The sequence below is a fragment of the Elusimicrobiota bacterium genome (assembly GCA_016788905.1).
Classification (GTDB): Bacteria; Elusimicrobiota; Elusimicrobia; order FEN-1173; family FEN-1173; genus JADKHR01.
Genome location: JAEURZ010000016.1, coordinates 1 through 51466 on the forward strand (window position 1 = coordinate 1; position 51466 = coordinate 51466).

The window sequence follows — 51466 nt, forward strand, 5'->3', positions numbered from 1 at the left end:
GAGACCGGGGCTTCCAGGAGCGACCCCACCTTTTCCTCACACCCGCTCAACGCCCCCAATGACACATCCACACCGAAGAGGTCACGTAAAATCTCTTGTGCCCCACGTTTGCTCAGATGATACGCCCCAGTCAAAAGACCCGACGTCGCCAGAAGCCGGGGACCAAACTGGCCCACTGGAACGCCTTCCGGCAAGGCGGCTCGCGTTTGATGCCCGCATTTCCCGCAGACCAGAGTGTGCTGCCGGTATTCCGTGATGTGCGGGACCACCGGAGGTAATTCCGTCACCTGATGCCGGTCTGGCGAAGGATCGCTTCCCCCCAAGGTCAGGTCGCAATGCCCGCACCGATCGGGTTTGAGTTCCACGACCTCATCCACTGTCGCCGCCAACGCCCGCGACGCTCCCGGATGGCCCGGCTGTCCCCCAGGACGCCGTCCGCTGGTCTCCTTCTCCGGGCGCTCCGTCCCCGGAGGATCCGTCGATGGCGGTTTTGACGAATTCCGAGAGTTCTGTCCCAACCGCGCTTTCAGCTCCGCCACTTCCCGCTCAAGAGCGTCCACACGTTCAATCAAGGGGGCCAGAGCCAAAACCAAATTGATCAGTTCATCCTTGCTGCGAAGCTCTAACGTTTCCCGTGTGAGCCGTGCAATTGTCTTCGGCAGTGCCATGTCGAGAACTGTAGAATATATTTACCAAAAGTACAACCCCTCAATGCTTTTCGTTGTCGACGGTAAATGCGCAATATTTTATTTCAAAAGGGCTTGTCCCCCTGAACGGTTACGATCGGTCTTATTCTACATCGGGAATTCTATTTTCGCATCCCTTATTTTCCCAACAAAAGCCGGTCAAATTCCCCCCTTTCCCTACGCGATTTTTTCGGTTGGATCCCTCACCGCGGTATGGTATTGTCAAAATGGGGAGCAACACGAATTAAGCCTTGCGAGAAAGTCAAACGGGGGATACCCTCCAGAAGGTGCTTTATGTCTATTTAATTTGTGGAGGCAGGATGAGACCAAGTAATTTGTCCATTAAAATAGGCACTGTTATTTTTCTCCTCTGGACAACGTGCGGGGTCCAGGGAGCGCCGACATGGGTGTCATCAAACGTCCCTTCCTCAGGAAATCATCTCCACCCTTTAGGTGTTGACACGGACAACGAGGGGGAACTCTTGACCACATTCTATAGTTTTCAACTGCCTAGCCTACATATCGTATTTTCAGCCTCCACAAAAAATGGGGAATGGGAAGCAGGAGAACGCTCTCTTCAAAGGACCAGTTACGAAAACTATTCCCCAGACCGACTTGCCTGCTTTGATCATCAAGGGACCCCTCACGTTGTTCTGGTCCATACCTCAGAAATCGAATACGCAACAAAGAGTGGCGGAGCTTGGACCCGGGAACACGCCGCGACGTCAGTATTCTCCGCAGGAATTGCCATCGCCTTAGATGGTCTCGACAATCCCCACATTGCTTATGTTGAAGCATTAGGCGGGGTGGATTCCCTTTACCACGGCGTTCGTCAATCAGGAGTGTGGACTTTTGAAGTTGTAGCCGTAAATCCGCACGCCCCTTTGTTTCAACAGAATAAGGTGACGATGGATGTGGATTCTTCTGGTTCCCCCATCATCGCCGCTTTTTCCAACCCTGTTCGCGTTTTCTCCCGAACCAATAACACTTGGGGAGAAATAAAATCATTCCCCTCACCCTGGGGCCAACCGACACTGCGGGTCGATCAAATGGGGAGAACCCACCATATCCTTTCTTCTACCGCGACCGCGCACGCCCGCTATCTTCGTTGGGATAGCGGAGGGAACGTGGAATGGGACCAAACGATGGAGATGACCGGAATGATTTCCCTTGGAGAAAAAACAGATATGGTTATTGACAACGCGAACCAAGCCCATTCGCTCGTTGGCAAAATTTCGATCGATCCCTCCGGCTCATTCACTCCACTCCCCAACCCCGTCTCAATTAATGCATTAAAACTTGCCCTGGTGAAAAACCAGTTTCCGTTCTATGTGGTGGCTACTGGTCAAGCAAGTCCTCTCGTTGTCCTTTCCACATGCATAGGCGGCCCCCCCAGCCAGGCGCAAGTGGTGGCCCGGTCAACCAACAGCCTGACCTGGTCCTTTTCTCCTTCCACGGGAGCGGTGTTGGGGCACCGCCTTGTCAGGACATCGGATGGGGGAGACATTTCTGGCCTCCTGAACCCCGGCATATCTATTTTCACAGAAACAGGAATGGCTCCCAACCAATCCAGCCAGATCATTGTCCAGGCGGTCTTTCCCGGAATGATCCAAGAATCCGCCTCTGGGTCCACAGGATATTCCCTGACTGTTTCACCTCAGAACTTTCAACTGACTCGCTTGTCGGGAAATAGCCTCTCCGCCCATTGGGAGTCTGGAGGTAATATTTCCGGTACCGTCTACCGACTGAGACTAACACCTCCCCAGGGGGATGGCGTCACTTCTGAGACGACCTTGCAGTCTGCGCAACAAATCGTGGACCCTGCGATTCCTTACGCCGTGACCCTGGCCGCGATGAACGGGAATGGTTTTGAAACTTTTCTCTCCACCTTGTCTCGCGCCGCTCAAGACAGCGCGGGGCCATCCTTCTCTTTCGAAATACCTGGAGGGATTGGGGTGGACATCTCACTCGTGGGACCAGGTTCGGGTCCCCAATTGGCGCTCGCGGTCATTTCAGCTGATGAATTGCCCACGGCTCCTTCAAGTTTTGGTGATTACACACCCACCGGCGTTGGATTTAATATTCCCACGAACCAGGCCGTTCCTCTTGGACAAACAGTGAACCTGACTTTACGATACCCCGAAAATACCATCAGACCTTCGGACACAGTGATCCTCGCCCGATACGATTCCGATCGGCATCAATGGGTCCCCCTCTCCACCCAATGGGATACGACGGCACGAACGATGACCGCCCCCACCCGGGCCTTGGGTCTTTTTCAAGTGATGCTTCAAGGGGCACCCCCTGCCGATGTGAAAGGGACCAGGGTATACCCCAATCCCTTCCGCCCCACACTTCATGGGGCGATGGCGATTCAAGAGGTCCCCGCCGGAACCCGCGTTCAAATTTGGAGCGACGGGGGGCGATTGGTGCGGGAATTTGTGACCCAGGGAGGAAACGCCACTTGGGACGGCCGAGACGCCGATGGTGTTTTAGCTCACAGTGGTGTTTACCTTCTGCGCCTCGAACGAAACGGTGAAACGAAACGGGTTCGGTTCATTTTGGAACGATGAAACCCCTGAACCTTTTCATGTTGCTTTGTGTTTTTGCTGTTGCATCTCTTCACGCCAAAGGACGGGCCTCGGTGGTTGGTGAATTTCTGACAATTCCCTTCGGCGAACGGGCTGTTGGAATGGGAGAAACGGGAGCGGCCCTCCCAGAAGACGCCTCAGGTCTTTTTTGGAACCCCGCCACGTTGGTGAGGGCTCCCCGAACTTCGTTAGTCATTGGCCGGGTTCCCTACGCGGAGGGGGCCGCCCAGAACCACTTTCTGGTTTCCCGGGCGGTGGGCGCAGGAGTGTTTGGGGCAGGGTACGGTTCGTTCAGCCACGGAACGATCGAAGGCTCAGACTTGGATGGATTTCCTACCAACACACTAAAACCATTGGACTCCCAAATAGCCCTGGGATACGCCCGCTATTTCCCCGCTGTCCCCTTTCTGGCCGGACACATCTGGGGCGTGTCAGGAAAATATATTTATTCCCGTTTGGAGAACACCGCAAAAACCTACACCTGGGACGTAGGAATCCTTTCCCCTGCCTATTGGAAAAACCGCCTGCGATGGGGCGCCTCTTCCGTGAACAACGGGGGGGCGCTTCAATACAACGACGACCGGGAGGCCCTTCCCCGAACAACCCGTGTGGGAGCTGTTTGGACTCCGCTGAACCGTTGGGTCGCCGCGACCGATTTGGTCAAAGGGACCGATGAACCTCTTGCGGTCTCGGCCGGGGTGGAATACGGGGCGCCGCTCACGTCTTCCCTCACGTTCTTCACACGCGCCGGATACACAACAACCCACGAATCCCTGGATGGCCTGCGATTGGGGTTTGGCCTGGGAATGAAAAACCTGCGTGTGGACTATTCCTTCCGCTTCAACGAAAACGAGACGGCGACCCATGGGTTGGGGCTGACACTGGAATGGGATGAGCGGAAAAAAGGGCTTCCCCCTGCGCTTCAAGCCAAAATTGACCGGGGAAATAAACTCGTCGAAACGGGCCAGTACCCCGAGGCCGTTTTAACATTTCACGACGCCATTAAAACCGATTCCCGTTGCCAAGAAGCGCGGGACGGTTTGGAGCGAGCCTACCGGCTCATGCAAGGGCGATGAGACACGCTAAAATCATACTGGGGTTCGTGTTCATCACCCCATTCCTCTGTGGCGCTACAGCTCCAGTGGCCAAGGAGTATCGCGAAGCGGTTATGCTCTATCGCAAAGGAGAGTTTGTTCAAGCGCAGAAAAAGTTTAACGCCATTAAAACGGACCACCCCAACTATCGCAAAACCACCGCCTATTTGGTTCGATGCCGTGAACGCATTGATCGAGATGGCCCCACCGTCGCTTATTACGAGCGCGCCGCCAGTGAAGCCCGGGACATCCTCAACCAGCGACAAACAATCCTCACTCTTGTGAAAAGTCGGTATTCCGCGGTAACCATTCAAGAAAAGGATGGGGCCATCGCTTTTTCGCTCCCCCCGGAATACATGTTCCCTGGTATCGGCAACGATTTCTCCGCTTCAGGGACAGCGTTCCTTGGATTGGTCAAGGATCTGGCCCTCACGTATCGAAGCCTTTATATGGTGATATTTTCTGAACAGCCGGACACCGCACAAAAAGACGCTAAGCGGCGCGGGGAACGGCGGGCGGTCGCGTTGGGGTCCTTCTTTTTTCGGCAGGGAGGGGTCCCTCCCCAAAACATAAAAATCCGGTCCAGGCCCGGAAAAAATGCTTCTATTCGACTCGAACTCCACACCAGCGCCCCAAACCCGTCGGATAAAGAAATCGCCATTCGTGGTGCCATGGCCGAAGTCGCCGATCCCGTCATCGACCCAGAAAAGGATTGGCCTTTGAGCATCGATCTTTCCCTTTTGGATCCTGCGCGGGTAAAATCCTGGTCCCTTAAAATCATAGAATCCGAGCGCGGCGCATTGGTCCGGGAGTTCAAAGGAACATCGGATGTTTGGGTGTCCCTCCAATGGGATGGGATGGACGAACGTGGCCGAAGGGCTCTCCCCGGTGAATACCAGGCCTTCTTGAGCGCCACGACATTGAACAGAGAACGCCTGGAAGACAGCACCGCCTTCATGATCCGTTCTCCCAAGACAAAGTATACCCGGTCGAGAACACCACAGGCGCCTGTCATTGAACCACCCCCGCCCCCCCTTCCCCCGCAAACACGGAAGTGGTCCCATTTGATCCGATTTTCTTTTAACCAGGCCGATTTGGCCGGAACCGGGGGTCTCGAGGTCAAACAACTGGCCCAAAGCGTTAGAGCGTTCCCGGACGAGGGCGTGGTGATTGAAGGATTTGCCGACCTCAAGGAAGAAAACACGGACACTCTGGCCCGCCGTCGGGCCGAAAAAATCCGTTCCCTTCTCATCGAAAAACACGGTATCCCAGCCCATCGGCTCACCGTTCGCGCAAAAGAACCACGCCATGCCCTGGAAGGAGAATCCCTCCACAAATGCGTGGTGTTCTTTGTGGAAACGGAGAAGGCGCCATGAAACTGACGGTTAAATTTATTGGGGTGACCCTGGTGGCCTCCCTGGTCCCGCTGACATGGGTGGGAATCCGGGTCGTACGCGAAACAGAATCCTCTCTCCGGGCCAGTACCGAACGACTTCAACGGGGTCTGGCCGAACGGACCGCGGAAGCCGCGAAAACCCAGATGGATGGTGCGGTGAACCTGCTTACCCTCGCCGCTCGAAACATCGATGGAAATCGGCCAGGGACGGCCGCCCTCGAGCCCCTCCTCAACAACTACCCCATCCTCATGGATCTCTGGGTTTACGACGCCAAGGGTCAGCCGCGGGCCAATCTGCATCGGTTGGGCCCCGCCCCGGGAATTCCACCGAAGATGTGGGGCGCCGTGCGGAAAGAAATTCAAGAACGCGGTTATTTTTCGGGCCCCTGGGAAACTCCCAAAGGAACCGCCCCGCGTCGGCTTATTGCCGTGCCCCGCGTGGATTCGTCCCTCCGCACGGTGGGCTACGTGGTCGCTCGCATCAACCTTTACGTGCTCAGCGAATCCTTGCAAGGCCTTGACCTGGGGACGGAAGGACAGGCCTACTTGATCACGAAAAAAGGCGATTTGTTGGCCCATTCCCTTTCGGAAAACATTTTCAGATCAGGGTTTACCCCTCCGCCCGATTGGATTTCAACCGATTGGATCGATGGAGAACACAGGGACCCTGAGGGACAGCAGATTCTCGTGGCCCGTGCCCCCTTAGCAGAACAAGACGCCTGGGCCTTTTATCTCCAACCCATCGAAACCGCCTTGGCAACGGTAACGGCGCTCAAAAAAAGGATCCAGAGGTCCTTGCTCCTGGCCGCGGGATTCGCCGCGCTCTTGGCCTTGGGCCTGAGCGGGTTTATCACCCGCCCCCTGCGAAAATTTCTCTCCGCCGTTCGCGGAATGCAGGAAGGTCACTTTGACAGCCTGGTGGACGTTCGTTCATCCGACGAATTGGGAGAGATCGCCCAGGCCATCCGGGACGCCCAGCCGGTTTTGGAAAAAAAAGTTCGAGATTCGGTCCTCGGGAAAATGTCTCGGCTTCTCAGCCACGACATGCGCCAACCCATCCAAGCGCTCCGGAACTCCCTGGACACCATCGTTCAACACGTGACCGGAGCTGACGACACCGCCCGACGTCATTTAACACTCAGCGGAGAAGCGCTGGATTGGATGGACGATTTTATTGAGGACATCTTAACAGTGGGACGGGAACGGCCCCTCGTTCCACGGCGCATGGATCTAGGACAAGTGGCACAAAACGTTTTGGCAAAATTGAAAATTCCGGACGGCATTGTCGTCACGAAACTTTTCGCCGCGAACTCTCCCCCGTGCTCCGTAGACGAAAAAGAAGTGCGGAAGGCTGTTGCCAACCTGATTAAGAATGCTTTCGAAGTGTTGGGGAACGCGGGACGTATTGAATTGACCACTCGGCCGGCCGAGGGAGGCGTTTCATTAACGATCAGCGATAACGGGCCGGGCATCCCGGAAGAGAAGAAGGCGAAACTTTTCGAAGAATTCACGACAAAAAGTTCGGGAACGGGATTGGGGTTATTGGTGGTGAAACGTGTCATGGAACGGCACAACGGGAAAATCGAAATTGCCAGCGGGCCCCAGGGAACCCACGTCACGCTCTGGTTCCCTCTCTCTATTTCGGGTTGAGATCGGGCTCCGCGTCGTCGGCCGAAATCAAACCGTATTTCACCGCCAAACACACCGCGTGGCTTTGATTCTTGGCCCCGAGTTTCTCATAAATGTGTTCCAAATGTTTTCGGACCGTGCTTTCGGTCGGTCCGCCCCCTTTTTCTCCTAAATGGGTCGCAATTTCTTTCATCGTTAATCCCGAATGGGCCGCTAACTTCAGGACCTCCAGTTCCGCTCCGGTCAGTTTGGTAAACCCCGTATCCACTTCATCGTCATCGGCCCCCCGCACCGCTTGAAAAAGACGACGACGGAGAGTGTCTTGCGGGGGCAACGAACCACCCAAAATCCGAAGCAAGTGCCCCACGACCGCAGCCGCGGTGGCGTCTTTCTTAAATAGATAATCGTCGGCCCCCGCCCGAATCGCTTCCACCACATGGGACTGATCCTCATACATTGAGAAAACCACGACTTGGATCCCCGGGTTCGTGGCTTTAATTTTCCGCACCGTACTGACCCCATCCAACCGAGGCATCCCCAAATCCACCAGCGCGATATCGGGTTTATGCCGTTCCACCGCTTCAATGGCGGCCACGCCATCCCCCGCCTGGGCCACCACTTTCAGTTGGTCCGAACAATGGTCGTCGATAAAAGTCGCAATGGATTCCCGCATCAGGGGATGGTCATCCGCCAAAACAATTCGATATGTTTTCTTATCCATGGTCACCCCAAAAGTTCGAAACAGATCGTCCACCGGTCCCTCAATAGGACCAACTCATTGTATATTCCATTCGAAATAAATTCCATGTTATTTTATTTTCAAGTCGATAAAATTCGTGAAGGGGTATCGAGCGGTTTGCCCCGGGACCAGGCTGGGAGGAATCCTGGCCCCGGGAGAAGTCAACCGCTAAAAGGAATAGCTGAGGGAGACCCGGTGGGCGTTCCCTAAATCGTCCACAGGGGAAAAGGCGTAATCAACGGTGAGGTGAGAATACTGTGCCCCAAACCCTACCGTGGTTCCCGCAAGAACGCCGAGGTCTTGACCCGTGGTCCCCGACCAACCGGCACGACCGATCAGGAGCCAGCCTGTCGTGGGAACCCAATGTCCTTCGTTCCCAAGGGACAGCGTGGGAGAATCGTCCCGGGGAAACTTAAGGTCACAGGTCACGAGCCAAGGAAGAAGAGGGCGAAACGCCACACCCCCGCTTAGCTCTACCGGCAACGGATGGGACGCGTCAGCCAGTTTCAGTTTTCCCCCCAAATTGCGCGCCGCGACACCCCAATGGAACCGATCCGACCAATACCCCGGGGAGAGGACACCCAAATCCACCGCGAACGTCGTGTCTGAGTGAACCACACGTGAAGTCACCATTTTTCCCGCCCCACCAAACGACCACTCTCGGAATTCCCTTCCGTAACCCAGGCTGACCGCCCAATCGATAGGGTGAAAATTTCCGATCGGGGTACCATCGTAACTGTCCGTTTGGGTCAGGGTCCCCCCATCGAAGTACCGGAGCCCCACCCCGATCCCTCCCCCAAGAAAAGGTTGGGCGTAGATCCCATTGGAATAGGCGGTTTCATCCAGATAGGCGGAATGGCCCAAAGTGGCCTGACGTCCGGTGAGGGAAGCAAGCCCCGCGGGATTCCACGCAAGGGACGCGGCTTCCCCTTCCAAGGCTGTGACCGCTCCCCCCAACCCCGCGGCCCGAGCATTGACCGGAAGTTTCAGAAAGGGCGCCGCCGAAGTGCCCCGCGCCTCACGCGAGAAGGCCCCCCCGAAAGCGACTCCCCCGCAAAGAGTGAGGACGACCACCAGGATTGTCTCCTTCCCGTGCTTCAAAATAACCCCCATCATTCGACGCCCACTCGAATGTTCTTTTTCTGCCCATCTTTTTCGATGACGCCCAGATACACCCCGGGGGCAACCGCGCTCCCATGGGCGTTTCGCCCATCCCAACGGGTGACCCCTGCACTATCCGCTGGAGGGAGCTCACGAACCTGTTCACCCGCCACGGTAAACAGTTTGACGTTTGATCCCACGGGGACATCGGTCATGTAAAACAAGGGGTCTCTCCCTGGGCGAAAAGGATTCGGAAAGGCCCTCACGTCCGCCATTGAGTTTCCAGGAATGGACAACACCCCCGTGGCTCCATCAACAGGACTGGACTCCCCAGCGGGGCCAACGGCAATCAATCGACGGTAATATTGACCCCTTGGGCGGAGCCCCGTTTCCACGTAAGTCTCCGTATTGGCCGGAAGCTCGGCCAACAACGTGTAGGGCCCCAGGGCGGACTCCGCGCGATAAAACCGGTACCCCGTTTCATCATCAGCATTGTCGGTCCAGGTCCAACGCACGGTCTGGCGATCGAGAATCTCCGCTTTCAGATCACTGGGCCCCCAATCGCCGACCTTCATCGAATAGAGGGAAAAACCCCAAACGGTTCCAGACACTCCGCCCCGTTGATCTCCGTACATCCGGATCATCCGAGCTGTGGTGCGCGGGAACCAAACCACATCGTCCCCACCATCCCCATTCGTCACGGTGGCGACCGTCGTCCAGACCACATTGTCGTCCGAGGTTTGGATCCGATAATCCTTTCCGTGCGCCGTTTCCCATTTCAAGCGAACATAGCTCAGGGGTGTGGGTTTTCCGAAATCCACCGCGAGCCATTGATCGTCAGACCAAACAGACTCCCAACGGGTGGCGGGATCATCGTCGAACGCGTTGACAGCCGGGTTGCCATTTTTTACGGAATAGGAAAAATATCGGGGACGTTCCCCTGTGGATACAAATCCGGCCCGAGCCAGAGCCGTTGCCACGATCGGATTTCGCGTGAACGATTCGCGAATAAGATTGGATCGATAATTTTCTATCGCCAGGATAATGGGACCGTTATCCAAACCCAGGGCATAGTCCGCCCGTTCGTTCGCGGACGTGCTGAACGAATCCGTAAACCCATGGCGCCCCCAGATGGCGTGTTTATACTGGAAAAACATCTTTCGGGCCGAAGCGATGGATTCCGTTGGCGTCATGGGGATCGACGCCAGCGGTCCCGTGGGGGCCGCCGTTCCGTCCCGGGTTCCGTCCGGGACACTCCCATACACCTGGTAACCGTTGTTCTTTGTGTCACAAGCGGTCAATCCCCAAATATCGGGTTCATACCGGGAATCCGACGCGCACAAGGCGCGATCCCGCTGTGTGGCTTGTACCGCCGCGTCCCAATAGTCAGACACCCCGTCATTTTTGTTGCGGAAGTCATAATAAAGGTTGTGATACTGGTGGACAAACAAGGGGGGCAAGTGCATAAACTCGTAGATCCCCCCTCCCGTGGCATTGGATCCGTGACGACGCATTTCCACCCAAGCCCGGGCTTCAATGGGATGAGTGGGGGACGCCAAGGCCAGAAGGTTTACGAAAACCGATTCCGCATACATATTCCACCAGGCCGGAATAAATGAACCTCGGTCCGGAGCCATTATTCCACCCGCCTCCGGGTTCCACCCCATTGAGATAAAGGGATTGTTTACCCCCCCCCGCTGAGTAAACCAATCCCATTCCATCGCCCGGTAGAGGGCATCCGCTTTTTGAGCAATCGTGGGGTCGGTGGTTCGAAAATATTCACCCGCTTGAAGTGCGCCCAAAATGAAGAGCGCGGAATCCACCGTGGAGACCTCCGAAGTATAATTCCGTTGACCACTGGTCCAGTCCACAAAGTGATACCACATGCCGTGGTAACTTCGTGCGGGGTCCAGCTGCATTTGCCGGAAAAAATCAAGCGTCCCCTGAACCCGCTGGCGAGCGGCTTCAGGAGAAATCCATCCTCGCTCTGCCGCGACGGTCAAAACACTTAGCCCAAATCCCGTGGTCGCAACGCTGGCGGTGGTAAAAGGCTGTTCCATCCAATTTTTCGATTTATCACTGATCAACCCCGTTCCGGGCCCCGCCTCGTTCCAAAAGTACCAAAACATCTTCTTTTGAAGAAACCCCAATACGTCGTCATCCGAAACCGATTGAACTTTGATTTCAATACCCGATATAAAGGCACTGTCCGCCAAAACCTGAGGAAAGGTTAACTGGATACGCTCATTTGAAACACGGACTAAAAAGGTTTGGGCCCAAGGGATGGCTTGCCCCCCCGCCTGGGCAAAAACATCCAAATCCTCCAAAACCACTTGACCTTGCAGCGCCACATCAAAAACCCGGGCTCCGACACTGGTCCAGCGGGTCTCGGCGAAATGAAGGGTCACGCGGTAATCCCCATTGGGCAAATCCACTCGATAGCTCATTGAGGAATTCCCCCACCGGTGAGTGCGGTAGACTTCTGGGATGTCGGTCAAGGTGGGGGAGATGACCACCCCAGACCCCTCCGCGTCGAATGCGGTTCCCCCCGAAAAACCCCAGCGGTTGAGAGCGGAAAAATCTTCATCTTGAACCCAAAAATCGCCCCGCGGGTCGGTTAGGTCCCAACCTTCCGCCCCACAGTTGAGGCGAAAGACCTCTTCCCCGCTGGCCGACGATTTGGGCATGGCCCCATGGGACAAGCTCAACCCGAAAAAGAAGGAAACAACGAAACCCACGTGTTTTTTAATCAAGCCCCCCCCTTTTCACGAAAACAAATCCCAAAATAGACCCAAGAGGATTCGCCACGCAACGACATGCCCACGAGGGCATCAACATGCAAAACTATACTCTTAATCCCAACATTTTGTCAATGATTTCACCCCCGGATAAAAACAAAAGGGCCCGGCTTATTTAGGCCAGGCCCTTTTGAGGGCAATGAACCCCACCAAATGGTGGAGGTGGCGGGAATTGAACCCGCGTCCGGGAGTGCGTTGACTCGGTCACTACAGGTTTAGCCTAGGCTTTGGTCTCGCACCCTAGTTGTCCCTAGACAGAACCGCTGGGGTGCCAGCTCCGTTGTGTCTCACCGGTCCCGACGAAACGCGCGGGATGCGGCCAGCCGGCTAATGGCGCTCGTTCCCTGTAGCCGGCGTTCAGGGACAAGCGTCACGGCGTATTAGGCCGCGAGAGCCAACTCAGTGTTGGCGTTTAACGGTTTGCCCGTTTTTTAACGAAGCGCGGACGACTTCGACCTGCGACCAGAATCTCAGACACCCTCGTCGAACCCTGTTCACCCCCGTGTAGGAATTGGGGCTTTTCGCCCCGCACACACACGCACGAGGAACATCCCTCGTCCAAACAAAACCAGCCCTGCACATCGGGCTGCTGACCGCTATTTTATCATTTATCGACGAAAAAGAAGGAAAAAAGAGGGAAACAGACCGAGGAACGTAAAAAAATCGACTTCACATCAATTCGAACATTCAATCGTGTAAGTGAGCGCATGACGAACCCGCCGACGGTCTTCCCCTTGGCGGAAATTGAGCCCCGTCACGTAGGACCCAAGGTTCCCATCACTGCGAGCCACCACCACAGGCACGCGACGAAACTCAAAACGTCCTGCAATGGCGAAATCGAGAAAGACCGTGTCACCGGGTTCCCAGGGTTCCAGGGTTTCGATGCGAATCCCCGAAAAACTGATGTCCCGAATAATGACCCGGCCCACCTTCTCACCATCGGCATCCCGATAAATGTCCCCGCCAAAGAAAAAACTAACCCTGTTGTGGGCTCGTTGATCGGATATCATGTCTTCCGCCTTTTCGCTCGAAATAAATCTTGGGACAGGCAACGAACGTCAATCCCAAAACTTCCTCCCACTACTTCCGCGCGGTGTTCGACCCAGGAAACTCAACTTTTGTAAACCACTACCCCAGCTCCCGGGAAACAACTACAATGCCATCCTACTATATAGGGGTGTGGCAATCAATGATTTGGAAGACAACTGTTTTGTATAAAATCTGTTCGATCGAGACTTTCTTTTGATTTCATTTGTACGCCTGGCGCTCCCCACCATCCTCCTCTTTTCAAGCTATCCCCTTTCCGCCGAAACCCCGAGCGAAGTGCCGTCTTTGGATCTTCCGGTTCACGTTCGACGGGGTTATGGATACACCCGCCCCCACCCGCTCGCGTTCATCACCCACCAGCCGTCCGACATGAAAATGGCCTGGCAAAGAACCTTTAAAAAAGAGAACATTCTCCCCCTCAGTCTCTTGGCCGCTGGGACAGGGGTCTTGATTGTCCTGGACCAATACCTTTTTGAGCGCACGTATAAGGCCGGAGACACACTGAACATCACCCACGAAAGCGAACAAAATACCCTAGCGGATATAACGCTTCCAGGTTCTTACAAAGTTCGACTGAATGGCCCCAACAACATCGGCACCGGGCTCTATTTCTTAGGGGACGGGATCACCCACGCGGCGATTGCGGGAAGTTTTCTTACGGTCGGGTTGATGGCTTCGGACAATCGAGCCCTGCAGACCGCAAGTCAACTGGTCGAAGGCATCCTCGCCAACGGCATCGTGGTTCAACTCCTCAAACACACCACCGGCCGGGAAAACCCGAACACCGCCACCCAAACGGGAGGGAAATGGCAGTTTTTCCCCAACCAGAAGGATTACGCGAAACACGTAAATAAATATGACGCTTTTCCTTCTGGGCATCTCTCCACCGCAATGGTCACGGTGACGGTGATCTCCTCCAACTACCCCGAATACAAATTCGTGCGCCCTCTGGGCTACACGTTGATGGGTGCTCTCTCTTTTCAAATGGTGAACAACGGGGTTCATTGGTACAGCGACTACCCCTTGGCCATTGCCATGGGATGGATGTTCGGAAAAATCGCCGTGGACCGGGGACGATCAAAAACGGACGACTCGGCCTCACTCCCCTTCTTTATTGGACCCACGACCATCGCGGGAAAACCCGGGTTGGCCCTCACATTTCCTTTTGGCGGACCTCCGTCAAAGAAGGCGCGGAGTCCCTTATGAAGAAACGCTTACTTGGACGATACTTCCTCACGGGAATCCTCCCCGGTCTCATCACGGGACCTCTTTTCGCCATGGAAAACACCCCACCTTCTCCTCGGCCTTCCTGGATGATCCCCGCCGCCATCACGGGAGGCCTTTTAGCGGTGGCCTTTTCTCTCGACTCTGAGATTCATCATCGAATGATGAAATCTTCGAAAGGAGAACTGGGCAATTTTTTGGATGGACCTGAATTCGGACAACCCAACGGGCGGTTGGACTTCCTGGGTCGACCGGAATTCGTGGTGGTGTCATCGGGACTTTTATATGGCGGAGGAACTTGGGCCGGGTCCGATCGGACAAAACGATTCGCCGTAACACTAACTAAAGCAACGTTGGTTAGCGGGGTCGCTGTTCTCGGGGTCAAATTCATTGCGGGCCGGGAACGCCCCACACCTGAGAACGACCCCGACACGTTCCATTTCTTCCAGGGGTCATCCAAAGAAAACGTATCCTTTCCGTCAGGACACACGGCCACCGCTTTTTCTTGGGCGGCTGCAACAACGGAAGAATATCCTTCCCTTTGGGTGGCCGCCATGGCTTACGGGACCGCGGGGCTCGTGGGGTTCAGCCGATCCTACCAACACCGACATTGGACCAGCGATGTGGTGGCCGGGGCGGCGCTGGGTTATTTCACGGGGAAAGCCGTGGCCCGGTCGGAGAAAAAGAAAGGGTTATTGAAGGGTCTCTATTCCGACGGTCGGGGACTTTACTGGCGGCGAGAATTTTAAAAGGGCCGCCACCCGGTCCACCACCGGCGGGTGGGAAGCGTGAAGCCAAACGTAGAAGGGATGAGGGGTTAGGTTTGACAGGCCTGCGGCGGAGAGTCCTTTTAGACCTGAGGCTAAGTCTTTCCCTGTGCCAAGCGTTTCTTGAGCGTACCGGTCCGCCTCATATTCGTTGCGACGGGAGAAGGCGTGAAGGGGGAGGCTGATGAAGAACGATACCGGTGAAAACAGAATGCCGAAGAGAACGAGCCCCGCCGGAACACTGATTTGCTCCAATCCAAACGCGTTGAACAGTTCGGAACGTCCCAACGTGAGAGACAAAAGATAGAAAAGCACGCCCGTCTGAACAACACGTAAAGCAAACCCTTTCCAGATGTGCCCCTTCTTGTAATGACCGATCTCATGGGCCAGCACGGCCGTGAGTTCCGTTACTGTATGCTTTTCAATCAACGTGTCAAAAAGAGCAATACGCTTGTTTTTCCCAAAACCTGTAAAAAAAGCGTTCCCCTTGGCGGACCGCTTGGATCCGTCCATCACAAAAACATTGGTGAGCGGGAATTCCACCCGCCGCGCTAAATCGAAAATGGCCTGACGAAGTGGTCCCTCTTCCAAAGGTGTGAATTTGTTAAAGAGGGGCAGGATCCAGGTGGGTGCAATAAATTGAAAGAGGAGACTGATCCCCGCGACCGCCATCCACCCCCAAACCCAGGCGCCCCCGCCCCATCGAATGAACAACCACAAGACTAAAGCCAACACCGGCCCGCCAATCAAAACGGTGAGACCGTACCCTTTAAGTCGGTCTCCGATAAATGTTCGGGCCGTGGTGCGATTGAACCCATAACGCTCCTCAATCACAAAGGTTCCGTAAAGGCTAAACGGAAGAGAAAGGAATTCCTTTCCCATGGCAAGAATGCCAATGTAGGCCAAGCCGCGAAATATTTCCGGTAAGGCCCAGGATCGTGTCCAGGAATCCAAAACATGAAACCCACCCATAAACCAAAAAAGGAAAAGCGTCACCAGGGACACACTCGAAACCACGAAACCGAACCGAGTTCGTTCCCGGGTGTAGGTCTGACTTTTCGCGTAACGATCCCCGTCATAGACACGCTCAAACCCGGCGGGCGGTGTGGGGACCAAAGCGCGGAGATTTAACACATCCCCTATCCACTCAACAATCTGCACTGCCAAAAGGGATACCGCGATAATCCACGACAAAAGAGTAAAGGTCATCACAGTGGCCCACCCTCTCCCACCTCTCTCCCGCCTGGCGGGAGAGGGAACTCCCTTGAAAAAGCAACGGCTTTTTCTTGAAGAGATGAGATCTCGCCCAATTCACGGAGGGCTTCCTGCAGATCTTTGTCGTGGCGGTGGCTTTCGAGGTTGGACAAAAGACTGTACACCGCGGGGACCACAAACAAGGTGAGAAGCGTGGAGAGGACCATCCCGCCGATCACGACCACCGCCATGGGACGGATCGATTCGGCCCCCGCGCCCACGGAGACCGCGGCGGGGATGGCGCCCGCGATGGTCGACACCGACGTCATGAGGATCGGACGAAGTCGAGTGGGGCAGGCCTCCAAGAGAGATTGGCGGACGTTGAACCCTTTTTTTCGTCGTTCATTGGTAAAGTCCACCAGAAGAATCGAGTTCTTCTTTACAATTCCCATAAGAAGGAGCAGCCCGATCATGCTGTAAATATTAAGCGAAATCCCTGTGAGGCGAAGGGCAATAAAAGCCCCCGTGATACTGAAGGGTAAGGCCATCAGAACGGTCCAGGGATGAACAAAACTATTGAACTGGGCTCCCAGGACCATGTAGGCCACAAAGATTCCTAGCACCAGGGCAAACAAAAGACTTTGGAAAGAATCCTTAAAAGTTTCCGCACTCCCCGACAACACCACCCGATACCCCTCTGGGGTGGCCTCACGGGCGGCGGTTTCAAGAAAAGCCAGCGCTTCGCCCTGGGATTTGCCCGGAGCGATGTTGGCGAACACCCCCACCGCTCGTTCACGGTTCCGTCGGGTGATCGTCAGGAGAGAAGGCTTTTCTTTTAATCCCACCACGTCCGAAAGCCGTACCGTTTCCCCCCGATTGTTGCGAACAAAAATCCTCTCGATATCGTTGGTTTGTCGACGGTCTTTAGTGGCCAGGCGAAGCCGAATATCGTAACGTTTCCCCCCCTGGGTGTATTTCCCCGCCCGAACCCCGCCAATCATGGCGTTGATCGTGGTTCCGATAGAGGTCACGGTCACCCCCCGCGCGGAAGCCTTTTCCCGATCTGGCGCCACCCGCACTTCGGGCATACCCAACTGGTAATCCGTATCGATATCCACCATGAGCCCAGAGTCCGTCATTTTGGCCATCAGGGTGTGGGCCACTTCCGCCAATTTTTCCCAATTCGGTCCCCGAACGGTAAATTCCACGGGATATCCCCGCTGGGAAGAAAATCCCGAAAGGGAGAGGTCCTGCACCCCAGCCCGTTCGATGCCGGGGACTTTATTCAACTCTTTGCGAATATGGGCAATAAATTCCTGTTGGCTGGGGGGACGGACAAACGGATCAGCCACCGGACGGTCTCCGGGATCCTTCATGGAAATAAACATGATGGCGGAATTGACTTCCCCACCGCCAAACCCACCCACCGCCGCGTACACCCGATTGACCTCCGGTCGAGCGGACATAAAAGCCTCACATTTCTTGACCGCCGCATCGGTGAACTCAATGGAAGACCCCAGCTCCGTCTTAAGGCGAACGAGAAAAACACTCTGGTCCTGGGCGGGCACGAACTCTTTTTTGACACCCTTTAACAACCCAAACCCTCCCACAAAAATAGCCAACGCGATCCCCACCACCGTCCAACGCCAGCTTAAACATTTTTCTAAAGAACGTCGGTACCCCCGGGCCAACACCGCCATCAGCCGATCCACCAGGCGACCCATGGCTGTGGTGTGTCCCACACGCAAGAATTGGGAACACCGCATGGGGGCTAAGGTCAAGGCTTCCAGCAAAGACAGGGAGACCGCCACCGACAGGGTGACACCGAACTGAAAGAAAAACTTTCCAATGATGCCCTTCATAAACACCACAGGCAGGAAGATGGCCAAGATCGCCAGGGCCGAAGCCATGGCGGCAAAGGTGATCTCACGGGCCCCCACGATCGCCGCCTTCACGCGAGAAAGCCCTTCTTCCCGATGGCGCACGATGTTTTCGAGGACCATGATGGCGTCGTCCACCACAATCCCGATGCAGAGCGAAAGCCCCAGTAACGTGAACGTGTTGAGGGTAAACCCACAAAAATACAGGATCAGAAAGGCCCCAATTATCGACGTGGGAATAGCCAGAACCACATTGAGCGCCGAACTGAAAGAGCCTAAAAATACCCAACAAACCAAGGAGGTGAACAGGGCCGCCAGGACGAGAGTTTGAGCCATTTCATGAATGGAATCGGAAACAAAACGGGTTTTGTCGAAATTAACCACCAGTCGAAGCCCATCGGGAAGGTCCTTTTGAATCTCTTCCATGCGGGCTCGGACCGCCCGGGAAACCGCCACCGCGTTCGCGCCCCTCTGTTTGCGAATTCCCAAACCCACGGCGGGTTGGCCGTTCGATCGGGAAATACGCCGAATATCCGCTAACCCGTCGTCCACCGTGGCCACGTCCGAAATCCGAAGTGTCCGATAAATGGGGGCACCGCTTCGGGTGGGGATGATCAAACGACCAAACTCCTTAACAGTGGTGGCCTCGCCCATCACCCGCACGTTCAACTCCTGGGACCCCGTCTCAATCCGCCCAGCGGGGACTTCGGCGTGTTGGGCCTCGATCGCGGCGGCCACATCTTGAACCGTCACTTCGTATTGGGCCATTTTTTCCGCATCGAGCCACACCCGCAGGTTGGGCTCCACATAGCCCCCGAGGAACACCTCCCCCACGCCCGACACCGTGGTAAAACGGTCTTTCAAAAAGTCTCGGGTGTATTGCATGATAAAACGCATATCCCGGTCCCCCGAAAACGCGAGCCACATGATGGGCTGGTCTTCGGGGTTGGATTTGCTGATGACCGGGGGATCGATTTCCTTTGGCAAGGTGCGCTGCGCCTGGGCGATCTTGCTTTGGACTTCCTGGAGCGCCACATCAATGTCTTTGTTTAAATCAAATTCAATCGTAACCACGGCGCTCCCTTGACGGGAGACCGAGGACACCTCCTTAATCCCTTGGACGCTCATCACCGCGTCTTCCAGGGCGTCGGTGACCTCCGTTTCCACCACCTCGGGGGCGGCGCCTTCCCAAGTGACATTCACCGTGAGAACAGGGAAATCCACGTCCGGGAGTTGGCTGACCCCCATGCGGTTGAACCCAATCAGGCCAAACACGATCAACCCGATCATGATCATCCAGGCAAAAACGGGATTTTTAATGGAAAGGTCAGAGAGTGTCATGGGTGAACCTCGGGAAGTCGACCGACAGCCAGATCCAAGCGAAGCGCGACATTTTTTGCCGCCACACGGGCCGTGTCTAAGGCCAACTGGGTTTCCTGCCAGGTATTTAAAGCGGTCAACACATCCAAATTGTTCACGAGACCAAGACGGTATTCGTTTTGCTGGACGGTGTAATTACGTTCCGCCAATTCCGCAGATCGTTGGAGTTTCGTGACCTGGGCGAGGAGGCTTAACAGGTTTTGATACCGTTCGCGCACCTCGCCTTCCGCTGCACGGAAAGTTTGAGACACCCGAAGCCCCGCGGCCCGTTCGTCCGCTTGGGCTTGTTCCACCCCACTGCGAGTTTTTCCCCCGGTGTAAAAAGGGGCATCGAATGTGAAGAGGACATCCCAGTCCACGGGTTTATTGGACCCCACCCGTTTGAGGTAATAGTTGCCAGCCACATCCAGCGTGGGCGAATAGCCCCGTCGCGCGGCCACGGTGAAATGACCGAAAGCCCGTTGCCGTTCTTCCGCCGCCCGAACATCAGGCCGTTGACCCAAACGGTGAAGGTAGTTTTCTAAGGGCGCCGGGAGGACCGCTTCCGGGTGATCGTCCACGATCCCCGACGCGTCAACCCCCAAAAAGGTATTGAGCACAGCCAGGGAAGCTCTTCGAAACCCCTGGGCCACTTCCAAACGGGATTCCAGGTTGGCGTTTTGGGATTGGGTGGAAAGGATTTCGCTTTCCCGAGAACGCCCGATGGCCACCCGTTTTTTAAGTTCCTGGATACGATCCTGGGAATAACGGATGAGTTTTTGAAGGCTTTCCATTTCCCGATCGCGATCGGCCACCATGTAGAAGAGTCCCGCGACGTCTTCATAGAGAAGTATTTTGGCCCGATGGACCGTTTCCTGCCGCGCCTGAATTTCTGCCTTTTGCCCTTTCAGGGCGGAAAATTCCCGGAACCCCGCAAAAAGGGGTTGCCGAACGTAAAGCGCGGCCTCAGGCCGAAACGGATGGGAAACCGTGTCGTTGGCTCCGGACGGAACTCCCGAAACATCTTGAATTTTTTCCGTCGCCCGAAAACCAATCGCCGGAAGGATTCCCGACCGCAATTGCAGGTATTGGGCCTCTCCCCGACGGATGTCCTCCTCGGACAGCCCCACAGATTCGCTCTGAGCCAGCGCCAAACGGTAGCAGGCCTCCAACGTGAACGGCCCCGTAGACACAAGATGTCCTTCAGCCAAAACCCCTGAAGCGATAAGGAGGACAATGAATGTCATGTATTTTCGCATGGGCAAATAGTCGATCCCTCTTTGTGATGATTTCACCGGATGATTATCCCAAATTTGATCCATGAGGAGGGGTTTTCTATCCACACGTGGATAGAAAGAAATTAAGAGGCCAATGAAAACCAACGAATACCCTATTTTCACCAAATACTTGCCTGGGAAAAATGCTTGGAGAACATGCGAAATCTTCGTCCATTAATGGTCAAATTGTCGCATGAGACCAGGGAGGGGTGGGGGAGGGTTTCTTGACATGAAGAAATCGCCTTTTTATTCGGTCCGGGATTGTGTCACAATGGGGAGAAACACTGAATTTTTGGATCTCGTTCAGAATGGAGCATACGTTTGGAGGTTACAATGAAAAAAACAACTTTACGGGGACTGGTGACAGGAGCCCTTTTAATGGGCCTTCGATTTCCGGCTCTTGGGGCCGATGGACCGGACTCCTTATTCATTCCAAGAACACTCACCGGGGTCGGGGGGTCCCATAAATTCACTTCAGCAAACTTTTCTTATTTCTCTAACATTATGAGGATTGCGGCCCAAGATATGGACGGAGACGGGGACCAAGATATTGTTCTCCTTTCCGGAAGGCGTTACCCCTATACATACGCCAGTGGGCCCTCAACGGACATGGTCTATACCTACACAACCACTCCCCAGCCGGATCGCGACTTAGGGAGGCTCGCAACCGGCGACTATTTGTTTGGTTTTGATGGATTGACAGCAACACCCTATCGGTCACCCAACAGAGTGGCGGGGGCGATAGGCGATCCCAGCGGCCGCACCTACGCGGGGACGAACTTGGCCTGGTTGGAAAATGACGGGTTTGGGCATTTTGCCCTCCATCTCATTCCTTCAAATTTCGAAATGGGGACCGACGTTAAAGTAGGAAAATTAAACAACGATGACCGCTTCGACATCGCCGTCTGGGCCGGTCCGGAAACGAAATTGCTTTGGTATCAAAATACGTTGGTAGGTGGAGTTGTCACGTTCCTGGAACACACCGTTGTTAACGGGAATTATTGGGGAGGAGGGCTTAACGGGGGCAACGGGAATTTGATTTCAGGGGATATTGGAGATATCGATGGTGATGGCCATAACGATTTGATAACGGGAGTTATACGAACAGGTTCGGGTTGTGGAGACGCGAACTGCTTCGACCATTCTTCCCTCCATTACCATCGGGGAGGAGTCGACGGCCCAGAGCCCGCTAACGGTTACTTCAATACAACAGTGGGGGCAGGTGGAGATGAGCCTCAAGCGGAAAACACATCCAACACCAGGGGTGTTTGGGTGGGAGACTTCCTACGTGTGGGCCCCGTGGAACCCAACCAAATCATTGCTGTTGATTTTGATAATGATGACACACTGGATATCGTCTCCCCACTCAACGAACACGATTACTTAGAAAATCGGGGAGCCATAACGGGAGGCCCTAATGCAGGATATCTCCGCTTCAGAAAAAAACACATTGGAAGCACCACCTCTACTTTTTGGCGCCGCTTAGCCGTGGGTGATTTAAACAACGACACGAGGCTTGATGTGGTGGCGGCAAACCAGAATCTCGATGATGGCACGAACCGAATTCGAGCTTTTATTACCACCAATAATAATCGAACCAATTTCGACGAATTCGTTTTCCCCAGCGGGGAAACAATCCTAGGAGCAAGGAATCCGGCGGTGGGGACCGATCCCGCGTATTTGGATTATTTGGACAAGTTCCCAGCGGATGTGGCTCTTGGCGATTTAAATAATGATGGTTTTTTGGACGTCGTTATCGGGAGCCGGTCCAATAAGTTCAGTGCTCCCCTTGAAGCCCGGGGAATGGATTCGATGGTAATGGTTTACGTGGCCCGCCATGTGGACAGGAACAGCGATGGAAGAATCTCAGCCAGTGAAATGGCTTGGGATGAAGTGCCTTTGGTGGAACCCTTTGTAACAGAAAATAGGGAGTGCGCCACCAACATGTCCTTGGCGATTGCGGATTTTGATGGGGACGGGGATTTGGATATTGTACGGTCCAGCCGAGTGGCTCCCCTGATCTTCTTTGAAAATGTTTGGAACACACAACGCCGCGTGCGTGTCGAAACAGAGGTTCGAACACGATCCTTCAATAAAAAAAGCACCGACTATTTAATCGTCGACCCCCCGTCCGCAGGAAATCCAACCCCGATTGGAAGATCCTCTGGAAAAGCGGAGGGATCTCCGTGAGGGCCCCCCGCTCCAAAAAAAGTGGGGTGACCCTTGTTGAAATGATGGTGGTCGGTAGCATCCTTATGGTCGTTGTGGTGGGGTTGTCCCTCCTCATAAAACAGTCCGCTCAAGGTTTGTCGTCAACCGACAAAATGATGGGAATTCAGCGTGACCTGCTGCGAGCGCAAGATCGTGTGTTAAGAGATTTTAACTCCAGCGGGCGGGGCTCGTTCATGAACCTTCTACCGAACGCGGGATTTGAAACCTTTGTCTTTGTTCCCCCCACCCAACTCCCTTCGCCCGCACCCTCGCGATGGATCGCTCCCCTCGATGTCATTGATCCCTTGGCGTCACAAAATACCGTCAGTTCCCGAATCATCGCCAACCGTGCGCGGTCCGGGTCCGGGGCGTTGCTGATCACCTCCTTCGGAGCGGAACACCACGTGGACAGCCCGGTCTTCACGGGACTTGAGGAGGGGCAAGTTTATTTAGTCAGTGGGTGGGTTTATAAAGTTCAGGCGGTCGGGGGATTTGAGCGGGAGGGAGGAATCCAAGTTTTGGGGGACGCCGTTTCCATGCCCAGCACGATACGGGTGTCGAGCCGAACGGCCAGCAGAACCTGGGCCCAACTTTCATCAACCTTTACCGCCGTGGCCGGCAGAAATTATGTTATTCGGTTGGGAGTCGACACGGTTGGTTTCGGATCGCCACCCGTGTTAGCGTCATTCTTGTTTGATGACCTAACGCTGACGCCCTTGGGGGTTGACCTAACCCCAGGGAACCCCGCTGTTCTCGAGTTTGAACGCCGGGACGCGACGAACGGGAACCGCTGGCGGCTTCGTTATTTTTTAACGGTCAACCGGGGATCCGGAACGCTGGTTCGCCAACGATTGGATCCGGATGGCGTCTGGCGTACCTTGGAACCGAATCTTCCCAACATTCGGCGTTTATCCGTTTCCTGGCAAAACGGCGAAGCCGATACGATCCTGGGGACTCAGAGGCCTCTCCTTGTTCAGCTGGAGGCAGGACCCTCTGATGGAAATGAAAAATTCATCGCCACCTCTTTCTTAACGTCCTTGGGGGCCCCATGATGCCCCCCCCCCATCGTCACACACGTTCGGGATTGACCTTGGTTGAGGCCCTTATTGCATTGGTCGTGATTTCCATAGTTTTTCTGGGCGTTATGAAAATGTTCCAAACCGTGGTGACGTCCCCCCATGAAGTTTACAATCGGACATTGCTGTCGGTCCATGCCCAAAACCTGCTAACGACCATCCGGTTGGCGCGCTGGGACGAGCAAGGGCCAGCGGGGACCGTTGCGCTCTCTTCTGATTTAGGACCAGACGCTTTGGAAACTGGCCCCGCGGATTTCGATGACATTGATGATTGGAACGGATACAGCGACTCGGTGGGCCTCTACACCCGCAACGTTTCCGTAATCTTCGTGAATCCACAAGAGGTTGCGGGGGTTATTAAACTCGTTCCCGCAGTGGCAGGATTAAAAACCGACCACAAACAGGTGCGGGTTACAGTCACCCGCGGGGAAACAACGAAAACCTTGAGCTCTCTTTTCTCCAATGGATAGACAACGATTCCCTCCGTCTCCCAGAAACTCCAACGAACAAGGGAGTTTTCTTGTTTATGTGAGTTTCCTCCTTCTCATCCTTTTGCCCATTCTGATGATGTTCACGTCTTGGTTGAAAAGGACCCGGGACCACAACCTCCTGACTCAGGTCCATATCGGGTCGGTGAGCGCCTCCGAATCGGCCCAAGATCTGACACAGTTTCTCTCTGTTACGGCCGATTCGGCCCTTCGACCAAGTTCCGGGATTCGAAGGAACTGGATCCCAGGGACAACGGGAACTTTCGACATTGAAATAGACCCATCAACAACGGTTCGGGTCACTCTTACCCACGAAGGATACCCCTAAGTTGACCGCGAGGACCGGCCAAGCGCAGAGAGCCTCTGGCACCTGAGACGGCAGAGCCGCTGGTGCGAGACGAAAAAAGCGGGCTTTTTTACGAACAAAAAAGCGCAGGTCGTGGCGGGGACTACGGACAAACTTTTTTTTGAAGGAAAAAGGCCTGATTTTTTTGTCGAATCCCGCGATCCAACTGAAAATTTCAGGCTAGCCCTCTGATGTCTCATCCAGAGGCGGGATGTCGCCCTTTTTATAACGGAAAGACGGGGAGCATCGGGTAAATCAAGAAGGTTTTATTTGTTTCCTGTGGAAAGGTTCGTGAGGGATTTTTCCCAGAGAAGAGATCCGGTTTTTTCTTCCACGCGAACAGTGTGGAGGAGGGCCCCAGTGGGGTCGTATTTTTTCGCGGTGGCAAGGGTCACTTCCGCCACCACCGATTCAAGGATTTCGCTGGTCATGTCGGTCAAGGGTTCCGTTTCGGCCCGTTCCAATTGGAGGACCAGGACACCGCCTTCCACTCGTCCGCGGACACGGGAAATCCGAAGAAAGACGCTCACCAACGGGTTCCCCGTCAACTGGCGATGGAGGCGTGAGGAAATGAGCCTCGCCATAAATTCGGGCATCGTGATGTCGTGCCACAACGCGTCGGCGGTCTCGGGATCTTCTTCCCCGTCGGTCTCGATCACCAACCGATCCTCAAAATCAGCCCGGGAGTATCGCATATAGATCAAACCCTTGATATCGGGAATATATCGCAGGAGGGTGATGCTCGAGCCCAGGCGAGAATCCCGGACCCGCATAAAAAGAAAATCAACCGTCGCGTCCGTGGACAGGGAAGCGCGCGTGCCGGAAAGCATGACGCCTTCCAGGGTTTCCAGCGCCTCTTTTTTAAAATCCAAATCCAATCCGATCAACCCCTCCAAGTCACAGGAGAGAGCGAGGGTTTTCCCCACCAAACGGGCTTCCACCTCAACCTTTTGCTCTTTGAGGCACAGCGCACGGACGGCCTCGGGCAGACGGTCGGCCGGAAAGGTGACCGGACCGCAGGCGCTAAGCGCTGGGAGAGTTAGAAGGAGGAGGCGGAGAGTCCGCCATGACCGTTTCAATGGGAACCTGGTCGCGCGCTTTTCCAAATTCGGCAAAAATGGCATGAATGTCATCGAACTCCAACTCGTTTCGTTTGAGCAGTTCTTGGGCGAAACGATCCACCACCGCCCATTCCGCCCGTAAAAATTCTTCCACTTCCTTCGCGCAACCGTTCAATATTTCGTAGGTTTCCGTGTTCAGCTTCTCTTTAAACGATTCCGAAAGTTGGGATTCCGGAATCCGGGTGTAATCCCCCACGAAACCGTTTCGCCCCATCCCCAGCCGCCACACCATGTTGTGAGCGAGGCTCATGGCGTGGGCGAAATCAGAAGAAACCCCATTCGAGGTCACGCCATACTTAATTTTTTCCCCCATGTAGCCCCCCAAAGAGACCTTGATGTCCGCCAGCATCCGATCCCGGTTCGCGGTGTGTTGTTCCTCCCGAGGGCTATGATAGACAACCCCCAAAGCCCCTCCGCGGTGAATGATGGACGCCTTAAACACATCGTCCGTGGGGTGAAGGGTGTAGAGGGCCAGGAGATGGCCGGATTCGTGATAGGCGGTCATTTCCCGCTCTTTAGCCGACATGGAGAGGGGATGGGCAATCCCCAGGTCGATCCGTTCAAGAGCTTCGGTAATGTCTTTGTACTCGACTTTTGTCCTTTTATTTCGGGTCGCGATCAGGCCCGCTTCTTTGGTGATGTTCATGATATCGGCGGGAGATTTCCCCACGCACCGGCGGCCGAGCCGACCGATGTCCATAAAGGCGTCGTGTTGAATTTTCTTGAGGTAGTAACGGAACAGGTCGACCCGTTCATTGAGGTTGGGCAGGTCAATATAAATTTTGCGATCAAACCGTCCCGGACGCAGGAGCGCCTTGTCCAACACCCCTTCCTCCGCGTTTGTGGCGCCGATCACCACCACGTTTTGAGCCTTTTCGCCTAACCCATCCATTTCCACCAACAGTTGGTTTTGGGTACTGTTGGTCTCTTCCCCGCCCCCGAAAGAATTAAAGTGACGGCCGCGGCCAATCACGTCCAACTCGTCAATAAAAATGATGCACGCCCCATGGGCGTAGGCCAACTGACGGGCCTGTTTAAAAAGTTGTCGAACGCGGCTGGCGCCTACCCCCACAAAGACTTCAACAAATTCAGAACCCGAAATCGAAAGAAAAGGAACACCGGACTCGGTCGCAATGGCCTTGGCCAAAAGGGTTTTTCCTGTTCCAGGCGGGCCCACCATCAACAACCCCTTGATGATGTTCCCCCCAATCGCCTTCAGCTTCGCCCGATCTTTCAGAAGTTGCACGACTTCCATCGCTTCTTTTTTTGAGTTCTCCAGCCCAATGACGTCTTTGAAATTGATTTTCACATCTTCCAGACGGATTCGATTTTTTTTGCCCAGTTTCCCCATCCGGCCCATAAGAACAGTCGAATAAAGGAAAACGAAAATCAGGGCGCTCACGCAAGCAAACATGAGCTGGAGGGGGATGTTGGCTAAAGTCATCGTCCGATAAAAACTTTCCAATTTGGAAAGACCGTAAATGGTGGCAATGATGAGAACCACAATGGAGGCAATGATGACGATCCACAGCCAATTGTTCATCCAAAAGATTTTCCAACGTCGATAGAGTCCCATAATTCCCCTCGGGAAGTGCCGCCCTACTTGGCGGGCGCTTCACCCAATAGTTCACTGACCCGCGCGGCCACGTCTTCCAAGTTGAACGGTTTCGGAATATAGACATCCGCCCCAACGGAAAGACCCCGCTGGACATTTTCCTTATCCGCCAGGGACGTCAGCATGATCACCTTGGGCATCGGAATGTCGTGGCGGTCCATGGCCAAGGTGTTGACCAACTTAAACCCGTTCATCCGGGGCATCATCACATCCACAATGACCAAATCCGGCTTAATTTGGACCACCATATCCAGGGCTTCCTGCCCGTCCCGCGCCAGAGAAACCTCATAGCCCAGCCCACTTAAAAACACCGACAACAAACCTAAAATATTGGCGTCATCTTCTGCAATCAAGATTTTGGAAGCCATGCGTTCCCCTTGCGCGGGTCAACCGCGACGAATGATTTTCATTTCCGACGAAAAAAGTAATAAGAGAATTATAAACCCCAATCCCCCCCCCGTCAAGGGGCCGGAGGTGTCCCCGATAAAATTTCCCTTGATCTTTGGCTTACTTCCCATTACTCTATGGAGAGCCCCTATGAAAGACACCAAAGACTTTGGAAAGATCCTGGTCGTGGACGATGAGCCCCACCTCCTGGACCTCATTGTGGATGTCTTGGCCGACGACGGCTACCGGGTGGACGGCGTTGCCACCGGGACCGCCGCCATCCACGCGGCGCGAGAAACCGCCTATCACGTGGCTCTCCTCGACTATGAATTGGGGGACATGACAGGCCTGGCCCTCGCCAAAGAGCTCAGGCGAATCAACGAAGACATCAACGTCATCCTCATGACAGCCCACGCCAGCTTAGATATGGCGGTGAAAGCGATTCAGGCGGACGTTTACGATTACCTCATTAAACCCATCGATTCGAATCAGCTGAAGCGATCCTTGGATAACGCCTTGGATAAGAACCGCCTCACACTGGAAAACAAAGCCCTGCTGGAAACACTGCAAAACACCAACAAAGAACTTGTGCGGCTCAGCGAACTAAAGACCCGCTTTCTTTCCATCGTCTCTCACGACCTTCGATCGCCGTTAACGTCCATTCGTGGCTACGCCCAGCTCTTGCTTCTTAAAGAGGGACTGACCCCGGAACAAGTGACCAAGTTTTTGACCATCATTATTTCGCAATCGGATCATTTGTCGGGATTAATCAGCGACCTCATGGATCTCGTCAGCATCCAAGCCGGAAAACTGCGGGTGGAAAAATCACCGACCGACCTCGCCCAAATGATCTCGGACGTGGACACCCGCATGATTCCCATTGCGAAATCAAAAAACATCCGTTTTGAAACCAAGATAGTGGGAGACCTTCTCCCCCCCATCCCCTTGGACGGGAAGAGGATTGACCAGGCGCTCACGAACCTCATAGGCAACGCCTTCAAACACACGCCCCCCCATGGAGCCGTCACGGTAACAGCGGAACGGAAAAAATCCCACTTTCATGTTTCAGTGAAAGACACCGGAGAAGGGGTCCCCCCGGACGCGCTTCCCCATCTGTTCGAGGAATTTTTTCAAGCGGAATCCCACGCTTCGAAAAAAGATGGTCTTGGCCTGGGTCTCACCATCGCTCGAGAAATTATTCACACCCACGGGGGAGAAATTGGCGCCACATCCGATGGCCCTGGCCAGGGCGCTGAGTTTTGGTTCACCCTCCCGACCCCGTGAGAGCGGGAGGATGGGATCTCTTTATTTTAATCGGCGGAGACGCGTGCGGGCTTGGCGGTTGTTCGGGTCAAAGGTGAGGACTTTTTTCCAGCGTTCGATGGCTTGATCTTTCTGCCCAAGTTTTTCGGCAACGGAAGCCATGAGAGCGGCCAGGTCCGCGCTCTCACCAGAAATCACCCGTTCTTTTTCGTAGGCGTTCCAGGCCCGCTGCGTTTCGCCCGCCCCCAGATAGAGGTCGCCCAAAAGCCGTTGGGCACCGGTGGGAAGGGGAGAACCCAATTCGAGAAAGGGTTTTAAAACGTCCAACCCTTCCCCCCATTTCTTTTTTTCTCGATAGGCCATGGCCAGATTGAACGACACCAGGGGATCGTTCGGCGTGTGGACCAAGACCACCCGATAGCCTTCAATGCTCTTATCGTAATCTTCCAACCGATAAAACAAGTTGGCCAACCGGAGGCGGGTTTCAAGATCTTCAGGGTGGCGTCTCAAATATTTTTCGTATTCAGGGACCGCGTATTCGGGAAGCCCCTGGGCTTCATACATGACTCCGGCGTAATAGAACAACCGCTCGTCCAACACCCCCAGATCCCGCGCCCGTTCCAAATAGTCCAAACCTTTCACATAGTGGTCCCCTCCCCCCTCAAAAGAAACCATCGCCAGCTCCACGTGAGCGGCCATATCTTCCGGATTCGTTTCAATCGCGGCCAAAGCGGTGGACTTCGCCTTTTGGAGCTCCGTTGGGGATCTAAAATCCGTGAGATTTTTAGGAAATCGGGTCGGGGGAAGCGGTGGGGGATACAGGGGTAAAGTGAAAAAGATCGCCCCTCCGCCCACCACCAGGAAGAGAAGCCAAGCGGGATCAAGAAACCAAGGGGATCGGGTTTTCATTTCAGGCCCAAAGGAACCCGTTCTGAATCAAATTAACTGGGGGTGTCCTTTGAAGGGGGAGACTCTTCCCCCTCGTCTTTTCCCCAACCCATGACGTCCCCTAAAGAAACCCCATCTTGGGTTGCTTTGTACTGTTTGAGCAGGCGTTTTTCCTCTTTCCATTCGTGCTTTCGGATGGAGAGGTCAATCCGACGTTTTTTTCGGTCATTTTTAACCACCTGAGCCGTCACCGAATCGCCCACCGTGAGAACCTGGGAAGGGTGATCCAAGCGCGTTTCAGAACCGATTTCACTAATATGGACATACCCTTCAATGTCGGGCGCCAATTGAAGAAATGCCCCGGTGTCCGTCAACCGAGCGACTTTCGCTTCCACCGTCGCCCCAGACGAAAAGGCCGCGTAGGGATCTTCCGAAAGCTGCTTGATGCCAAGGGACATTTTTTCCGCGGTGGGGTTCACCTCTAAAACAACCGCTTCCACTTCCTGCCCGCTGGTCAACACTTCTTTGGGGTGGGCGTGTGTCTTCGTCCACGACAGATCCTGCACCCGGATCAGCCCTTCAATTCCGGAAGAAAGACGTAAAAAAGCGCCCACCGGCAACAGCGTGGTCACAACCCCAGTCACCCGCGTCCCAGGACGAAACTGGCGCGCGGCTTCCACCCAAGGGTTTTCCCCGGCCCGTTTAAGACTCAAGGCCATCTTTTCATCCGCCTGGCTAAACGAGAGGATGTACACAAAGACTTCTTCCCCCAATTTCACTCGCTCCTTGGGTTTGACATTCCGCTCTTTCCAAGAAAATTCGGACTGATGGATCAAGCCTTCAATCCCAGGGGCGACCTCAACAAAAGCACCAAAATCCGTCAAGCTGGTGACCTTCCCCTTCTGAATAGAACCCACAGGACATTTTTCAGCAACGGAATCCCAGGGTCTTGGCATCAGCTGTTTTCGCCCCAAACCGATTTTCCCCGTGGCGGGATCAAACTTCAAAACCGTGACGTCGATGACATCCCCTGGCTTAAGAACATCCGACAGTTTGCCAACCCAACCCCACGACACATCCGTGATGCGCAAAAGTCCTTCCACGCCGCCAATGTCAACAAAGGCCCCGAAAGCGGTAAGACTGGTAACTGTGCCTTTCAAAACTTTTCCAACTTCAACGGTTTTCAAGGTGGCCGTGCGCTTTTCAGCCGCCTCTCGTTCCAATAGTTTCCGTCGCGAGACAACCACATTTCCTTTGTGCGTGTCCATTTCGATAATTCCCACGGATATTTTCTTTCCCAACCAAGACGACAAGTCTTTCACCGGGCGTCGGTCCACTTGCGAGGCGGGGAGGAACGCTTCCATCCCCACATCAACGATAAGCCCACCTTTCACGGAACGCAAAACAGTGCCTTCCAAAGAAACCCCCGCTTCACGGGCCTGAATTAATTGGGTCCAATTAGAACGTTCACGCGCCTCTTTAAAAGAAACAACCGGGCCGCCCGGTCCAGACGCCCGCTTCACTAAAACAGGAAACGTATCTCCCAGGACAGGAGGCTTCGGTAACGAACGGAACTCGGCCAAGGGAATCAAAGCTTCAACCTTGAGACCCACGTCGACCAAAACCCCAGCATCGCTCACCTCGACCACATAGGCGGTCACCATACCCCCACTCCGAATTTGGGGTGCGGATTCTTTTAACAATTCCTCCATGGTCATCTCTTCCACTGCGGGGGCATCGCTCGTCACGGGAGCTCTCCTTGGGGAAACCGGTGGGTTTTCTTGATCCGGATTCAAATGGTCTGTCATAAGACGTTAAGATTACCACATTCCGTCGAGACCGTAAAGGCGGAGAAAGTCAAATCCTTGACAACAAACTTAAATCACTGTAGAAATGTTTCATGGACCAACAAAGACACGCGGCTCGACGCCAAACCGTTATTCCGGGTTCCTTCCAAACGAGGTATGTTGTCTTGATCGTCGCTTTTTTCGGATCGCTGGCCCTTTTGATTTTTTTGGATTTCAAATGGTTTATGCAAGATTCGGTTCTCGTTAATCCCACGCGCCCGGACCTGGCGAAAGTTTTCGAAAACGCCACATGGACATTCTTTCTGCGATTCGCCCTTTACCTCCTATCCCTGGTTTTCTTTCTTTACGTCCTTTTTAACCGATTGGCGGGACCGGTGTTCCGATTTTCACGGCTGGCGAAAAGCGTCACAGAGGGGGATCTCACCCAACGGGTTTCCCTGCGGAACGACGATGGACTGAAAAACCTGCAAGACGATCTGAATCAGATGACGGGATCCTTAGCGGAGTCGATCAAAGCGGACCGGGCTCTTCTGGGGAACGCCCTTACCGAACTGGCTGAACTGCAAAAACAAAACATTTCCCCCGAAATTCGCTCTCGGCTGGAAGCGATCCAACTTTCCCTGGCCAACGTGCGAACCCGTTTCAAACTGTAACGTCCCCCCTCTCAAAAAACGACGGCCGCGGCGGGAAGATTCCCCACACCGCGGCCGCGTTAAAAAAAATACTTAACTTAGGGTTACATAAACTCCTGAACGACGGCTTTCCAATCGTCGTCAGACAGACCGAGTTTATGCTTCACCAAAGGACCGAACTCGGACATGGCGGGATCCTGCTCTTCGTAAGTGGGACGTTCCACTTGATAGAGAACCCCCGTGGCAATTTTCTGGTCCCAATCCAAACTGGCTTTGAGCGCCGCTTCCATGTTGGTCACGTCATGACCTTTTTCCTGCAACTTGTAGACCCGTTCACGAAACCAGGCATACGTGTTCATCTTGTTGTAGGTCACGCAGGGGCTCAAAACATCAATGAGTGAGAAACCTTTGTGAGCGATCGCTTGGGTCATGATTTCGGCCAAACCGGAAGAGTCACCGGAAAACCCCCGCGCCACGAAAGACGCACCCGCCATGAGCGCGATGCCCAGGGGATTGAGAGCGTTCTCCAGGTTTCCCGCGGGAGTGGATTTCGTTTTGTGGGCCTTGCTGGTCGTCGGCGACGCTTGGCCGGTGGTGAGCCCGTAGATTTGATTGTTCATCACCACATAGGTCATGTTGATGTTCCGCCGAACCGCGTGGACAAAATGGCCCACGCCGATACCGTAACCGTCACCATCGCCCCCTGTCGCCACAACGGTCAAGTCGGTGTTGCCGAGCTTGACCCCCTGGGCCACGGCCACGCCACGCCCGTGAAGGGTGTGCATGCCGTAGGAATGAATAAAACCAGGCAGGTTGGAAGAACAACCGATGCCGCTCACGACCACCAAATCCTTAGGATTGATCTTGAGCGTGGCGCAGGCGGTTTGAAGGGAGTTGAGAACACCGAAATCCCCACAACCGGGACACCAGGTGGGTTTGATTTCAGAACGAAATTTCGAAGCGTCTTGAGGGGTTGCAAGTTCGATCATAAATATCTCCTGTCGTGAATTCGGTTTACGCGGTGACCGCGACGCGCTTAATGGGAATATCCAGTTCGTCCGTGACCAAATACTGGACTTCGGGGCCGCCGGGTTTTAACAATCCTTTCACTTTCTCAAGGAGCGGGGCGAAGTAGAATGGTTCGCCGTCAAACTTGCGAATGTGATGAGGGATGGCGATGCCGGTTTCCTGCCGGAGCAATTTGGCGAAGAGGCCGGAATAGTTGTTTTCAACGAGAACGACGTTCTTGGCCGCTTTCAGTTCTTTCAGCGCCATTTCACTGGGGAAAGGCCACACAATACGGAACTGGAGGTGGTTCACTTTAACCCCTTCTTTTTCCAGGGCCAAGCGAATGTTTTTCAACGTCTTGTACGTGGATCCCCACCCGACCAGAGTGAGATCCGCCTGGGCCGGCCCTTCTTTCACGATGGATTGGCTCGCCACTTCCTTCGCAAGTCCGTCCATTTTTCGGAACCGTTTTTTGACCATCTTCACTCGGGTGGAGGGATTCGTGAAAATATCCGAAACCAAGCAACCGTCCTCATCGTGTTCATCGGAAGCGGCCACGTGCTGCCCCCCTTCCACGCCGGGATAAACCCGAGGGGAAATTCCTGAAGGCGTGTCCGCGTAGCGCTTGTACTCCGCGCCCAACGGCCCCGCTTGAACTTCCCCACGGTCAATGGACACTTTGTTGGTAAGGGAGGAGGTTTCCAGGGTTTCCAAATGTTCCGAGAGAAGCAAGTCGGAGAGAAGCATCACGGGCATCTGATATTTTTCAGCAATATTGAGCGATTGAACCGTGGAGTGAAAGGCATCTTCGACGCTGATGGGCGTCAAAATAGCCTTCGGGTATTCCCCTTGGCCCGCGCCCAACGCCTGAAAGAGGTCACCCTGTTCCGTTTTGGTTGGAAGGCCCGTGGAAGGCCCTCCCCGCTGAACCAGGACGGCGACAACGGGAATTTCGGTAATCCCCGAAAGACCCATGGCTTCCGTCATGAGGGCGAACCCTCCCCCAGAGGTCCCTGTCATAGCGCGGGTTCCTGAAAAACCAGCCCCAATGGCCATGTTGATGGACGCAATTTCATCTTCGCACTGTTTCATCACAACGCCATATTTAGCCGAGCGTGGAGCCAACCAATGCATGATGGCCGATGCCGGCGTCATGGGATAGGCGGAATAGAACGTACAGCCCCCAGCCACCGCGCCTAGGGCAATAGCCTGGTTCGCGCCCATGAGCATGCGCGCCTGGCCATCACCTTTCAAGACGATATCTTTGATGGGCTGGAACTTGGATTCGGCGTATTCAAACCCTTTACGTGCGACCTTGACGTTCAAATCAGCAATTTCAGCCTTTTTCTTCCCGAACTGGTCACGCACCGCTTTTTCAAAAACGTCCCAGGGCAACTGGAGAAGGAAAACAGAGGCGCCGGAAGCGAGGGTGTTTTGCATGACGGGATTGCGCCCAAACTCTGCCGTAAGGTCGCCGACAGGCAAACCGTAAGCCAGAGTCCCCGCTGGAAGAACCGCGGGGTCTACCTTGACCTTGTCAGAATTGAAGATAAAACCGCGACCTGCGGCCTTTTGAACTGACTTTACATGATAGTCAACGGATTCTTGGTTCAAGGCAATCATCAGGTCAAAATTGTCGCCGTGGGTATAAACGGGCTCAGAACTGGTTTGAAATTGATACACCACGTGCCCACCGCGAATAACCGACTGGTAGGAGCTTTGGGCAAAGTAGTGGAGGCCGCTCCGGCTACAGGTTTTAGCCAAGATGTCCCCAGTGGACGCCACGCCGTCGCCAGCCGCGCCCCCGATCCAGACTGTTGCTGATTTAATTTGCATAGTGATCTCGTCCTCCTGAAATAATTCCGTCCGTCGGCAAATGGAAAAAAAAGATTCGCCTAAGCGGGGTGACCGGCACGAACCGACACCGATCCTTTGAATTCGCTTTGACCTTCGTCTGAAGATCGAATAACGGAGGGATTGAAACATGCCTATTTTAATAAGATATCCACCCGTTGTCAAATTCCGGATGAATTTTGGATTTGACGGCGTCCCCGGGGTTACATAGAATGATCCCATGCTCATAGCCAAAATTCTTTTTTCCTTTATTAGGGCGTTGAATGAAAAGGCCTCCCCCCACGCTTTGGCGGGCGGGTTTGCCCTGGGGGCCATCATCGGGCTTACCCCCAAGGGAAGTTTGCACAATGTTCTTGTTCTTTTTCTCATCTTCCTCTTGCCGGTGAACAAGAGCGCGTCGTTGGTCTCGGCCATTTTGTTCGCCTTATTTTCCTACCTGTTTGATCCTTTTTTCAACCGGGTAGGAGAACTCTTGCTCACTCGCCCGGCCTTGGAAGGTCTTTGGACCACTCTGTATAACCTCCCCATTTTACCGTGGACACGTTTCAACAACACCTTAGTCCTTGGAAGCCTTATGGTGTCTCTGATCCTGTTCATCCCCCTTTTCAAGGGGGCCGTTTGGGGGGTGACCCGCTACCGGGAAAAGGTAATGGCGATGGCATCCAAATGGAAACTCGTTCAAATCGTAAAGGTTTCAAAGATTTACCTGTTGTATGAGAGGTTTTCATGATCCGTTGGGGTCGCTTATCGATGATTATTGCCCCGCTTTTCCTTATATGGGCGGGAACCCACTACTTTTTGGACCGGGGGATGAAGAGCGCGATTCAAATCGCTGGGACAGCGGCCGTTGGCGCTCGGGTGGATGTGGCCGAGGTCAGCACCAGTTTTTGGCGCCTGACCGCACAGATCGAAGGATTGGCCGTGACAGACCCCGACGCCCCCATGACCAACGCTGTTGAAATTAAAACGTTGCTCCTCCACCTTCAACCGAAACCCCTTCTCTGGAAAAAGATTATTGTGGAACGGGCCGAGATTTTAGGAATTCGCACCGGCACCCCGCGAAAGACATCCGGGGCACTACCAAAAAAAGAGAAAGCCCCCGCTTCCGCGGTTGAAAAAATGGCTCGGGAAGCGGCGGAGACCGCCGCGGGAAATATGAAAGAGGCCTACGATCCCAAAAAACTGATCGCGCCGGAAAATCTCGCCTCCTACCGTAAAGCCATTGAAGAGAGAGACCGCCTGACCGCCCTCGCGGACCAATGGAAGAACCGAACCCAAAATCTTGACCCGAAAGGTTTATCCCAACGGACCCAGGACTTTGGGGAGAAAGTGAAATCAGAAAAAATTTCGGGCTTGGAAGGTCTTGCTAAAGTTCAGGAATTGATCGCGGAGGGCCAAACCCTCAAGAAAGAACTCGCTTCGGCTCAGAATGAAATAAAAGCAATAGGGTCAGATCTCAAACGGGAAGTCACCGAAGCCAAGGGAACGCTTAAAGAAATTGACCGGCTTCGACGCCAGGACATTGACGCGGCGATAGCCCGGGTGAAAGAGAGCCTTTCCCCAGAAGGGCTTACCAAGGGGCTCTTGGGCCCTGCCGGGTTCGCTAAACTTGAAAAATTTCTGGGTTGGATCGAGAGAGCTCGGAATTTGAGCGGCAATAAAAAGGGAAAAGAGGCCCCCCCCTCTCCCGTGCGTTTGGGCCGCGACGTTCCGTTCGCTTTCCATTACCGGTGGCCCACGTTCCACCTGATGCGGGCGGCCTTGAGCGGTGAGACACCGGGAGCGTTGGCTTACCAAGGATCCCTTACGGATGTTGCTTCGGACCCAAAGCTTCTGGGCAAACCCGCCGTTATGGAAGTGGCGGGAAAATCAAAAGAACGGGCGTTAAACCTCTACGCCTCGTTGGACTTAACCACCGATACCCCCATGGAAACGCTGAACGTCAGTTACACGGGGCTCCCGTTAAAAAACTTACGGTTGGGTTCTCTGAAAGGGGCCCCTGTCTCCGTCGAGACTGGTCGCGCGGAAATTAAAACAAAGTTAAAAGCCCGCGGACCCGATTTAGAGGGAACCATTCACCTGGACGCGACCGCTCTTCAAATTGGTCGTCTTGCCAGCGACAAAAACGATCGCATCACCACCGCCGTGGATCAAGTATTAAGGAGCGTTACCGAAACCCAGGTGGGGGTAGACGTATCGGGCACGATCAAGAAACCAAGGTTCTCCCTCAATTCAACGCTCGACAACCAATTGCGCGCGGCCGTCAAAGCGGCCCTCGACCAAGAAGTGGCCAAACTTCGGGCTGATCTTGAAAAAGAAGTCACCCGTCTGGTGGAAAAAGAAACGGAAAAGCTTTCGCAGCTCATCGACAAAAACGCCGGGTCCGCTCTCGAAAAACTGGATTTGGGTGACCAAAAGATGGCTGGAGTTCAAGACCTGCTTAAGAAAACCCTGGACGATTTGGTCGGCAGCGGAACGAAATCACTGAAAGTCCCGGAACTGAAGGGCCTCTTCAAGAAAAAATAGGAGTTTTGTATGCCTTCACCCGAACAATTGTACCCCGTGACCCTTCAGTTAAAGGCCAACGTCTATTTTGAGGGGAAGGTGGTCAGCCACTCGTTGACGATGGATGGCAAGAAAAAAACCGTGGGAGTGATCTATCCGGGCTCCTTTCACTTCAAGACAGAGGCACCGGAACGCATGGATATTGTGGCGGGGAACTGCCGTGTAAAAACCGGCGGCGAACCCGATTGGAAAACCTTCACGGCCGGGGACCACTTTGTCGTGGCGGGAAAGTCTTCCTTTGATATCGTCGTGGAGGCGGGTCTCACGGAATACCTGTGCAGTTTCGAATAGTCGTTCTGGGATTGTTGGCCCCCGCCTTTCTATGGGCGGCGGAACCAACCCAACCCCAGCCCCAGGGAGAAAACAAAGTGGAAAAATCCGAACAAGAATGGGAAAAAGTTCTTACGCCCAGCCAATTCAATGTTTTGCGCCAAAAAGGGACGGAGCCGCCCTTTAAGAACGCCTATTGGGACAATCATGAAAAAGGCACCTACCAATGCGCGGCATGCGCTGAAGAACTGTTTCGATCCGAAGAGAAATTCGAATCAGGGACCGGCTGGCCAAGTTTTTGGAAACCCATGAAAACCGATGGGGTGGCCGAAAAATCCGACAAGGATTTTGGCATGACGCGGACCGAAGCCCTGTGTCGGCGGTGCGGGTCTCACCTGGGCCATATTTTTCCCGATGGGCCCGAACCCACCGGGCTTCGCTATTGCATCAATTCCACCTCTCTGAAATTCGTCAAAGAAGAGGGGAAATAATGGAGCGCCCAAACCCCGACAACTACTTCATGGGAATCGCCCTGGCCGTCCGCCGCCGGGCCAATTGCCGCGGAAGCCGGGTGGGCGCGATCGTGGTGGTGGATAAACGGATCGTCTCAACGGGCTACAACGGAACCCCGGAAGGAATGACCAATTGCTTGGATGGCGGGTGCGACCGCTGCGCCAATCGAACCTCCTACCCTTCGGGGACAGGGTACGATCTTTGTATTTGCGTGCACGCGGAGCAAAACTCTATTTTAGCCGCGGCCCGGTTTGGCATTTCCGTATCGGACGGAACCGTGTACACCACCACCCAACCCTGTTTTGGGTGTGTGAAAGAAATGCTTCAAGCCAAGATAAAGAAAGTTTTCTATCTTCACCCATGGATTCATCCAGACCCGGCCGTGGCCAACGAATACCGAAAAATCGTGGCCCGAATTCCGGAAGGGCTGGAACACCTTGACGTTCCCGACCCCGATACGGACTGGGCTCGCAACAAGAGTTCCTCGTTCATGCCGATAGAAAATCAAAGCCAACGGACCAAATCTTCCCTTGCGGGAAGAGAGAAGTGGGTACGTCCACCGCGGCCTTAATCACCACCGTTTTTTATGTGTTCCGGTTCCATTTTTTTGACTTACGATCCCCATAAGGTGTTTCCAGCACGCTTTTTCGACGTTAGCGGGGCCGGACAGGCCCACGACTTTGATTTCATCAAGTTTTAAATTCATTCGCACCGTTTTTAATTCGAAAGGAGTTTTTCCCCATGGACATTGGTATTGTTGGACTTCCCAACGTTGGAAAATCAACGCTCTTTAACGCCTTAACTGGGGCGGCGGCTGCCGCCAGTAATTTCCCCTTTACGACCATCGACCCCAACGTGGGGATTGTGCCTCTCCCCGATGAGCGGTTAACCTTCTTAGGAAACAAGTTCGCCAGTGAGAAGGTCACACCCGGGGGGATTAAATTTGTGGACATTGCGGGATTGGTGAAAGGGGCCAGTCAAGGAGAAGGACTGGGCAACAAATTCCTGTCCCATATTCGTGCCGTGGACGCCATTGCCCATGTGGTCCGTTGTTTTAAAGATCCTGACGTGGTGAACGTATTGGGATCCATCAATCCGGACGAAGCGGCGGACATTATTGAAACAGAACTCCTCCTTTCGGATCTCCAGCAGGCGGAAAAAGCTTTGGAGAAACTCCAGGGGCCCGTACGGTCTGGCGACAAATTGGCTCGGGAAAAAATGGAGCAGATCGAATCCCTGGCGAAAGGGTTTCGGGAAGGACGGTCGGCCCGGTCCCAAAACGTCCCCGTTGACCTCCAAACAGAAATCGGTTTTTTGACTGGGAAACCTGTTCTGTATGTGGCCAACACCGATGAGGAAGGCCCTGACCCTCAACTGATGGCCGCCTTGGAAACACGGGCCAAATCCGAAAAGGCCCGCGTGGTGACCTTGTGTGCCAAAATGGAAGCTGAAATCGTTCAACTTCCGGAAGAAGAAAGGATCTCATTTTACGAATCCGCCGGGATCAAAACACCTGGGTTGGGTCGCCTGGCGAACGCGGGGAAAGATCTTTTGGATCTCATTTCCTTCTTTACCGCCGGCCCCCAGGAAACCCGGGCGTGGGTTATCCCCCGAGGAACACGGGCGGTCAAAGCGGCAGGAAAAATTCACTCGGACATTGAGCGGGGGTTTATTCGGGCCGAACTTTATAAATACGACGACCTGGTGCGGCTGGGGAACTACAAAGCCATCCAAGAGAAAGGACTCGTTTCCGTTGAGGGTAAAGAGTACGAAATGAAAGACGGGGACGTGGTGTATTTTCGTTTTAACGTGTAAGAGGAGATTCCATGGACGAAGCGCAAGAAAAAAGAGAACGACACATCACCCAAATCCTCAAAATCACGGCCTATGCCGGATGGGCCCTGGCCCTCGTATCCATTTTTCTTGGGTCTTACTTACTGAACAGATACCATCTGGAAATCATCGCCATGCAACAGGAAAATAAAGAACTTAAAATAAGTTTGGAAAGAGCCCGCGTCAACCTAAGAAATCACCAAGCGCCCCCCAACGCGAAACTTAAGCGAGAACCAGCGGGGAATCAAATCCGGAAGTAAGTCCGGTACCAATCCACAAAGTGGTTCACACCCGTTTGAATGTCGGTGGTTGGCCGGAACCCCAAGAGACGCGTGGATCTTTTTATGTCCGCCCAGGTGGCAGGGACGTCGCCGGGTTGAAGTGGGAGAAGTCGCCTCTTGGCCTTTTTCCCTAAAGCCGATTCAATCGCCGAAATGAAGCGGGTCAAAGACACTGGGTGACAGTTTCCTAAATTAAATATTTCGTAGGAATGATTTTTATCCAGAGCCGCCAACACACCGGAAACAATGTCTGAAATGTAAGTAAAATCCCGCCTCATTCGCCCGTGATTGAAAACATCGATCGTTCGCCCTTCGACAATGGCTTTGGTAAACGAGAAATAAGCCATATCCGGACGGCCCCAAGGGCCGTACACCGTAAAAAAACGCAACCCCGTGCAACGGATTCCATACAGATGGTGGTAGGCATGGGCCGTCAACTCATTGGACCGTTTGGTGGCGGCGTAGAGGGAGACCGGCCTGTTCACCGGATCGTCAACCGAAAAAGGGATTTTTTTGTTGGCCCCGTAAACCGAGGACGACGACGCGTAGATGATCGATCGGATGTTCCGTTCCCGCGCCAATTCCAATAAATTTAACGTTCCCAAATTGTTGGCGTTTTCATAGGCAAAGGGGTTCGTGAGTGAATAACGAACCCCGGCTTGGGCCGCCAGATGGCAAATCTGATCAATTTTCTCCCGCTTTAATGCTTTCCCAAGAGCTTTCCGGTCCGCGATATCCACTTCATGAATGGGAATGTCTGGGACAAGGGATTTTACGCGGTTTCTTTTTAAACGAACATCGTAGTAGGGGTTGAAATTGTCCACCCCCACCACACGGTCGCCCCGGTCCCGCAGGGCCTGAGCCGTCCACGCGCCGATGAAACCCGCCGCGCCGGTCAGTAAAATCGTCTTCATCGTACAGTTCTTTTGGGGGATTGACGAAAGGAACTCTTGAGATACGCGGCCGCCCGCTGAAACGCCAAGGCCCGATGACTGATCTCATTTTTGCGTGCCAAAGACAATTCCGCGAAAGTACACCCTTCCCCTTTCGGTTCAAAGATCGGATCGTAACCAAACCCTTCTTGGCCATGAACCTCTTCCACGATCCACCCCGGGCATCGCCCTTGAAACAAACGTTCCTTTCCCTCCGGGGTCACCAACGCCACCACACACCGAAACAGGGCACGTCGTTGGGACCTTTTCTTTCCCTTTAAGAGCCTCAAAATTTTTCGGTTGTTGTCCGCGTAAGAACAACCCGACCCGGCAAACCGAGCGGAATAGACTCCCGGACGGCCACCCAACGCCGCGACCTCCAGACCCGAATCATCAGAAAGAGCCATTTGCCCCGTCCGTTGAACGGCTTTACGGGCTTTTAAAAGCGCGTTGTCCTCTAATGTTTTCCCGGTTTCGCGAACCGTGTAAGGAGGAGGAAAATCATCCAGTCCGCGAACAGTCAAAAAACCTTGGTTCAAAATCCGACGAATTTCCCGCAACTTATCTCGGTTATGAGTGGCAATAACGATCAGGGGTTTTTTCATAGAGGGAAGTGGAGGTCGACGAGTTACGGAAGCGGAATCTCAAGCCCTTCGGCCGCGGCACACACTTCTAAAGAAGGTTCGCGGGTTTTCGCGTAGGCTTGTACCTTTTCTAAAATCTGGTCCAGCGCGGCATCGGTTCGGTCCGGATCGTGATGAAAATACACGAGCTTTTTGACCTTTCCCTGCAATGCCATTTCTAGGGCAAACTCGTAAAAACTATGGCCCCACCCAAGGCGGGAAGGATACTCTTCTTGTGTGTATTGGCCATCATGGATTAAGACATCGGCGCCCTCAATAAAATCCGCCAACAAAAGATCTTCCCGTTCCAGTTCCACTTGTCCGCGTTTCAAGTCATCAAAAACTTCCTGCTTTTTCGCCTGTTGACGCAACAGATAACGAAACGGTTCATTATCCGTCATGTAGACGATCTTGCTTTTCCCGTTCTCGATCTTATACCCCAACGCCAGCCCGGGATGATTGATGTAGGCGGGGGTGATGGTCCAACCGTTCAGTTCCATGGGGCGTGTGGTGAGCTGGACAAAACGAAGTTCCGCGGGCATTTCCGATAGGGTGACCGGGAAATACTCAGGGCTCATTTGACCCACGAAAATATTTTCCAACTTGCGGCCGGTGCCCTCGCACCCGTAAACCGTAAACTTATTTTCTTTTTTGTAGAGGGGCCGAAAAAAAGGAAATCCCACAATGTGATCGAAATGGAAATGACTGATGAAGAGGTGGCCTTCCACAGGACCCGTGCCTCGGCGTAAAAGGTCCTCACCCAACATTCGGATCCCGGTCCCCGCGTCAAAGATAGCGAGTGTTTTATCGTTAGAGACTTCCACACAGGCCGTGTTGCCACCGTATTTCGTGGTCTCCGGACCGGGGGAGGAAATGGACCCTCGCGTTCCCCAAAACTTAATTTTCATCATCGTGGTGTTGGCTTCCCCCAAAAAACAGCCGTAAATATCAAGGCAAAACGCTCAGGGCCTGTGGCTAATTATTGTTCATGACTGGCGTTTCGTCAAGGCTAAAGAAGAACGGGCCCCTTCCCCGTTGACCCGAGGAAGGGGCCCGTCAGAAAACACAACCCGTGAAGGTGAAGTTAGGCTTTTTTGCTCAAGATGTAGTTGACCAGGTCAACCACACGGTTGGAATAGCCCCACTCGTTATCATACCAGCTCACGAGCTTAAAGAACTTTTTGTTGAGTTCGATCCCCGACCCTTCATCAAAGATGGAGGAGGATTTCGAGTGAATGAAGTCGGAACTGACCACTTCGTCCGACGTCACCTCCAGAATACCTTTGAGATAAGTCTCGCTCGCCTTACGCATGGCGGCGGCGATTTCTTTGTAGCTGGTTTCCTTTAGGGTCCGGACCGTCAGATCCACGACAGAAACGGTGGGAGTGGGAACCCGGAACGCCATCCCCGTCAATTTGCCTTTCACTTCGGGGATCACCAAGCCCACGGCCTTGGCCGCGCCCGTGGTGGAAGGAATAATGTTTTGTGCCGCGGTACGACCGCCTTTCCAGTCTTTCTTGGAAGGACCGTCCACCGTCTTCTGCGTGGCCGTGTAGGAATGGATGGTGGTCATCAATCCTTCCTCGATACCGAACCCTTCTTTCAAGAGAACGTGAACAACCGGGGCCAAGCAGTTCGTCGTGCAGGACGCGTTGGAAATGATGTTGTGTTTCGCGTGGTCGTATTTGCCTTCGTTGACGCCCATCACGATGGTGACGTCTTCGTTCTTGGCGGGAGCGCTGATGATGACTTTCTTCGCGCCGGCGGCGAGATGGCCTTTGGCTTTCTCCCCATCGGTGAAGAGACCCGTGGACTCAATCACAATCTCCACACCCAGTTCTTTCCAGGGCAGCCCGGAAGGGTCTTTTGCGCTGACCACTTTAATTTCGCTGCCGTTCACGACCAGGACATCGTCCTCGACTTTATCGGCCGAAGATTTTTTGGAACTCACGGTCCCATTAAATCGCCCTTGGACAGAATCGTATTTGAGGAGGTAAGCCAGGTTGTCGGCCGGGACGATATCCCCCACCGCCACCACGTCCAACGTTTTACCCAAAAGTCCTTGTTCCACCAGAGCGCGAAACACCAACCGCCCAATCCGTCCGAAACCGTTGATTGCAACTTTAACCGCCATGTCATGCCTCCTAAGTGAATGTTGAAAAATGAAAGTTCAAGGATACGTTGGTCCCGCAGTAGGGGCCCGCCACGCGCCACTGTTTTACGGATGAAGGGATATTAGGAAAACCGCGCGTGGGTCGTCAAGGCTTTGGCGGTTCTGACCTTGGAGGAGGGGACAGAAGCGCCATCACACGTTCCAACAACACGCTGGGGTCAACAGGCTTTGAAAGAAAATCATCGGCGCCGACATTCATCGCTTGGAGTCGGTCCGCGTTAAACGTTTTGGCGGAAAGAATTAATATTTTTAATCCTGCTGTTTTGGGATCGCGTTTCAGTCGATTGCAAACCTCATAACCGTGCACTTCCGGGAGCATCACATCAAGGATCATCAGGTCCGGCAGTTCGGCGGCCACGGCATCGAGGGCGGCCTGGCCATCCCCCACAACCCGAACGCGGTGGCCGGCGTTCTCAAAAACGAAACGCAAAAACTCGCGGTTGGCATCATCGTCTTCGACCACCAGTATTTTAGCCATATCTATAGATATTGTAGTTGATGGAAGGAATCCCGTCAATTTGAAAAAGGACCTGGAAATGTGGTAGGGTGGTGGCCCCGTATGGAACTTCCATCCGTCTACAGCCCGGAAGAGACCGAGGCCAAGTGGTACCCCCTGTGGGAGGAGCGTGGCCTTTTTGGGTCGCGCCCAGCCTCCGATCGTCCCCCGTTTACCGTAGTGATCCCCCCCCCCAACGTCACCGGATCCCTGCATATGGGCCACGCGTTGAACAACACCCTTCAAGACGTGTTGGTGCGCTGGCGGCGGATGAAAGGCGACAACGCGTTGTGGATCCCCGGCACTGACCACGGCGGAATTGCCACCCAGAACGTGGTGGAAAAGATTTTAAAAAAAGAAGGAAAAAACCGGCACGCGTTAGGCCGGGAAGCGTTTTTGGAGCGGATGTGGGCCTGGCGAAAAGAATCCGGCGATACCATTCTCCACCAACTGCGAAAACTGGGCTGTTCCCTGGACTGGAGTCGGACGCGCTTCACCATGGACGAAGCCAGTTCCCGGGCGGTGGCCGCCGCCTTTGTTGAATTTTTCAGCCGAAAACTTATTTACCAGGGCGTTCGACTGGTCAATTGGTGCCCACGATGCTGTACCGCCCTTTCCGACATTGAAGTGGAACACGAAGACCGGACCGGGTCCCTCTGGCACATTCGCTATCCCTTTCTGAACGACAGGACCGGTGGCGTGGTCGTGGCCACCACACGGCCCGAAACCATGCTGGGAGACACCGGGGTTGCTGTTAACCCAGAGGACGAGCGCTACCAAGGACTGGCGGGCAAAAAGCTGCAGCTTCCGCTGATGGATCGGGAGATCCCCCTGGTGGCGGATGCGGCGGTGGACTCCACTTTTGGAACGGGTGCCGTGAAAGTGACCCCTTCCCACGACGCCACCGATTTCGAGATCGGGGAACGTCACAACCTGCCCCACGAAATGGTGATCGGTTTCGATGGAAAAATGACCGCCCGGGCGGGGCGCTTTGCGGGCCTCTCCGTTAAAGAGTGCCGTGAAAAGGTTGTGGCCGAACTGGAAGAGAAAAATCTTCTCGTTAAAGTGGAATCTCATCGGCACGCGGTGTCCACCTGCTACCGATGCAACACGACGATTGAACCCCTGGAATCCAGCCAATGGTTTTTAAAGACCTCCGCCATGGCCGAGGCCGCCGCCCAAGCAACAGAAGACGGCCGCGTAAAAATCCACCCTGAATCTTGGACGAAACCCTATTTGGCGTGGCTTCACAACAACCGCGACTGGTGCATTTCCCGTCAGATCTGGTGGGGCCATCAGATCCCGGTTTGGTATTGCCTGAGCTGCGGTGATTATTCAGACGAAAAAGTCCGCCGAATTCGAGAAGATCCCACTTTCAAAAATGAAAGCGCAAAATCTCTTCTGCGCGAATCGGCCAAACGGCCCATCGTTCAAGCGGAACCGCCCGTCGCCTGTCCCGAATGCGGGTCGAAGGATTTGGTGCGGGATCCCGATGTCCTGGACACGTGGTTTTCGTCCGGACTGTGGCCCTTGACCACCTTGGGTTGGCCGGAGGAGACCCCGGCGCTTAAGGTTCACTACCCCACCTCCGTGCTTGCGACGGGCCACGAGATTCTCTATTTGTGGGTGGCCCGCATGGTCATGATGGGGCTCGCTCTTCGAAATGAGGTCCCCTATCGCGACGTGTTTATCCATGGAATAGTTAGGGACAAGCAGGGGCGAAAAATGTCCAAGTCTCTTAACAACGTCATCGACCCCTTGGACATCATGAAAAAATACGGCACGGACGCCTTGCGGTATGCCCTGGTGGCCCAGGCTTCCCCCGGCCGAGACATGCAGATGGCGGACGACACCTTTATTGGGGCGCGGAACTTTTCCAATAAACTTTGGAACGCCTGTCGGTTCGTCCTCATGAACCTCAAGGATTACAAACCGTCGGACATCCCCCTGGCCCAGAGGACCCCGGCCGACCGCTGGATGGCCCATCGGTTTACCGACACCATGACCCGGGTCGACGGACATTTGCAGGCCCTCGATCCCTCCCAAGCCGCCCGAGCCCTTTACGATTTTTTCTGGGGTGATTTTTGCGATTGGTACATCGAGTTGGCGAAACCCCGACTGCAACCGGGAGTGGAGGAATCCTCCGCTCGCGCCGCCCAACAGACATTGACGGAAATTTTGGATGGGGTCTTACGGGCCCTGCACCCGGTGATGCCGTTTATCACCGAAGAACTGTGGCAGGCCCTTTGGACCAATTTAGGCGCGAAACCGACCGGCAGTTTGATGGAAGGCCCCTATGAATGCTTGTGGGAGGGCCCCATTGCTTCACCCGAAGATTTGCGGGGACTCGCCTTGGTCCAGGAAACGGTGACAGCCATCCGAACCATTCGATCCGAAATGAACGTCCCTCCGGGGAAAGGCATTACGGTCATCGTCAACCTGACGGGTGCCTCCGCAGAGACCAAAGGACACCTCAACCAGTTGGTCTCCCACATCACCCACCTGGCAAAAGTCGCGGAATGGCGGGTGGTGGAAACAGGTGAATGCCCGCCGCCGGCCCAAGCCGCATCGGCCGTGGCCGCCGATTTCGGGATGTTTATCCCTCTCGAAGGGTTGATTGATTTTGCAAAGGAACGACAACGATTGGAGAAAGGAAAAGCGGATTGTGAAGGTGGCATTCAACGGGACGAGGAACGGTTGAACAATCCCGATTTTCGCTCCCGCGCCCCCGCGGACAAAGTGGCCGAGGTGGAAACCCGCTTGGTGGAGAGCAAAACCCAGCTCGCCCGGATCGAGGCGTTCCTGCGCACCCTGGGGGGATAGATCGCCGCACTAAGGATGTCCTCGACAAATGTGTCACATGTGACATAAACTATCCCCATGAGAACAATGTCGATTCGCCAATTGCACGCCAGAACCGGAAAAATTGTGCGCGCCGCCCAAAAAGATCCTGTTTTTGTAACGGACCACGGGACCGTCATCGCTGTTCTCCGCGCCGTCAATCCCACCGACATGGCCGGCCGCCCTTTTTTGAAAGGACATTGGGCCCGGCTCCCGCCTGTAAAATCTCGGGGTGATTCGACCCAATGGATCACTGAAGATCGAAATCATTGATTTACTTTGATAGCGCCTACATCGTTAAATGCTACCTCCAAGAAACAGGATCAAAGGAGGTTCGAGACTTGGCCGAAGCGGGGGAAGCGGTGGCCTCCTGTGAGTTGGCCCGGGTCGAATTCTCCGCGGCCGTCCACCGGCACACAAGGGAAAAGGACATCACGGATAAACAGGCGGGCGTCATCTTCCAACGCTTCCGCCGTGACATTCGCGAAGGATACTGGACCTTCTATCCTTTGACGTCGCAGTTGTTGGAGGAGTGCGGCAAGGCCTTCGAAAATTTACCTCGACATCTTTTTCTACGAACCGCGGACGCCTTGCACATCCTCTGCGCGTTAAACCAAGGGTTCAAGGTTCTTTACACCGACGACGCACACCTGCGCGCGGCGGCTCCCTCTTTTGGTCTAAAAGCCATCAATGTTATTCGCAATTAATAAGAGTAAACCTACCACAAACAGGCGACTTTTTCGAAAAGGGTGAGTCGGGGCCGAGTGGTATAAATTTCGAAGTTTCGTTGTTCGATCTTACCGAGAAGGCGCTGATACAGACGGCCCATGATCAAGGCCGGGCGGGCGGCGCTGATTTGATCCGCCGGGAGGGCCGCCTGAGCGGCGGAAAAAAGTTTACGGGCGCGGTCCGCTTCAAACTTCATGAGTTCCTTGAAATCGTCGTTGTAAACAAATCCCAAAATTTCCTCATTTCCCAAATGAAACCGACGAAAGTCTTCCTGCGGAATATAAATCCGGTCCCTCACGGCATCGGCTTTCACATCTCTTAAAATATTGACCAACTGAACCGCCTCCCCGAGCGAAACAGCAAATTCCCGATGGCGAACCGGGTCGAGGCCAAAGAGGGGCAAGCAGGCCAATCCCACCGTGCCAGCGACCCCATAACAATATTCTTTCAAGTCATCCCACGTTTCGTATCGCGTCTGGGTGAGATCCCGTTCGACACCGTTGACCAGATCGATCAGGTTCTTCCGATCAATGGAAAATTGGACCAACGCCCGTTCTAAAACACGCCACAGATCCGTGGGAATCTCGGGAGAAAGGGGCCCACCCGCCAACGCTTGGCGCCAGGCATCCAAAATACGCCGTGCGCGGATAGGGTCTCCCCCAGCCACCCCGATCTCATCGACGGCATCATCCACCAACCGGGCAAAGGCATAAACCGCTCCCAACGCCAACCGTTGTTGCCGCCCCAAACACCAGAACGCCGGAGCGAAACTGCTGGCTTTAAAACTGGTCATGCTGAAATTCATCCCCTCCCCCCAACGGGCCCCGGGACACCCAAACACATTTTCCCGAAAAGCCGCAGCCAATCCATTTTACTCACCACAGGCCGCCTGGACCAGACATCATATCCCTGGGCTTCGATTTTCCGAAGAATTTCGGTTCCCCCCAGCCAAACCAACCGAAGCTCCTTCTTTAGCCCCACAGGGGCGTCGGACAGGAGGGAACGCCCTTCTTCAAAAAGGTTCCACGTTCGGTTTATCTGAAAAACCATCAGCTTTTTCAAAGGGTCCGAGACAGGGCCCTGGAACACCTTCTCTTCGGACACACCAAAACGGGCAAGATCTTCCTGGGGAATGTATAGACGATTTTTCTTTGTGTCCACCGTAACGTCTTGCCAGAAGTTGGCCAACTGGAGGGCCGTGCAAATCGCGTCGGATCCATGCCCTCGAATTTCTGTCCAGCCACCAAAAAGTCGAAGAAGGATCTCTCCCACGGGATTGGCGGAATGACGACAATAGAAGATCAAATCGTTGAAAGTCCCGTGCCGATTCTTTTTTACATCCATTTCAAATGCCGTAATGAGTTTTTCAAAGGGTTCAGGGGATAAGGGATGTTGACGAAACACGTCGGCCAACGCCCAGAAGACCGGATGGTGTTCGTGTCCCGTGGCCCCCGAACCCAACCGGGTTCGCCAATCGGCCAAACGGGCGAGGCGGGCCGGCTCCTCTAGCCCCGGTTCATCAGCGAAATCATCGGCACAGCGGGCGAACGCATACACCACAGCCACCGCACGCCGAAGGTGCCCCGGCAACCACCAAGATGCCACTGGAAAATTTTCATAGTGAGAACGAGCCAACCGGGCGCACGCGGCATAGGCGTCTTCAAGGGTAGCCACTTGGAGGGGAAGGGAATCGGAAGAAAAAGACATGAGAAAGGACTTACGTGTGCGTTTTCCCTTCTAAAAAAAAGGGAAATTCAGGTTAGATTTATTCAGGATCTTTTCCATAGGATCAACCAGCGGAATTTCCCGGAAGAATCAATGCTGTGGACATCAAAATTCGGAAAAGAGTCCCCCGGGGTTCGGTGAAAAGGGGGCAACGGATTGGCTGGGGTCAATCCCAAATCGGAGCGTGCCAGAGCGTCTCCATTAACCAGCGTATTTCAGAGTCACAGTAGGTCATCTCGGAATACTGGGATTTCCCACGCTCATCCGGATAGGTCATGGCAATGGTAATGTCCCGATGACGCTCCGCGTGGGTGTTGCGGGACCAGGCCGCGGAAACACAAAGAATGCCCCCCGGGATATCCAAATGACCACGCCATTCCGCCTTTGCGCAGGGGCCTTGGCACGCTAACCCACGGTTTCGTGGTTGTGGCATTTTTTCTTCACCCGGACGCTTAAAAAGTTTTCCGGTCATACCACCCGCCTCACAAATGGAGGCCAGAAAATTTTCGAGTTTGCGCTTGGTTAGTTTGGGGAGGTGCTTGGCAGGGCGCTGCGGGTCCTTGTTTTCATCTGGGTTGTGTTTTGTCATGGTATTGGCCTCCCGACCTCTTCCTGCAAATTGAACCAGGCCACATCCTGGCGGCCATGGGGATGCCCCTCCGCCGCATAGACAGCCCCCGCGCGAATTTCGTACCAAGGGGTCGTTAAGGCCGCCCGTTGGGGGTGATGCTCGGTCGGATAGAGCCGGTTGTCGCGAACCACATACCACGCGCGAGGATCTTCCCCGTCCGAATGATGCGGAGTGGTATACACCCAGCCCTCGCGTAAGACAAAAGTCGGCAGACGCTGAGCGCCCTTCGGGTGGTGCGCGGTATTGTAAAGATATTGATCTGTCATAGTGTCATAGAGATTTGAACAGGGGCATTCTACCATAAATCAATTCGGCGGGATCGGATCGCGGTTAAGGCTAGACCTGAATTTTTCAGTTGGGCCCGGGATTCGACGA

The 51466-nt window shown here is 54.2% G+C and carries 46 protein-coding genes and 1 other RNA gene; 22 read left to right on the forward strand and 25 right to left on the reverse strand.

Features of this window, described 5'->3' with window-relative positions; genetic code table 11:
• A partial coding sequence (locus JNK54_07490; GenBank protein MBL8024106.1) for an IS66 family transposase zinc-finger binding domain-containing protein occupies positions 1–668 on the reverse strand: 668 nt, incomplete at its 3' end.
• A 338-nt stretch (positions 669–1006) separates the two neighbouring features.
• On the opposite strand from JNK54_07490, the gene JNK54_07495 reads away from it, so the two are divergent.
• Genes JNK54_07495 through JNK54_07510 form a run of 4 tightly spaced genes read left to right on the forward strand, consistent with a single transcriptional unit; the run spans position 1007 to position 7417 of the window.
• Positions 1007–3259: a hypothetical protein gene (locus JNK54_07495; GenBank protein MBL8024107.1), complete on the forward strand. Its 2253-nt coding sequence runs from the start codon at positions 1007–1009 to the stop codon at positions 3257–3259.
• Positions 3256–4353, forward strand: coding sequence for a PorV/PorQ family protein (locus JNK54_07500; protein MBL8024108.1), 1098 nt, complete (start codon positions 3256–3258; stop codon positions 4351–4353). Before JNK54_07495 ends, JNK54_07500 begins: the two co-directional genes overlap by 4 nt.
• Positions 4350–5747: an OmpA family protein gene (locus JNK54_07505; GenBank protein ID MBL8024109.1), complete on the forward strand. Its 1398-nt coding sequence runs from the start codon at positions 4350–4352 to the stop codon at positions 5745–5747. Before JNK54_07500 ends, JNK54_07505 begins: the two co-directional genes overlap by 4 nt.
• Complete coding sequence (locus JNK54_07510) at positions 5744–7417, forward strand: sensor histidine kinase (GenBank protein ID MBL8024110.1); 1674 nt, start codon at positions 5744–5746, stop codon at positions 7415–7417. The genes JNK54_07505 and JNK54_07510 overlap by 4 nt, the downstream gene beginning before the upstream one ends.
• Here JNK54_07510 and JNK54_07515 read toward each other — a convergent pair.
• From JNK54_07515 to JNK54_07535, 5 genes are all read right to left on the reverse strand, one after another.
• The gene (locus tag JNK54_07515) at positions 7404–8117 is read right to left on the reverse strand and encodes a response regulator transcription factor (protein ID MBL8024111.1); all 714 of its coding nucleotides are present in this window, start codon (positions 8115–8117) and stop codon (positions 7404–7406) included. The two genes, JNK54_07510 and JNK54_07515, sit on opposite strands and share 14 nt — an antisense overlap.
• A 186-nt stretch (positions 8118–8303) precedes the next feature.
• On the reverse strand, positions 8304–9251 hold the full coding sequence (locus JNK54_07520; protein ID MBL8024112.1) for a PorV/PorQ family protein: 948 nt from the start codon (positions 9249–9251) through the stop codon (positions 8304–8306).
• On the reverse strand, positions 9248–11989 hold the full coding sequence (locus JNK54_07525) for a discoidin domain-containing protein (GenBank protein ID MBL8024113.1): 2742 nt from the start codon (positions 11987–11989) through the stop codon (positions 9248–9250). Before JNK54_07525 ends, JNK54_07520 begins: the two co-directional genes overlap by 4 nt.
• 199 nt (positions 11990–12188) lie before the next feature.
• Positions 12189–12536, reverse strand: a transfer-messenger RNA (tmRNA) gene (gene ssrA / locus JNK54_07530).
• Positions 12537–12708: 172 nt separating this feature from the next.
• The gene (locus tag JNK54_07535; GenBank protein MBL8024114.1) at positions 12709–13044 is read right to left on the reverse strand and encodes a PilZ domain-containing protein; all 336 of its coding nucleotides are present in this window, start codon (positions 13042–13044) and stop codon (positions 12709–12711) included.
• A 232-nt stretch (positions 13045–13276) separates the two neighbouring features.
• Between JNK54_07535 and JNK54_07540 the strand changes: the two genes are divergently transcribed.
• Positions 13277–14287: a phosphatase PAP2 family protein gene (locus JNK54_07540; GenBank protein ID MBL8024115.1), complete on the forward strand. Its 1011-nt coding sequence runs from the start codon at positions 13277–13279 to the stop codon at positions 14285–14287.
• On the forward strand, positions 14284–15054 hold the full coding sequence (locus JNK54_07545; GenBank protein ID MBL8024116.1) for a phosphatase PAP2 family protein: 771 nt from the start codon (positions 14284–14286) through the stop codon (positions 15052–15054). Before JNK54_07540 ends, JNK54_07545 begins: the two co-directional genes overlap by 4 nt.
• On the opposite strand, the gene JNK54_07550 is transcribed toward JNK54_07545, so the two are convergent.
• The 3 genes from JNK54_07550 to JNK54_07560 are packed head-to-tail and all read right to left on the reverse strand — an operon-like array spanning position 14998 to position 20800.
• Positions 14998–16281 (reverse strand): M48 family metallopeptidase, encoded by a 1284-nt coding sequence (locus JNK54_07550; protein MBL8024117.1) that lies wholly within the window; start codon positions 16279–16281, stop codon positions 14998–15000. The two genes, JNK54_07545 and JNK54_07550, sit on opposite strands and share 57 nt — an antisense overlap.
• On the reverse strand, positions 16281–19487 hold the full coding sequence (locus JNK54_07555) for an efflux RND transporter permease subunit (GenBank protein ID MBL8024118.1): 3207 nt from the start codon (positions 19485–19487) through the stop codon (positions 16281–16283). Before JNK54_07555 ends, JNK54_07550 begins: the two co-directional genes overlap by 1 nt.
• Entirely contained in the window at positions 19484–20800 is a 1317-nt protein-coding gene (locus tag JNK54_07560; GenBank protein MBL8024119.1) for a TolC family protein, read from the reverse strand. Before JNK54_07560 ends, JNK54_07555 begins: the two co-directional genes overlap by 4 nt.
• Before the next feature lie 315 nt (positions 20801–21115).
• On the opposite strand from JNK54_07560, the gene JNK54_07565 reads away from it, so the two are divergent.
• Genes JNK54_07565 through JNK54_07580 form a run of 4 tightly spaced genes read left to right on the forward strand, consistent with a single transcriptional unit; the run spans position 21116 to position 24885 of the window.
• Positions 21116–22972, forward strand: coding sequence for a VCBS repeat-containing protein (locus JNK54_07565; GenBank protein ID MBL8024120.1), 1857 nt, complete (start codon positions 21116–21118; stop codon positions 22970–22972).
• The gene (locus tag JNK54_07570) at positions 22969–24045 is read left to right on the forward strand and encodes a type II secretion system protein (GenBank protein MBL8024121.1); all 1077 of its coding nucleotides are present in this window, start codon (positions 22969–22971) and stop codon (positions 24043–24045) included. Before JNK54_07565 ends, JNK54_07570 begins: the two co-directional genes overlap by 4 nt.
• Complete coding sequence (locus JNK54_07575) at positions 24042–24539, forward strand: prepilin-type N-terminal cleavage/methylation domain-containing protein (protein ID MBL8024122.1); 498 nt, start codon at positions 24042–24044, stop codon at positions 24537–24539. Before JNK54_07570 ends, JNK54_07575 begins: the two co-directional genes overlap by 4 nt.
• A 58-nt stretch (positions 24540–24597) precedes the next feature.
• On the forward strand, positions 24598–24885 hold the full coding sequence (locus JNK54_07580; protein MBL8024123.1) for a hypothetical protein: 288 nt from the start codon (positions 24598–24600) through the stop codon (positions 24883–24885).
• A 284-nt stretch (positions 24886–25169) separates the two neighbouring features.
• On the opposite strand, the gene JNK54_07585 is transcribed toward JNK54_07580, so the two are convergent.
• From JNK54_07585 to JNK54_07595, 3 genes are read right to left on the reverse strand one after another with little or no spacing between them, the layout of a single operon-like run.
• The gene (locus tag JNK54_07585) at positions 25170–25982 is read right to left on the reverse strand and encodes a hypothetical protein (GenBank protein ID MBL8024124.1); all 813 of its coding nucleotides are present in this window, start codon (positions 25980–25982) and stop codon (positions 25170–25172) included.
• The gene (locus JNK54_07590; GenBank protein ID MBL8024125.1) at positions 25927–27567 is read right to left on the reverse strand and encodes an AAA family ATPase; all 1641 of its coding nucleotides are present in this window, start codon (positions 27565–27567) and stop codon (positions 25927–25929) included. The genes JNK54_07585 and JNK54_07590 overlap by 56 nt, the downstream gene beginning before the upstream one ends.
• 56 nt (positions 27568–27623) lie before the next feature.
• Positions 27624–28007 (reverse strand): response regulator, encoded by a 384-nt coding sequence (locus JNK54_07595; protein ID MBL8024126.1) that lies wholly within the window; start codon positions 28005–28007, stop codon positions 27624–27626.
• 169 nt (positions 28008–28176) lie between these two features.
• Here JNK54_07595 and JNK54_07600 point away from each other — a divergent pair, with 169 nt between their 5' ends.
• A complete protein-coding gene (locus tag JNK54_07600) occupies positions 28177–29310 on the forward strand; it encodes a response regulator (GenBank protein MBL8024127.1) in 1134 nt (377 codons plus the stop codon).
• A 21-nt stretch (positions 29311–29331) separates the two neighbouring features.
• On the opposite strand, the gene JNK54_07605 is transcribed toward JNK54_07600, so the two are convergent.
• Both JNK54_07605 and JNK54_07610 read right to left on the reverse strand, forming a co-directional pair.
• Positions 29332–30198, reverse strand: coding sequence for a tetratricopeptide repeat protein (locus JNK54_07605; protein MBL8024128.1), 867 nt, complete (start codon positions 30196–30198; stop codon positions 29332–29334).
• Positions 30199–30230: 32 nt separating this feature from the next.
• Positions 30231–31925: a 30S ribosomal protein S1 gene (locus JNK54_07610; GenBank protein ID MBL8024129.1), complete on the reverse strand. Its 1695-nt coding sequence runs from the start codon at positions 31923–31925 to the stop codon at positions 30231–30233.
• 152 nt (positions 31926–32077) lie between these two features.
• Here JNK54_07610 and JNK54_07615 point away from each other — a divergent pair, with 152 nt between their 5' ends.
• Positions 32078–32638, forward strand: coding sequence for a hypothetical protein (locus JNK54_07615; GenBank protein MBL8024130.1), 561 nt, complete (start codon positions 32078–32080; stop codon positions 32636–32638).
• Between the two features lie 83 nt (positions 32639–32721).
• On the opposite strand, the gene JNK54_07620 is transcribed toward JNK54_07615, so the two are convergent.
• A complete protein-coding gene (locus JNK54_07620) occupies positions 32722–33606 on the reverse strand; it encodes a 2-oxoacid:ferredoxin oxidoreductase subunit beta (GenBank protein MBL8024131.1) in 885 nt (294 codons plus the stop codon).
• A 25-nt stretch (positions 33607–33631) separates the two neighbouring features.
• A complete protein-coding gene (locus JNK54_07625; GenBank protein MBL8024132.1) occupies positions 33632–35461 on the reverse strand; it encodes a 2-oxoacid:acceptor oxidoreductase subunit alpha in 1830 nt (609 codons plus the stop codon).
• A 238-nt stretch (positions 35462–35699) separates the two neighbouring features.
• On the opposite strand from JNK54_07625, the gene JNK54_07630 reads away from it, so the two are divergent.
• From JNK54_07630 to JNK54_07660, 7 genes are all read left to right on the forward strand, one after another.
• Positions 35700–36209, forward strand: coding sequence for a TIGR03546 family protein (locus JNK54_07630; protein ID MBL8024133.1), 510 nt, complete (start codon positions 35700–35702; stop codon positions 36207–36209).
• The gene (locus JNK54_07635) at positions 36206–38005 is read left to right on the forward strand and encodes a TIGR03545 family protein (protein ID MBL8024134.1); all 1800 of its coding nucleotides are present in this window, start codon (positions 36206–36208) and stop codon (positions 38003–38005) included. Before JNK54_07630 ends, JNK54_07635 begins: the two co-directional genes overlap by 4 nt.
• A 9-nt stretch (positions 38006–38014) precedes the next feature.
• Positions 38015–38335, forward strand: a complete 321-nt coding sequence (locus JNK54_07640) for a pyrimidine/purine nucleoside phosphorylase (protein ID MBL8024135.1) — start codon at positions 38015–38017, stop codon at positions 38333–38335.
• A 14-nt stretch (positions 38336–38349) separates the two neighbouring features.
• Entirely contained in the window at positions 38350–38805 is a 456-nt protein-coding gene (gene msrB, locus JNK54_07645; GenBank protein MBL8024136.1) for a peptide-methionine (R)-S-oxide reductase MsrB, read from the forward strand.
• 29 nt (positions 38806–38834) lie between these two features.
• Positions 38835–39398, forward strand: a complete 564-nt coding sequence (locus JNK54_07650; GenBank protein ID MBL8024137.1) for a dCMP deaminase family protein — start codon at positions 38835–38837, stop codon at positions 39396–39398.
• Between the two features lie 170 nt (positions 39399–39568).
• A complete protein-coding gene (gene ychF, locus JNK54_07655; GenBank protein MBL8024138.1) occupies positions 39569–40642 on the forward strand; it encodes a redox-regulated ATPase YchF in 1074 nt (357 codons plus the stop codon).
• 11 nt (positions 40643–40653) lie between these two features.
• Positions 40654–40920 (forward strand): hypothetical protein, encoded by a 267-nt coding sequence (locus tag JNK54_07660; GenBank protein MBL8024139.1) that lies wholly within the window; start codon positions 40654–40656, stop codon positions 40918–40920.
• Here the strand turns inward: JNK54_07660 and JNK54_07665 are convergent.
• From JNK54_07665 to JNK54_07685, 5 genes are all read right to left on the reverse strand, one after another.
• The gene (locus tag JNK54_07665) at positions 40905–41855 is read right to left on the reverse strand and encodes an NAD-dependent epimerase/dehydratase family protein (GenBank protein ID MBL8024140.1); all 951 of its coding nucleotides are present in this window, start codon (positions 41853–41855) and stop codon (positions 40905–40907) included. The two genes, JNK54_07660 and JNK54_07665, sit on opposite strands and share 16 nt — an antisense overlap.
• Positions 41852–42478 carry an RdgB/HAM1 family non-canonical purine NTP pyrophosphatase gene (gene rdgB, locus JNK54_07670; GenBank protein ID MBL8024141.1) on the reverse strand — a complete coding sequence of 209 codons (627 nt, stop codon included), beginning with the start codon at positions 42476–42478 and terminating at the stop codon, positions 41852–41854. The genes JNK54_07665 and rdgB overlap by 4 nt, the downstream gene beginning before the upstream one ends.
• Before the next feature lie 23 nt (positions 42479–42501).
• Positions 42502–43407 carry an MBL fold metallo-hydrolase gene (locus JNK54_07675; GenBank protein ID MBL8024142.1) on the reverse strand — a complete coding sequence of 302 codons (906 nt, stop codon included), beginning with the start codon at positions 43405–43407 and terminating at the stop codon, positions 42502–42504.
• 173 nt (positions 43408–43580) lie between these two features.
• A complete protein-coding gene (gene gap / locus JNK54_07680) occupies positions 43581–44630 on the reverse strand; it encodes a type I glyceraldehyde-3-phosphate dehydrogenase (protein MBL8024143.1) in 1050 nt (349 codons plus the stop codon).
• A gap of 124 nt (positions 44631–44754) precedes the next feature.
• Positions 44755–45147 (reverse strand): response regulator, encoded by a 393-nt coding sequence (locus JNK54_07685; GenBank protein MBL8024144.1) that lies wholly within the window; start codon positions 45145–45147, stop codon positions 44755–44757.
• 81 nt (positions 45148–45228) lie between these two features.
• On the opposite strand from JNK54_07685, the gene JNK54_07690 reads away from it, so the two are divergent.
• The 3 genes from JNK54_07690 to JNK54_07700 are packed head-to-tail and all read left to right on the forward strand — an operon-like array spanning position 45229 to position 48713.
• Positions 45229–47988 carry a valine--tRNA ligase gene (locus JNK54_07690; protein MBL8024145.1) on the forward strand — a complete coding sequence of 920 codons (2760 nt, stop codon included), beginning with the start codon at positions 45229–45231 and terminating at the stop codon, positions 47986–47988.
• A 57-nt stretch (positions 47989–48045) separates the two neighbouring features.
• Positions 48046–48279: a hypothetical protein gene (locus tag JNK54_07695; GenBank protein MBL8024146.1), complete on the forward strand. Its 234-nt coding sequence runs from the start codon at positions 48046–48048 to the stop codon at positions 48277–48279.
• The gene (locus JNK54_07700) at positions 48276–48713 is read left to right on the forward strand and encodes a type II toxin-antitoxin system VapC family toxin (GenBank protein ID MBL8024147.1); all 438 of its coding nucleotides are present in this window, start codon (positions 48276–48278) and stop codon (positions 48711–48713) included. The genes JNK54_07695 and JNK54_07700 overlap by 4 nt, the downstream gene beginning before the upstream one ends.
• An 11-nt stretch (positions 48714–48724) precedes the next feature.
• On the opposite strand, the gene JNK54_07705 is transcribed toward JNK54_07700, so the two are convergent.
• The 4 genes from JNK54_07705 to JNK54_07720 form a co-directional block, all read right to left on the reverse strand.
• Positions 48725–49528 (reverse strand): phytoene/squalene synthase family protein, encoded by an 804-nt coding sequence (locus JNK54_07705; GenBank protein MBL8024148.1) that lies wholly within the window; start codon positions 49526–49528, stop codon positions 48725–48727.
• An 8-nt stretch (positions 49529–49536) separates the two neighbouring features.
• Positions 49537–50442: a squalene synthase HpnC gene (gene hpnC / locus JNK54_07710; GenBank protein MBL8024149.1), complete on the reverse strand. Its 906-nt coding sequence runs from the start codon at positions 50440–50442 to the stop codon at positions 49537–49539.
• A 184-nt stretch (positions 50443–50626) separates the two neighbouring features.
• Positions 50627–50932 carry a hypothetical protein gene (locus tag JNK54_07715; GenBank protein MBL8024150.1) on the reverse strand — a complete coding sequence of 102 codons (306 nt, stop codon included), beginning with the start codon at positions 50930–50932 and terminating at the stop codon, positions 50627–50629.
• A 113-nt stretch (positions 50933–51045) separates the two neighbouring features.
• On the reverse strand, positions 51046–51357 hold the full coding sequence (locus tag JNK54_07720; GenBank protein ID MBL8024151.1) for a hypothetical protein: 312 nt from the start codon (positions 51355–51357) through the stop codon (positions 51046–51048).
• Positions 51358–51466 lie beyond the last annotated feature (109 nt).

Excerpts from the sequence above, each read along its gene's own strand:
- JNK54_07630 (MBL8024133.1), top strand. The coding sequence starts at position 35,700 with ATGCTCATAGCCAAAATTCTTTTTTCCTTTATTAGGGCGTTGAATGAA.
- JNK54_07690 (MBL8024145.1), top strand. The coding sequence starts at position 45,229 with ATGGAACTTCCATCCGTCTACAGCCCGGAAGAGACCGAGGCCAAGTGG.
- JNK54_07520 (MBL8024112.1), bottom strand. The coding sequence starts at position 9,251 with ATGATGGGGGTTATTTTGAAGCACGGGAAGGAGACAATCCTGGTGGTC.
- JNK54_07650 (MBL8024137.1), top strand. The coding sequence starts at position 38,835 with ATGGGAATCGCCCTGGCCGTCCGCCGCCGGGCCAATTGCCGCGGAAGC.
- JNK54_07615 (MBL8024130.1), top strand. The coding sequence starts at position 32,078 with ATGGACCAACAAAGACACGCGGCTCGACGCCAAACCGTTATTCCGGGT.
- JNK54_07545 (MBL8024116.1), top strand. The coding sequence starts at position 14,284 with ATGAAGAAACGCTTACTTGGACGATACTTCCTCACGGGAATCCTCCCC.
- JNK54_07600 (MBL8024127.1), top strand. The coding sequence starts at position 28,177 with ATGAAAGACACCAAAGACTTTGGAAAGATCCTGGTCGTGGACGATGAG.
- JNK54_07515 (MBL8024111.1), bottom strand. The coding sequence starts at position 8,117 with ATGGATAAGAAAACATATCGAATTGTTTTGGCGGATGACCATCCCCTG.
- JNK54_07535 (MBL8024114.1), bottom strand. The coding sequence starts at position 13,044 with ATGATATCCGATCAACGAGCCCACAACAGGGTTAGTTTTTTCTTTGGC.
- JNK54_07495 (MBL8024107.1), top strand. The coding sequence starts at position 1,007 with ATGAGACCAAGTAATTTGTCCATTAAAATAGGCACTGTTATTTTTCTC.
- JNK54_07705 (MBL8024148.1), bottom strand. The coding sequence starts at position 49,528 with ATGACCAGTTTTAAAGCCAGCAGTTTCGCTCCGGCGTTCTGGTGTTTG.
- JNK54_07620 (MBL8024131.1), bottom strand. The coding sequence starts at position 33,606 with ATGATCGAACTTGCAACCCCTCAAGACGCTTCGAAATTTCGTTCTGAA.
- JNK54_07500 (MBL8024108.1), top strand. The coding sequence starts at position 3,256 with ATGAAACCCCTGAACCTTTTCATGTTGCTTTGTGTTTTTGCTGTTGCA.
- JNK54_07695 (MBL8024146.1), top strand. The coding sequence starts at position 48,046 with ATGAGAACAATGTCGATTCGCCAATTGCACGCCAGAACCGGAAAAATT.
- JNK54_07685 (MBL8024144.1), bottom strand. The coding sequence starts at position 45,147 with ATGGCTAAAATACTGGTGGTCGAAGACGATGATGCCAACCGCGAGTTT.
- JNK54_07640 (MBL8024135.1), top strand. The coding sequence starts at position 38,015 with ATGCCTTCACCCGAACAATTGTACCCCGTGACCCTTCAGTTAAAGGCC.
- JNK54_07625 (MBL8024132.1), bottom strand. The coding sequence starts at position 35,461 with ATGCAAATTAAATCAGCAACAGTCTGGATCGGGGGCGCGGCTGGCGAC.
- ychF (MBL8024138.1), top strand. The coding sequence starts at position 39,569 with ATGGACATTGGTATTGTTGGACTTCCCAACGTTGGAAAATCAACGCTC.
- JNK54_07660 (MBL8024139.1), top strand. The coding sequence starts at position 40,654 with ATGGACGAAGCGCAAGAAAAAAGAGAACGACACATCACCCAAATCCTC.
- JNK54_07555 (MBL8024118.1), bottom strand. The coding sequence starts at position 19,487 with ATGACACTCTCTGACCTTTCCATTAAAAATCCCGTTTTTGCCTGGATG.
- JNK54_07720 (MBL8024151.1), bottom strand. The coding sequence starts at position 51,357 with ATGACAGATCAATATCTTTACAATACCGCGCACCACCCGAAGGGCGCT.
- JNK54_07595 (MBL8024126.1), bottom strand. The coding sequence starts at position 28,007 with ATGGCTTCCAAAATCTTGATTGCAGAAGATGACGCCAATATTTTAGGT.
- JNK54_07565 (MBL8024120.1), top strand. The coding sequence starts at position 21,116 with ATGAAAAAAACAACTTTACGGGGACTGGTGACAGGAGCCCTTTTAATG.
- gap (MBL8024143.1), bottom strand. The coding sequence starts at position 44,630 with ATGGCGGTTAAAGTTGCAATCAACGGTTTCGGACGGATTGGGCGGTTG.
- rdgB (MBL8024141.1), bottom strand. The coding sequence starts at position 42,478 with ATGAAAAAACCCCTGATCGTTATTGCCACTCATAACCGAGATAAGTTG.
- JNK54_07675 (MBL8024142.1), bottom strand. The coding sequence starts at position 43,407 with ATGATGAAAATTAAGTTTTGGGGAACGCGAGGGTCCATTTCCTCCCCC.
- JNK54_07590 (MBL8024125.1), bottom strand. The coding sequence starts at position 27,567 with ATGAACAATTGGCTGTGGATCGTCATCATTGCCTCCATTGTGGTTCTC.
- JNK54_07505 (MBL8024109.1), top strand. The coding sequence starts at position 4,350 with ATGAGACACGCTAAAATCATACTGGGGTTCGTGTTCATCACCCCATTC.
- JNK54_07575 (MBL8024122.1), top strand. The coding sequence starts at position 24,042 with ATGATGCCCCCCCCCCATCGTCACACACGTTCGGGATTGACCTTGGTT.
- JNK54_07635 (MBL8024134.1), top strand. The coding sequence starts at position 36,206 with ATGATCCGTTGGGGTCGCTTATCGATGATTATTGCCCCGCTTTTCCTT.
- hpnC (MBL8024149.1), bottom strand. The coding sequence starts at position 50,442 with ATGTCTTTTTCTTCCGATTCCCTTCCCCTCCAAGTGGCTACCCTTGAA.
- JNK54_07605 (MBL8024128.1), bottom strand. The coding sequence starts at position 30,198 with ATGAAAACCCGATCCCCTTGGTTTCTTGATCCCGCTTGGCTTCTCTTC.
- JNK54_07665 (MBL8024140.1), bottom strand. The coding sequence starts at position 41,855 with ATGAAGACGATTTTACTGACCGGCGCGGCGGGTTTCATCGGCGCGTGG.
- JNK54_07510 (MBL8024110.1), top strand. The coding sequence starts at position 5,744 with ATGAAACTGACGGTTAAATTTATTGGGGTGACCCTGGTGGCCTCCCTG.
- JNK54_07715 (MBL8024150.1), bottom strand. The coding sequence starts at position 50,932 with ATGACCGGAAAACTTTTTAAGCGTCCGGGTGAAGAAAAAATGCCACAA.
- JNK54_07550 (MBL8024117.1), bottom strand. The coding sequence starts at position 16,281 with ATGACCTTTACTCTTTTGTCGTGGATTATCGCGGTATCCCTTTTGGCA.